The organism is Lysinibacillus sp. NPDC093216 (genome assembly GCF_050280325.1).
Classification (GTDB): domain Bacteria; phylum Bacillota; class Bacilli; order Bacillales_A; family Planococcaceae; genus Lysinibacillus.
In genome coordinates this window covers 1-57,671 of record NZ_JBNNVB010000026.1, presented here as the reverse complement: position 1 = coordinate 57,671, position 57,671 = coordinate 1, and the positions used below count along the sequence as shown (strand labels likewise).

Genomic DNA, 57,671 nt, shown 5'->3' with positions numbered 1-57,671 from the left:
TTATAAAGGGGGCTTCCAATATGGGAAAATTAAGCAAAAGGAATATACTGTGGATTGTGCCAATCGGAATTTTAGGGGTGTTCTGGTATTTTTACGGTCCACAAAAGGACATTACAGATAATGAATATATTACATATGTAAAAAACTATTCATTCGAAAATAGTAGTAAAACAATAGAATCGGGCTTTGCTAACGCTTGTCAAAATCCATACTGGGTTTATTTTGAAACTCAAAAAGGGCAGGACGTTGTAGAATTTAAAGGAGAATGTCCTGTCGATAATAAAGCCGCGAAAGTGAATGTTCAATTTTTAGTTGACCGTGATATGACAAATGTGAGAAACGGTGCAATGCTGGTCGATAATAAAATGCAGGAGGAAGCAGATCGAGATAAATACCTTCTCGCTTTAGTAGGTAAATAAATAGTTAAAAGCTCTCGTTTGAAAAGCGACGAGAGCTTCTTTTTATTGAATCGAGGGATAGAAATGCCTAACTGACGGATTGAACCACTCTACCGACGGATAACTCCCCTCAACACTTTATAAAGAATTGATTATTTCACAGCTTTCCAAATGGTCCATCTGTCCTTTTCAACTATAGAACCTTCAATTGAAATCGACTTATCAATATAATTCACTAATTCATTTAATTCTTCATCGTCTAATTCGTGCAAAATACTTCTGCCTGTTCTTTCCCGTAAATCTTTTAACAATTGCTCTTTCTGTTCATAGACATTTCTTGTTTCCCATAGCTTTACTTCTTTAATCTCGCTAAACCCAATTGCCTTAAGTGTCTCAACTACTAGCTCACTACTATGTCTGCGTTTTATTTCTTGCTCCTTTAATTTTGGAAAACGCTCAAAGAAATAGCCTCTAATATGGTGGTCATCACCTTTTAATAAACAATCTTCAGGTGTCCGGTCTTGGATAATGTAAACCCCTTTATCCTCCAAAATTCTGTATGCCTCTTGAAAACAATCCTTTAAATCTCGGATATGATGAATTAAAGCTCTTTCCAGTACTAACTGGAAGCTGTCATTGTCCAAGCCTGTAGCCAATGCATTTCCTTGCTTGAAAGTAATAGTATGATAGTCTTTACAGTTTTCTTTAGCCCCAACGAGCATAGCCTGTGAAAAATCCACACCTATTACAGAAGGTACGCCCATATTTGCTAATGCTTTCGAGTAAATGCCTCCGCCACAGCCAATATCTGCAGCCTTAGAAGTATTCATGATAGGGACAAGTTCTTTCATTGCTTCCATCCACGAATGGTCAGCTTGTCGAGTTGTATAAGTAGTTTGATTGTCTTTATTGTGAAAATCAATGCCCATCTTCATCACTCTTTTCTGTTTTTTATGCCAATCTTTATGGATATTCTTGCTAACATTATTTTACAACCATTTTGTATATAAGTGAAATCAATGTTAATTATTAATTTTCATAAGTTATTCTTATCACAGAAGTATCCGTTATGATTTTGAGAGTGTTTACTTTGCTTTTTAAAAAAATAAACTGTATCCAAATTGTTTGTAGTGCAACAATTGAGATACAGTTAAAAAGTGAATCTTGGCCATTTGTTTAGATGACACAGTTATATTAAAGTGCAAATTCAATAGTTTTAGCTGTTCGCTCCGCTACAGATTTCCCCATAATTTGCTCAACAAGATATAAAGCCATATTAATTCCTGATGAGACACCTCCAGAAGTTATGAGGTTACTATCATGAATAACTTTGCTTTCTGATACTACTTGAATCTCAGGGTATTTTTCTTGTAAATTTTTTAATGCTAAATGATGAGTAGTGGCTTTTTTGCCATTTAATAATCCAGTATGTCCTAAAATATACGCACCCGTGCAAACTGAGCATATGTATTCACTATTTTTATGTTTGATAATCCACTCTTGAATTTTATTGTTTTTAATTATAGATTGCACAGCTCTTAAAGGTCCCCCTGGAATGATTAGAATATCTAATTCAGGACTATTGTCAAAACTAAAGTCAGGTACTACTTTTATTCCTGAATGCGTTTTAATTTGCTCCCCAGTTTCCGAAATGGTAAATACTTCAAATGGTTTCGTAGGTAATAATTCTTTTTTATAAAGAGTAAGAGCTTCCTCGACTTTATTCTTAGTTGTCAGTGCTAGTACTTCTGCTGGGCCAGTAAAATCTAAAACATCTACATAATCATAAAGTAAAATGCCAACTCTTTTTGTTTTCATTTTAAGATCCCCCATCGCCATGATTATTAATAGTTCTTTAAGCGCGATTATAACACGATTATCCATTTAACTTTTCATACAACTAATTTTGTAACTCAATGGAAAATATCATTCGCTTTTAATGTTACTTAGATTCATCATACTACTAGCCTTCTATACTTCTTCAGCACTTCTTCACAAATTTATCCCCTACTCACTATCTTTTTCAATAATTGAACGTAATCCACTAGCTTCAAAAGGTCCATTTATCATTGTTTCAGCCAACATTGTAGCAATTTCCTCTGGTGATTGTTGCATATCGTGTTGCAACCAGTACGTAATAACCCCTAATAGGGCATTTGAGTTATACGCTAATGTTAATTCAATCGGAAACCTCCATTTGCTTTTATCAATACGATTTACTAGATAAGCATTGAAATATCTCACAAAAAACTGTCTCATTTTTTCATGAAAAAAAGGGTCACCATTTGGACCTAAAATTAATTTTAAGAAATCAGCTTCTTCATAAAACACATGTAAAATTCGGATCATTACAGGTAATCGTTCATCTAAAAACTGATTGACATCCATCTCTAAATTTGTAGTTTCATCTAAAATGACGTTGAATTTTTCAAAAATTTCGTTCTCGTACTGTTCTAATAAATTGTATTTATCCACGTAGTGTAGATAAAAAGTTCCTCGATTAATATTGGCACGCTCCGTAATATCTCGAACGGTGATAGCTTCAAAGTTCTTTTCAGAAAGCAAAGAGAAAAATGCTTGTTTAATTTCATTTTTCGTTCGTATAATTCGTCGATCTGTTTTTGACATGGAGTCATTCCTCCCTTTTAATGAACACATTTATTTATATGTTGAGTATTGAACACTTTGGCTGCTTTTGATTATAGGAAGTGATTTTTTTAGAGTATATAATCAAACTTAGAAATAATCAACACGATGTACATTATCTGAAAGGAGAATTTTCATGAAAGAAAATAAGTTTTTCGGTATAGCGTTTGTTGCTGTACTCTTATTATCCTTCATTTTTGTAGCAACACAAATCCCTGGTGCCCATTCATCACCTAAAGATCTTCCAATCGGTATTGTTCTTGAGGATGAAGGTAACATGGGGCAAACTTTTGTCGAGATGATACAAAAAATTTCACAAGCAACAAAGGAATCACCGTTTAAATGGGTAGTAATAAAAAATGAACAAGAAATGAAAGAAAAATTAGCGAATCAAGAATTGTATGGAGCTATTTATATCCCTAAAGATTTCTCTGAAAAGTACGCTTCATTCCAATCACCAACCCCTACATCAGCAATGCTAAAAATTTATATAAACCAAGGGAAAAATGCAAACGTTGCAACTATGGTTCCACAAGCTTTATCTACAATGGTTGAAAAAATGAATGACAATGTCAGCGCCCAATTATTAGCTATTACTGAAAAAAATAATATTCCGTTAAACGCTAATCAAGCACGCACTTATTCAACGCCTATCCAAAGTGAAATAGTCAATGTGCATGAAACCGGTAAATTAAGCAATGCACCACTTTCATTCTTCCAGCCTATTTGGATGAGTAGTTTAATCAGTGCTATTCTTTTATGGTTTACGGGTAGAAATCGCAAGTTTAATTCTGTATTGGAGCAACTTAAATTCCGAGGATTTCAGGCATTGATTGCCATGATCATTGGTTTATTTGGAGGCTATTTATTAACTTGGTACTCCACTTGGATGCTGGATTATGAGTTTGCAGATTTTCACCATGTTGCTCTATTTTTATCACTGACTTGCGCAACATTTATATTATTAATACTAGCTATCACTACATGGATTCAATTTGCGAGTTTACCAATTTTCGTGCTTTTAATGTTCTTTGTTTTACCGCTTCTACAAATTGCACCAGAAATGTTACCTAGTTTTTACGCTGATTGGATTTATCCATGGTTACCATTCCGCTTTATGTTTGAAGGATTAAAGGAGATTCTTTTCTTCAGTGGAAAACTTTGGAGCTCTGCAGCAGTTACATTATGCTGGATGGCTGTTGTAAGTATTTTAGTATTACTTCTATCTGTAGTAAAACGTAGTTCCTATATAGAAGAAGATGTTTCAGCAGAAGGATTAAGTTCTGATATGAAAAAAAGGGAAGTTTAAATTCGAGTGAAGCCATACAAAAAACTCATGCAATTATTTTTTGCATGAGTTTTTTGTTCAATTTATTTTGAATCTACGGACTGGATAATATTTAGTTCAAGAATTCGAATTTCTTTATTTAGCTTAGCAATGGCCGCTTCTATTTGTTCAAAGCGTTCTAAATGATTTTTACTGACATTGTGCGTGGGTAGCGTTTCTTTTAACGCTGCCTTCCCCGCATATAGAATTTCAAGTAAATCCAATTTTTCAAAATAAGCTGTGCTATATTGTATTCCCATTTCACAAAGCCCCTTACTATTACTTTTTCACCACTAATAAAAACCCTAGCCTTTACTAGCACTATAACCGAAAAAAGCAAGCACAAAACCATGTCTTAGTTATCATTTATTATCCAATAAAAGGTATACATTGATGCTAATAAATATATTTCTGTAGGTTAATGTCGAGTTTATCTATTTTTTAAGATGGAATAAACAAATGTATCATGCGCCTGGCCATTTTGATACATATAATCTCGAAGAATTCCTTCATTTTGAAAACCCACTTTAGTTAGTAGCTTATTCGATGCTTCATTTTCTATAAATACAACAGCACCTATACGAGTAAGCCCCATATGTTCAAAGCCATACGACACAATTTCGGTAACCGCTTCTTGAGTATATCCATTTCTCCAATAATCAGGATGAATTTCATAACCGATTTCTGCTCGTCTATGGATAGGCGACCAAGCGTTAAAACCAATTGTGCCGATTATACCCTTTGTTTCCTTTCTTTCTATTCCCCATCTTACCCCTCTTTTGCCAGCAAAGTTCTTTGAAAATAAATTCACTAAATTTTCTGCTTGCTGTATCTCTTTAAACGGCTCAACGCCATAATAGCGAGTGACTTCTTCATTAGAAAAACAATTAAAGACACTTTCCGCATCATCCTGCGTCAGTTCTCTTAAAATAAGTCTTTCTGTCTCTAAATTAGGAAACATTGATTCTCCTCCTTTACTATCACCTATTCTCCACACTTCTAGTAAAATCCTTTAAAAACAAAAAAGCACACCAAATAGAAAGTGTGCTCATTTTGTTTGAGTGATGTTATCCAAAAATTTGCGCTGCTATAGCATATAACGTATTATTTCTTATCGGCATTTTCTCGGCGTGAAGAATCATAACAGGAGGTTTATTTGCCTCTGTAAAGCCACTTTGCTCTATCCATTGTATAAATTCAGCATGACCATATGGTACATCAATTCTTAATTTTCCATTATGATCTTTCGCTAAAATATTTATTATGAGACTGGCTGTTTTAGAATCAGGTGCTATAATCGGACCTAAAATTAGATTGATTGGCCCTAAAATAGACAATCCAAAACCTATAATATTTGCATCATAATCCTTCACAACAATACATTGCTTTGATTGCTTTATCCTATTCCGTAGAAAATTACTTCTTTTATCTCCAAAGGCAGCAGCATCTAAGCTAACAATATCAGCAAAATCACGCTCGTTAAAATTTTCAATCGTATAATCATTAGAAGTTAAGTTATAGGCACCGACATAATTGTCAATCAGATATTTATGTACATAATCTACTGTGGTAAAGCCCATTTTCGCATACATCGGTTCACCATCTTTCGTTGCGACGAGCATAATTTCTGTATGCTCTGAAACACTTTCAATACATTTTTGAGTAGCTAATTTCCCTAAACCAAGCCCTCTGTAATTTTCATGTACAATGACCATACCTATCGAAGCTAAATTTGAATCATATGTGATAATGGCAGCACTTGAAACAATTTTTCCCACAGCATTTTTGTGCCCAAATATTTTACCTGACATCATCACCGTTCTAATTTCAGATTCATCGTAATCCCACCCGACAGAGTCAGAAAGTGCAATTAATCCCGAAATATCATTTGCATCGAATAATACTAACTGTAATTGATTAAATGTAGTCATTCTTCCCTCTCCCCACACAAGAACATTTGTTTCCATTATATATATATACTCTATTGTGCACAAGTGCAATTTAAAACGTAGCAATGTGAATAAGTTGATTGCAGTGGAGGCTGGGCGACTCCTCGGGGATCAGCGATTCAGAGGAACGAAGGCTAAAACCATCACGTCCTGTGATAACGCCTTCGTGACCAACATCGTGTTGGCCTGAGACCCTGCAGCGCAGCGAAGCGGCTCATCGGACGCCCCCAGGAAGCTCTGCTCTGCGCGAAAGCGAAGCGTCAGCAACAACAAAGCGCCCAGCCGGAACGGAAATCAACCCCACGTTCTGATGAAGACCTAACGTATGCAAGTGATAGAAAATATTTCTATATTTCCCTTTAAAAAATTTCAAATATCTCTATAATAGAAGCTAGACTATGCACTCCTACTTTAAGCATATTTAGGTGATTAATAATGACATCTTATGAACGAATACTTATAATGGTCCCGCCGTTTCCCTAGCTACGTCTACTCTTTTCTAAAGAAGTAGATTTTGCTTGTAGGAGGGCAATAAGTTGAAAAAACATGTAGCACCATCTTTATTATTAATGATTGTTCTTGTAGCTTTTCCACAGATTAGCGAGACAATCTATACACCATCTCTACCTGATATTTCAGATGCATTAAATGCTTCAAATCGCTCTGTACAGTTAACCTTAAGTATTTATTTTATAGGGTTTGCTATAGGTGTCTTTTGTTGGGGATGGCTTTCTGATTTTATTGGACGAAGACCGGCCATGCTAGGCGGTTTAATTTTTTATAGTATTGGCAGTTTCATGTGTTTTTACGCAGAAACTATTACTTTTCTATTAGTTAGTAGATTTATACAAGCTTTTGGGGCAGCGACAGGCTCAATAATTACGCAAACCATTTTGCGAGAAAGCGTATCTGGCAGTCAAAGACATGCTATGTTTGCGCAAATTTCTGCGGTGATTGCCTTTACCCCTGCAGTAGGGCCACTAATTGGTGGCTGGGTTGATCAAGGATTTGGCTTTAGAGCTGTTTTCTTTGTACTCGTTGCGATGAGTATTTTGTTGTTCATCTACGCTTATTTTAGACTTCCTGAAACAACAGATAAATCAACGAGAAAAAGAATTGCTATTTTCCCAGTTGTAAAACGTATTATTTCATCTCCACGGGTACTTGCCTTTGGATTGCTGATTGGTGGGATAAATGGTGTGCTATTCAGTTACTATGCCGAAGCTCCCTTTATCTTTATTGACCATTTCAATTTATCACCAGGACTTTATGGATTTCTTGGCATAATTGTGGCGCTTGCCTCTATTATTGGTGCCATGATTTCTAAAAGACTCATCAGCAACTATCAGCCGGAGAAAGTAATTCATCTCGGTTGTTCTGTGATGACTGTCGGCGCTTTATTACTACTAATCGTTAGTTCCTTACCATTGCCTAATATTGTCTTACTAATGGGCATTTTAGTGACCATTTTTATAACGTTATTAGGATCAGGGATTGCTCTACCTAATTGCTTAAGCCTTGCTCTTGTCAACTTTCAGGACGTTATCGGGACAGCTGGCGCAATTTTCAGCTTAGGCTATTACTTACTTGTAAGCTTAATAACATCAGGAATGAGTTTCCTGCACAATGGTTCATTGACGATTATGCCACTATATTTCTTCATCCTATCGATGATACTGTTATTATTCGGAAGAAAGTTTATTGTTTAAAATATTGTAGCGGGAATATATATAATCAATAGCGCTTCCAGTAACGGCCACCCTATATATCTATGAGGGTGGCTGCTTCTTTACTGAAAATAATAATTGACTACTTCTTCAGCAGAATGAAAAATAATATTGCTTTGCGTTTTATAAATAAACTTAGGTGAAGTACAAGCTTTTTCGAGACTTTTTGCGTTCTTTAAAGTATCAGTCATTTGCTCGATTATCTCAGAATAGCCATCAAGATTATTCGAGATTTTCGGCATCATTGTATCGGAAACGTCTAAAACAATGGAAACTTGATCCTCCGCAAAATTATTTAAATTAATAAAAAAGCACTCCTCTAAATCTTTCGAATGCTTGTCTACATTAATAACTGCTTCACTATATTTTGCGATTAATCCAGTAGATGTCACTGTAATTGTAAAGCCTTGTTCGGTTAGTTTTTTATTAATGGCATCTAACAAAGTATTGACTTCAGCATCCATTTTAGGCGTTACCGTTGACTGCATTAAATTGTCACAATTTTGATGAATAGTATCAATTTCTGTCTGCTTATCAACAAGTAATTTAAAGTTTGATATCGAGTACACGCTAAATCTCCCCTTTATTATAAGTTTGACATTAGGGCGTTTTTTTAGTCATCTTTTAGCTATAAATTTTTAAAAGATTGTTGCTGATAAAACATAAAAACAGAGTTAATCTACAAGATGTGTAGAATCCACTCTGTTTTTATGTTTTATATTTCGCATATCGAATATTTAACTAAAGCCCCTATAGTTGAACAGGATAAAGTATGTTATTCATTATTTGGTTTTATTATTGGTTTTCCATCCTTATCCAATAACGGGGTAATTCCTCCCGCATATCCACTCCAACTAAATAAATAATGAACTCCTGTTTCTATATCTACTATTATTCTGTTTCCATTAGCCACACCATTTTCTGTAAGGATTTCTTCAAATCTCTTCTTTGATCCTTTATTCTTCTCTGAGTCTTTATTAAACATTTTTTCGCCCCCATATTCATTTATATGTTAACGCTATTACTGAATAACCCTTTTTATACTAAGCTCTTATCAGTTGATTATTACAAAAGCAATAAAAGGTAAGCGTTTTCTCGAAAACTACCCATTGTATTAACATATGATACGAAAGCACCTATTAGTTTAAGTACATTTATTCACAAACTTATACTTCTTGTTTCATTTTGGAGGGTGTTAGAGATATACGAAGTTCTAAAAACTGACTGTATTTTTTAGTTTAAGAACCTTTTTATACTTGATATAGCAAGCTATTCTCCAAGGAATTAAATAACAAATAGCAAGTAAGAAAATTAGCACATTGAGTGTAGCTGGTTCGATAGTAGAAATATGTTGTCGAAAATAATAACGTAAAGCAATTATAAGGGCGAAAGTAATTATAAAAGCAGGACTTTTCTTAGCATAAATTAAACCATCATTTCGTATTTCATAATCTGACCATAAAATTAGAGGAATAGATAAACCCACTCCTAAAAAAATTGCTATAGATAATTGAAGGTATGTGACGTCCCCAGAAGCGTTTAGAAAAAATGAAAATCCTGGTGTTAAAAATAGAAGAGGAAGAATTAATCGCCCTCCTCTGCCTTTGGTTGGTTTGTACATAGAACGGATTCTACGAACTAAAATGAACAATCCAATAATTAGAAACATAGAAGTAGCTGGTATTGCAGTTTGCATAAAAACCTCCCTGAATTATGTTTTAATATATTTATTATTGCATAAATTTCAACAAAGACTATGTTTTTCCTTATACAACTAAACTGCCCCGTTCGCTCAATAAGAAAAGCTACCTTTGAATTCGGTAGCTTGATCTTAAAACTCTTGCACCTCGTCAGTGAAAGAAAGCATAGTATCCCCTAAAAAACTCTAGAGAGATTTAAAATTTTCATCTTTCTCGTATCCTCCAAGGCTTGGTTCTACAACGCTGTCTTTAAACCTTTCCTCACTTGCTCCGTAAATCTTGAAATTCCTTTGCGCTTGCTTCAAAGATACTTCATTGGCTCCACCTTCAAAGTCTGGGTCCTCATTCTGTACGAAATCATCTTCCCAATAGCAAACTTTACATATTTCATAACTGTCTAGTGTTCCTTCTGCAAGAGTCTTATAACCACAACAAGGACAAGTATACTTTCTCATTTGATATTCGCTCCAAACTCATAATCTTACTAATGCTATAATACATTAACAAAAATTAATTTTCTCATCTTTGTTCTACTAGCCTACTGGATTGATTCGTTGTGATTTGAGAATAAATCAGGATATAACAAAAGGCTGTCACAAAGAGCTAATCAGACAGCCTTTCTAAACTTAAAGTTGATGTTTAACCATAGTATAGTAGCTACTTCCAGGCGGATAATCTTTTATTTCACCTACAACCTCATAGCCCCTCGCTTCATAAAACGTACGTGCTTGAAAGTCATATGTAGTTAGCAATGCCTTCGTAGCGCCCATTTGCTTGGCTGTTTCTTCAGCTTTCACCAGTAGTTGTCCACCAATACCTTTTCCACGGTATTCTTCACTAAACCAAAACTTATTGATTTCTACCCATCCCCAATATACCTCAGCAGTGATGCCGCCTATCCATTGCTGTTGATCATCGGTTACGATTAGGTTTAACGGACGAACAGAACCCTTTTGTCTACTCTCTTTATGATACGGTGAATGTTCATCGTTGTACTCTTTAATCTTTGCATTTAAAAACGTAGTAAAGTCATCCTGATTTTCTAATAAAATCTCAACTTGATAATCCATATGAATCCCCCTTCCATATGTATTTCTATGCTTCATAACGCTCCATTAGCTTTTCCTTATGAGCGGAAAAAATTTCTTCCAGTGAAATATCATATTTATTAGCGATAACAATAATATTCCCTAAAACGTCTCCAAGCTCCTCTACTAATTCTTGCTTATTTTCTTCATATGTTTGAATCTTTTCATCTGGTCTATCTCTACCAATTTCTAAAGCTCGTATGGCTCTTGCTACTTCCCCAGTTTCTTCAGCTAGGAAGCCAATACGCGTAAAAATACTTAAATCAGACCAACCACGTGTATCATAGTAATCCTTTAGCCATTTTTGAAACTCATTTAATTCCATTTCTATTTCCTCCATTTCTTTCCTCTCAAAATTAAATTATACTATAAAAGTGAAACGTGAATCAGTGGGGTTTTTTCACCCCCCCGCTTACAGTTCACTGCCCGTTAATGCGGAAAGATACTTATCAGATATGGAGGAACAATGATGGATAGTATTGCAGTATTTTGCGGATCAAGCATCGGTGCTTCTGAGGCATATAAAGAAGGAGCTATTTTTCTAGGAAAAGAATTAGCAAAACGTAATATTACCTTAATTTATGGCGGAGCGAGTGTAGGTGTGATGGGAACAGTTGCAGACACGGTTCTTCGTGAAGGTGGCAAGGTGATTGGGGTTATTCCGACGTTGTTAGAGGAACGTGAAATTTCTCATAAACATTTAACTGAGCTAATTGTCGTCAATTCTATGCATGAGCGCAAAAGCAAAATGATGGAACTAGCTGATGGCTTTATTGCTTTACCTGGAGGCCCTGGTACGTTAGAAGAATTTTTTGAAGTATTCACTTGGAATCAAATCGGCCTTCTACAAAAGCCTTGTGGTATTTTAAATATCAATCATTATTACGATTTACTCATTGAGTTATTTGACCATATGCAAAACGAACAATTTTTACAAGCCCAATCTCGAAACGCCCTTCTTGTAGATGAAGATGTTGTGGGACTATTAGATAAATGTGCAGCCTATGTTCCACCTGCAGTTAAAACATATCAAACGAATAAATGAATGCAGACTTCTTTAACCATGGAACTATAGGGTATTGTACTGGATTTGTTACTATCTTACATACTCAAAAAACAGCTGAAATCTATGAATTCAGCTGTTTTACATTTATCTATGAGATTTAAATAAAATATGACTATTCTGCACAACGAGTGGTTTATTTCCGTTCCGGCTGAGTGCTTTGTTGTTGCTGACGCTTCGCTTTCGCACAGATAAAACATTTGTTGCTGACGCTTCGCTTTCGCACAGAGCAAAGCTTCCTGGGGGCGTCCGATGAGGTCAACACGATGTTGGTCACGAAGGCGTTATCACAGGACGTGATGGTTTTAGCCTTCATTCCTCTATTGTAATCCCCAAGGTGTCACTCAGTCCCCGCTCCAATCAACCAATTCACATAGCGTGTATCTATTGGTAACAGATGCTTCCGTTGCTTATGTATATTTCATCACAAACTATTTTTATACTGTCTCAATCTTTAATTCCCTAGCCTGTATCATTAATTCACAAAGTGGACAGTCAAATAATACGTGTAATTCAAACCCTGTTTCAGTTTTATAGATTTCATCATATAGCCACCAAGAACCTTCTAATTGTTCTGGAATCGAACTTTTCTCTATATCACTAAAAGTTAATCTTACATTTGTATCGTACCAACCTACACTTGTTCCAGCTATAGTAAGCGTAATTGTAGATTCAGTTGAAGAGAAAGATAATACTTCTCCATCGTGCAATGATTTTGTATGTATTTCAAGAACTTGAGATGGGAGCTGCTCTTTTATTTCCTCAAATTGTTCCATATACCGTTTACTTAAATCGTGACTACGACTTTGATAATTTTTATTCCACTCTTCAGCCATTCTTCGTAATTCTTTAGATGGATATTTAGTTTTTAGAGAGCCATCTAAAATATATGGATGAAATGGTGCTGGAAGTAATGTTAATAAGTCATCTTTTCGCCATTCCAACTCTGCTTGTAACATTTCGATATAGCTTGTCCCATCTTCGTTTATCCAATTTAAACTTTCTTCCCAATCTTCTTTAGAGTCAGGGAAAGTCAAAAAACCATTGACTTGCATTTCACGATACCAATTTCGAGTGAAATATTTCAATTAAAAATCCCCCGTTCGTTATTTCTTGTTGAGCTCCAACTAAATAATGTTCCTTGCAGTTAAAAGATATAAAAAGGCCAGTATTCAATATTTTGAATCACTGGCCTTCCCCATTATCTCATAGAATTAATAATTTTCACCATGCCATCAACGGTAATAGCATTTGCACTGACTTCATCAACAATAAAAGTGTATTGAAAATCATTTTTCACGATATTAAAAATGACAAAATCTAAGCTTTTATAATAAACCATCTCATTTCCATCAGGTAATTTCACTGTCTTAGCACCCTTTGGAAATGAACGTTCATATTCATTGTCGGTTATTTCTATTATATAATGTGTACGACCTGCACCCTCTACCAAATATCGGATGGATAGTTGAGGATGTTTATGATTAAATGATCCAAAAACATGAGTGAAAGTAATAGGTGGAAGTCGTGTTGGTAAAGGTATATCACGTTTAAAAACCGCTTCACTTTCTTGAATTGCTTTATTAACTTCTGTATACTCTCCACCTTCTAAATAGATTTTTTCTAAATCAGTAGTAATTGCTTTCGCTTGATTTATTTGAAAATTTAGAAGGAGTAAAAGACATACACTCATTTTCCTCAATTGATTTTTAACCTCCTGATTTCATTTTCCTTACTTTCTCCTAAATCAGAAGATATATGAGTTTTAGTCTTTTCAAGTCCTTTGTAAAACCTTTAAAATATCTTGAATTTCTATTAAATTATCAATGATATAATTTGCTTCAACACTTTGCCATGCATCATTTCGTTTCCAAATAGTCGTCATCCCTACTTTTTTAGCAGCTTCCACATCATTAAATGGATGATCCCCAACGTAAATACTTTCATTAGCTGTTACTTCTAGCTTAGATAACGCTCGATCAAATATTTCTGCATCCGGTTTTTTGATGCCCTCCCATTCAGAGATAAGAATCACATCAAAAACATCTTCAATTCCTAACGCTCGTATATTATTTAATTGAAATTGCCCATAACCATTTGTAATCATACCAAGTTTTAAGCCTTGCTTCTTCAAATTGTTCAACATGCTATGTAAGTATAAAAATGGAACACAACAATGCTTAAATTCCTGCAGGTAATCCTCTAACATTGCTTTTGGAGATAACTTAATAGAAAATTCTTCGATTAATTGTTGATAGACCTTATCTTTCCATACATAGCCATGATTATCTAGCTCAATAAAGCGTTGAACATAGTTCTCTTTTAAAATGTGTGATAGATTCGGCTTTAATCGCTCGTATTGTTGTTCAATAAATAAGCGAACTGAACTATCACGATCTAACAATGTTCCATCTAAATCAAAAATCACCGCTTGAATCATTAGTTTGCATCCCCTTTATTTAAAACTTCATTCTACAACTTTTTCGTTTTTTCACTGCCACTACCGCTATCATCACCATTACTAACTTCATCACCAAAATTAATCCGTAAATGCTAAAAGATATGATCGCTGGCAAAAGCACTAACCACCAAGACCATGCAATAACATCCGTGAGCTTTAATACTATAAATACAATTGTTAATACTTCCGCGATTCCCATATTCACACCACCAGATACGAGATTTTCGTCATACCAAATTTAGTTTCTTGTCGTTAATTCTTCTGAAGCCTCAAACTTTATTGTTATACAACTATTTAATCACTTTACATGAAATGTTTAAACTTTTTAAGTTTTTCAAAAAAAGATGAACCTTTTCATTTGGTAATTCGTCTAAATATTGGAAACTAGAGTTCTAGAGTAAATAAAAGGGAGAAATGATCATGAAAAAACCGATTAAAAGAACTTGGATGATTGCTTCAGCACTAACAATAGGTATGGCAGTTCTAACACCACTTCAAGCAGGAGCTACAGCAGTAGAACCAACAAATGGTGTTACTGTTCAAATCGAACAACAAATATCAGGAACGATAAAAGACATCAACGGAGACGGGATTAATCTAAAAGGTAAAGACGGTAAAAACTACTATATCAGTTTCATTAAATTTTCTGAAGAACAATTAGCAAACATGAACTTAGTTGAAGGACATGAAATTACTGTAGAAGGAAATCTAGTAGAGGATTATTCAGACTTCTATACATTTGAAGTTTATAAAAGAGTGTTGCCTAAAGAAGTAACGGAAGAAGAGCTAACAAAATTAGAAAAATTGTTTAATGAAAAAATCAAATTACACAAAGAATTGTCAAATGAAATGACAGAAGAAGAGTTTGAAAAGAAATTTGAAGAAATCAAGAAAATAAGTGAAGACATGTATAAAATTTTAAAACCATATCTATTAGCTAATTGGCAGCCTGTAACGTTTGAAGAATATATAGAAAATTACGGATTTAATGAAAAAAATATAGTTATAGAAGAAAATGATAAAAAACAGCTCAAAGTTATTTATGAAGAATGGGTCAAGCTTGAAAAAGATGGTCAAGAGGTAAAGGCTAACGAAAAATATGATGAACTTCATAAAATCCTAGAACCATATATTGATGACCTTTATCCACCTCAAACATTTGAAGAGTACATGGAAGGTAAAGAGTTTGATATCCCTACAGAAACTTTAGCAAAACTAAAAACTATTTATGAAGATGCTCAAAAAGCTGAAAAAGCTAAAAATGATGAATTAGCTGAAAAAACATGGAATGAATTCTATGAAATCATTGATCCGTTCATCAAGCCTCTAACATTTGAAAAATACATGGCTGACTTTGATTTCGAAGTCAGTGAAGCGGATAACAAGCAATTAAAACAACTTTATGATGAAATCTTAAAGCTAGATGAAAAAGAAGAACAAGTAAAAATTGAAGAGAAATGGGAAACATTTAATAAAATTTTAGACCCTTATTTTAAAGCAAATAAAGAAATTCTAATTTCAGCTTCTAAAGTAACAATTAACGGTCAAGACTATCTTCCACAATAAGTAAAAGAATCGAGGTGTCCCAACAATCATTTAAGATGATTATTGAGATTCCTCTTTTTGTTAATTCCACAATAATATTCAGAGATTTTTTATACAAGAAGAACTTCCTTTAACTTTTGCCCATCGTCCGATATAAGTCCCCTTCTCTTTTGAAACAGAGAAAACATTACTTTGTACTTTTACATCCCCTCCATAGGTAGTTTCTTAAATCTATTTTTAATTCCACTTGAGGTAAAACGAAAACAGAACAATTCTTTTATTAGCCATAATTTCTGGTGGTAGAATTTTATCAACGCATTCATTACTTATAAGATTTTCCCAACCATATGTACCTTGTACTGTTGGTGCTTTATATAATCAGACTGCTCAAACTTGGATGTTATACAACTATTTATGTACTTAACATGAAATGTTTTAAAATTTTTTGAAAAATAACGAAACTTTCTAACTGGAAATCCGTATAAATATTGGAAACTGAGAGTTCCAGAGTAAATAAAAGGGAGAAATGATCATGAAAAAACCGATTAAAAGAACTTGGATGATTGCTTCAGCACTAACAATAGGAATGGCTGTTCTGACGCCACTTCAAGCAGGGGCTACTGAAGTAGAACCAACAAATGGTGTTACTGTTCAAATCGAACAACAAGTTACAGGAACGATTAAAGGAATCAGTGATGACGGGATTTATCTAAAAGGTAGAGACAGTAAAAACTACTATATCAACTTCTATAAATTTTCTGATGAACAAATCGCAAAAATGAACCTAGTAGAAGGACAGGAAATCACAGTTGAAGGCAGCGCAGTAGAGGGTTTTTCAGACTTCTATACATTCGAAGTTTATAAAAAAGAATTGCCTAAAGAGGTAACAAATGAAGAGTTAACAAAATTAGAAGAAATGTTTAACGAAGCGAGGAAGCTGCAAAAAGAAGCTGCAAAAGCCGATGAAAATAAAGCGTTTGAAGAGGCAGAAAAGATATATGAAGAAATGCATAAAATTTATTTAGACATGGGTAAAATTATTAAGCCATATTATTTAGCTACTTGGCAACCTGAACCATTTGAAGAGTATATAGAAAATTTCGGCTTTAGTGAAAAAAATATAGTTATAGAAGAAAATGATAATAAACAGCTTAAAGTTCTTTATGAAGAATGGGTAAAGCTTGAAAAAGATAGTCAAGAGGAAAAGGCTAACGAAAAAATGAATGAGTTTCACAAAATCCTTCAATCGTATTTTGATAAACTTTATCCAACTCCAACATTTGAAGCGTTTATCGAAAGATTTGAGTTAGATATCCCTGCTGAAGATTTTGCAAAACTAAAAAATATTTATGATAATGCTCAAAAAGCAGAAAAAGATGGCAATGCTGATGAGTCTGTAAATTTGTGGGAGGAATTCTATTACATCATTGATCAATTCATAACGCCTCAAACATTTGAAGAGTACATGGCCGACTATGAATTCAAAGTTAGTGAAGCGGATAGCAACCAATTAAAACAGCTTTATGAAGAAATCTTAAAGCTAAATATAAAAGAAGACAAAGCAAAAATTGAAGAGAAATGGGAAGCATTTCACATTATTTTAGAACCATATTTCAAAGCAAATAAAGAAATTCTAATTTCACCTTCTAAACTAACAGTTAACGGTCAAGAATATCTTCCACAATAAGTAAAAGAATCGAGTAATCCCAATAATCATTTAAGATGATTGTTGGGATTACTCTTTTTGTTAATTCTACAATAATATTAGAGATTTTTTCCTAAGTCTATACCATACTGCAATCAGTTTATTGCTACAGAAAAAATATAAGAAGAACTTCCTTTTGCACATCTTCCAATATAAGTCCCCTGCTCTTTTGAAACAGAGAAAACATTACCTTGTACTTTTACATCCCCTCAATAGGTAGTTTCTTAAATTTCACTAGAAACAAAAACGGAACAAATTTTTTATTTGCCATAATTTCTGGTGGTAGAATTTTATCAACACATTCTTTGTTTATAAAATTTCTCCAATAATATGTACTTTGTACTGTTGGTGCTTTATTAAATCAGACTCCTCAAACTCTAATGCTATACAACTATGTTTTAAATTTTTTTAAAAAAGAATGAACCTTTCTAACTGGAAATCCGTCTAAATATTGGAAACTATAATTTCCAGAGTAAATAAAAGGGAGAAATGATCATGAAAAAACCGATTAAAAAAACTTGGATGATTGCTTCAGCATTAACAATAGGAATGGCTGTTCTGACACCACTTCAGGCAGGAGCTACTGCAGTAGATCCAACAAATGGTGTTACTGTTCAAATCGAACAACAAGTTACAGGAACGATTAAATACATCTACGGAGATGGGATTGATCTAAAAGGTAGGGATGGTAAAAACTACTATATCAGCTTCTATAAATTTTCTGATGAACAACTAGAAAAAATGAACTTCGTAGAAGGACAGGAAATCACAGTTGAAGGTAACATAGCAGAGGATTATTCAGATTTCTACACATTCGAAGCTTATAAAAAAGAATTACCTAAAGAGGTAACGAAAGATGAGCTAACAAAATTAGAAAAATTGTTTAATGAAAAGAAAAAGCTTCAAAAAGAATTGTCAAATGAAATGACAGAAGAAGAAGTCGAAAAGAAATTTGAAGAAATTGATAAAATTTATAAAGAAATGGATAAAATCACAAAACCATATATATTAGCTAAGTGGCAACCTCAAACATTTGAAGAGTATATAGCAGATTTCGGATTTAGTGAAAAAAATATAGTCATTGAAGAAAATGATAATAAACAGCTTAAAGGTATTTACGAAGAATGGGTAAAACTTGAAAAAGATGGTCAAGAGGAAAAGGCTAACGAAAAAATGGATGAATTTTACAAAACCCTTCAACCATATTTAGAGAAACTTTACCCAACTCCAACATTTGAAGAATTCATGGAAAGATATGAATTAGATATCCCTGCTGAAGATTTAGTAAAACTAAAAAATATTTATGATAACGCTCAAAAAGCAGAAAAAGATGACAATGCTGATTTGTCTGAAAAACTATGGGAAGATTTTTATTACATCATTGATCAATTCACAACGCCTCAAACATTTGAAGAATTCATGGCTGACTATGAATTCAAAGTTAGTGAAGAGGATAACAAGCAATTAAAACAGCTTTATGAAGAAATCTTAAAGCTAGATAAAAAAGAAGACAAAGCAAAAATTGAAGAGAAATCGGAAGCATTTTATAATGTTTTAGAACCATATTTCAAAGCAAATAAAGAAATTCTACTCTCTGCTTCTAAAGTAATAATTAACGGACAAGAATATACCCCACAATAAGAAAAAGAATTGAGGTTTCTCAACAATCATTTAGGATGATTGTTGGGATTCCTCTTTTTGTTAATTCCACAATAATTTTTCGAGATTTTTTCCAAAGTCTGAATCTTCTATAGAAAAAATATAAGAAGAACTTCCTTTTGCCTACCCTCCGATATAAGTCCCCTTCTCTTTTGGAACAGAGAAAACATTATCTTATTCTTGTTCAATTTCATCGCTGCTTAACCATTTTTCTACTTCTATCCCCTCGGTAGGTAGTTTCTTAAATCTAATTTTAATTTGAGGTGAAACAGAAAACAGAATAATTTCTGGTGATAGAATTTTATCAACGCACTCATTATTTATAAGATTTTCCCAATAATATGTGGTGTTTTATTTAAATAACATGGACTGTTTTAAAATTTTAAAAAAACAACGAACCTTTCCCACTGGAAATCCGTCTAAATATTGGAAATGTTAAGTTCCATAGTAAATAAAAGGGAGAAATGATCATGAAAGAACCGATTAAAAAAACATGGATGATTGCCTCAGCATTAACAATAGGAATGGCTGTTTTGACGCCACTTCAAGCAGGAGCTACTGCAGTAGAACCAACAAATGGTGTTACTGTTCAAATCGAACAACAAGTTACAGGAACGATTAAAAGCATCAGTGATGATGGGATGTATCTAAAAGATAGAGACGGTAAAAACTACTATATCAGTTTCTATAAATTTTCTGAAGAACAACTAGACAAAATGAACTTAGTAGAAGGACAGGAAATCACAGTCGAAGGTAGCGTAGTAGAGTATTATTCAGACTTCTACACATTCGAAGCTTATAAAAAAGACTTGCCTAAAGAGGTAACAAATGAAGAGCTAACAAAACTAGAAAAAATGTTTAATGAAGTGAAGAAGCTGGAAAAAGTAGCTTTTAAAGCAATGGAAAATAAAGCATTTGAAGAAGCAGACAAGATATATGAGGAAATAAGCGAGATTTCTAGAGACATGCGTAAAATTACTAACCCATATTATATAGCAAATTGGCAACCTATACCTTTTGAAGAGTATATAGAAAATTTAGGTTTTAGTGAAAAAAATATAGTTATAGAAGAAAATGATAAAAAACAGCTTAAAGTTATTTATGAAGAATGGGTAAAGCTTGAAAAAGATGGTCAGGAGGAAAATGCATACGGAAAATATGATGAACTTCATAAAATCCTTGAACCGTATATTGCTGAACTTTATCCACCTCAAACATTTGAAGAGTACATGGAAGGCAAAGAGTTTGATATCCCTGCTGAAACTTTAGTAAAACTAAAAACTATTTATGAAGATGCTCAAAAAGCGGAAAAAGCTAAAAATGATGAGTTAGCTGAAAAAACATGGAATGAATTCTATGAAATCATTGATCAGTTCTTTAAGCCTCAACCATTTGAAGAATACATGGCTGACTTTGACTTCAAAGTTAGCGAAGCGGATAGCAAGCAATTAAAACAGCTTTATGAAGAAGCTATTAAGCTTGATAAAAAAGAAGAAGCTGAAAAAATCAGAGAAAATTGGGAAGCATTTCACATTATTTTAGAACCATATTTCAAAGCAAATAAAGAAATTCTAATTTCACCTTCTAAACTAACAGTTAATGGCCAAGACTATCTTCCTCAATAAGTAAAGGAAACGGGGTGTCTCACCAATCATTTGAAATGATTGGTCGGATTCCCCTTTTTTTAGATCCAAAGTAAACTTTGTCGCAAAAATAAACTATTTAAACAATTCAATAAATTTGATAACCTATAAATGGTGAATACGAATGCTTATATGATAAGGGGTGATGAATTGACATTTTATCTATTTAAAACAATTGCTCGTTAGGGGACGAATGCCGAAGTCAGTGATTATAGGAGAACACCTACTAGTGGAAGATGGAGCGGTCCGTCTTACAGTGGTTGGCACAAATATACAAAATCAATCGTGGTCCGGATCAAAGGATGAAATAAGTCTTTGTGAAGCAGGAACTAGAAGTAATCGTTTTGAAGAACAAGACGGTGAATTGGTTCATTCCCTATAAAAGCCTGATACTACTATAGTAGAAAAATAAAACGGAACCCTTTCTCCAATGTTGAAATAATATATTGGAGGAAGAGCAATTGAGTAGAAAAAATGAGAATACAGCATTTCAATGTGAAAATTGCAGTACGATGGTTGAACCATTAACGAACGGAAGTTTCAGAAATCATTGTCCAATCTGTTTATTTTCAAAACATATGGATCATGTTCCTGGAGACAGAGCGAGTACTTGTAAAGGTTTGATGAGACCAATTGGAGTCGATTATACAGGAAAAAAAGGCTTTCAACTTATCCATCAATGTACAAAATGTCAAAAGATTAGTCGAAATAAAATAGCTGTTGATTCCATTCAAGAGGATCAAGTTATCCAATTTATGCAATCAATCGTATAATTAAGTAATTTATTATTCAAAGACACATTGGAAATTAACCTTCAATGTGTCTTTTATTAATTTAAAATCACCCTATTCATTTTACCTCTATAGCAAAAATATAAGAAGAACCTCCTTTGTCCCATCTTCCCGAAATACTATATATATAAGTCCCCTTCTCTTTCGGTACAGAGAAAACATTATCTTTTACCTTTACTAGCTCAATCTCATCGTTGCTCAACCATTTGTCTACTTCTATCCCATCAATCGGTGGTTTCTTAAAACTAATTTTAATTTCACTTTGTGGTGAAACAGAAAACGGAACAATTTTATTATTAGCAATAATTTCAGGCGGTGAAATTTTATCAACACATTCATTATTTATAATATTTTTCCAACAATATGTGCCTTGTACTGTTGGTACTTCTTTTCCCTCTGTCAAAACAACAGGCTTGGGTGGTCCAGCATTATGTAGCATAATCATCCAGATAAATGCGATAATAAATAACATACTAATTATTTTTATCTTTAGACTTCTCATTTAAAATCTCTCCTATTCAGCATATATAATTGCTAATATCATTTCGTTGCAATGGAAAATGAATTTCTCTATTTTCCCGCCATTTTAAATGTGTATAACAAAAAAATGAATTACGTGAATAATTAGCAAGCCTATATGACACATTACATATAGGAGGTGGAAGAGTAATGTCTAAAATAATTGGTGTGGAACAATCATTAACGAACGTTGAAGACGCTTTAAAGGCAAAAGGTTATGAAGTTATTCAACTTCGTACTGAAGAAGATGCAAAAAAATGTGATGCCTGTGTAATCACTGGGCAAGACAGAGATATTATGGGAATTAGCGATCCTATCATGGCAGGACCTGTTATTGACGCTGACGGTCTTTCTGCTGACGAAGTACTTCAACGTGTCGATAAATATTTCCACTAATAAATGACTTGGTGCTGTCGCTGTAGTTTTTTGACTATGGAGCAGCACCTTTTACTATTTATGTGATTATAGAGTGCTCATTATTAAATTCGCCAATTCAGGTCTTTTATAATTTCTATGCTTGGATTCTTACAAATTTTATCTATTCTTTTTCATAAGCTCTTACCTATAAACAAAATCTTGTTGTGCTTTTTTAGAATACTTTATTTGCATCATTTTAATTCTCTTTTAGCCCCATTCATGGCTGTTCGTTGTGCAATACGAGATTGCAGGAAAACTAAAACAGACGATAAAATCATTCCTCGAAACAAGAAATTGCGTGAGTTTTATGATAAAAAACGTGACGAAGGAAAACCTTTTAAAGTAGCGATAGTAGCTTGTATTAATAAACTATTACATTGGATTTTTGCCTTATTAAAAAATAGAACTACGTACCAAGATTTAGCTTGATAAGTAAGTACAACTAAATCAAACAAAACCTTCCAAAAACAAACTTTAGGAAGGTTTTTAGTATAGCACATGCCTATTAAACTTTTAACAGAAAATTATTGACAAACTATTAGCTGGTTTAGTTGAATAAGAAAAAAGATGAAATCTCTGTGGAATCCCATCTTGAAGTAAAGCACCCGTTAATTGAATAACGATTGTATTTTTATAGCTAATTCTTTTGGTTTAACGTCAATAGAAGATAGCTGGTTTATATCTACCCACATCGGTAGATATGTTCCACGTTGTCTTTTCTTATCTGTGTACTCTTCACCTTTCCCTGTGCCGAAATTGCCATGCATTATCTCAGCAAGAAAAAAATATTGAGTTCCATTAAATTCGATTGTTGCAATGCACTTACCAACTTTAACCGTAACACCTAATTCCTCTAACGCTTCTCTTTTAGCTCCTTCTTCAGGTGTCTCTCCATCTTCTATTCCTCCACCAGGAAACACATAATAAACTGAACCTTCTCGAACCCTCTTAATCAGTCCTACCTTTTTATCTTTAATCAAAACTATTGAACCTCGATCTCGCAAATGTATTCCCCCATTCTATATAAACCTTTATTCCATAATCCTGCACTTTTGCTGAATAAGCTACTGTAAATATAATACCTTAAAAAGTAAATTAACTAGTTACACTTACACTGTGGCATAATCAGCATTTGCATGACAAAACTGATTAGTAACAGGGATGTATCCGCACAAAAGGGAGCTATTACTGGATACAGATATATCAGTAAAACGTATTGCATTTAATGATATACAAGATGCAAAGCTGGTGGACACTGATGATTAATCACGAAGATCGACCAATCTTATACGACTATATAAAATTAGACATGGCCATTCGGTCATTACAACAAGACTATTCATCGCTTGAAAATTTAAAAATGTCGAAGGTCTATTTAAATGTTGTAGATGGTTTATTTAAAGACTTAAGAAACGATTTTTATAACAAAAAACGTGTGCTTACTAAGAAAAATATTGAGGTAGTCAAATGGGTAAATGTAGACAAACCCTGGGCAAATTGGTAAGGATATATTACAGCTTTTACAGGTTCAATAAATACTTTATATGAATACAAAACGGGGGTATCTCTAATTTTAAGATACCCTCATTTTAAATTTTTTTTACTTAATACAAATCTTAGAAGAACTCTGTATACAGTTCTGCTCCAAACTCTTATAATAATCCTGTTTATTTTCATATGGGAAAAAGTGACTTCCCGAAAACTCTTTCAAATTAAAAGAATTTGTCGTGACATTTCCCCAATTTTTCATACTACTTGCAGGCGCATCTGGATCATTAGTTCCGCAATGAGCAACAATCGGACCATGAAATAATTCATTACGATAATCAAAAGACTCATTCAAACGATAATCATTTTTCACTATTGGTAAAATATGTTGTAAAACTTCTTTATTTTCCAATAACTCTTTCGGAGTACCTCCTACTCGTATTAATTCTTTAACTAATTCACTATCATCCATATATGTTTGATAGTCATCAGGGAAATGATCTTGAGGTGCATGGCGACCTGCTACTATTAATAAATTCACTTTTTTCTTATATTTTTCTTCTAGTAAACAGGCTGTTTTAAAAGCAAGAATAGCTCCCATGCTATGACCATAAAAATATATTCGCGTTTGGTTTGTTACTCTGTTAATTGCTTCTGCAATTTGTGGCATCACATGAAGATAATCTGTAATATACTGTTCTTTTATTCTTGTTGATTTACCAGGTAGCTCTATCGGAAATACAGCTAAGTTCTGCTCCCATGTTTTCCAATTTCTAAAAGCGGCGGCACTGCCTCCAGCATGATGGAAACAGAACAGCTTATTACTATTTTCGTAATCTAACTCGTCCACAAAAGGAAACCACTTTTTAACGTCTACCACAACCATTCTTCATCCTCCTTGATATCCTTCATTCTTAATGGTTCTCGTTCCCGTATGTAAACTTTTTGAGAGGGTCCTATTTTTCTGCCAATATCATTCCATAATTTACAAGCTGTTAAATAATATTGTGTTGTTTGATTAAAGTAAGAACGATTCCAAATATCTTCATAAAATGTTAGAAGAGAACGTTCAACGCTTTTAGGCCATATTTTTTTATAGTGATCTTCGAAGCTATTGTTTTGTGCAGTAAAGACAATCTCCTCTACTGGATAGCTTAGAAATTTATTGTCTATTCTCTTATTTAATATAGGCGATTCGTTTAATGACGAACTCATACATGGCATCCAATGCACTGAACCGTGCGTGTCCGGTAAATACAATGTTCCTCTATTCGTTCCTAAAGTCACTCTGTGCAATAAATAAATGTTACTTTCTGGATTAGCTAAATCCATTTGATTGAAAACACGTAATGTCACAGGGGTGTCCCGTATTTGTCCAGATAGCATATAAAAAGGGTTATGCTCTGTAGGGTCATTAACTGGTTCAAATATACAGGATTGTAAACTACCAAGGGCTTGCCCTATAATATCTAGCATTGGAAATAATACTTGGATACTACAAGCCGCCTCTAAATAAATAATATCACTAACTTCTCTTAATGTTTTCGCCGTTTGTATAAAGGAATGTACAGCATCGACATTTGGATAAAAACTATTTAAGTGATATTTACAATTACCTACTTTCGCACTTTTAATTAGCTTTACATAGTCATCCTCATGAACAGGATGCTCCTGTATAACATGTATACCTTTCTCTAAAAATGCTTGTGCTATATTTGTCCCTTCTCCACCCACGATCGTTGATTTAACAACAACACACGCAACATCCACCTGCTCATTTGTTATATCTTCTACAGTTGTGTAAAGTGGAACATTCAATGTATTGGCGAGTTCTTGCGACTGGTTACTACCCTTAGATAAAATACCTACAAGCTTATAAAGAGATGGTAAATTTAAGATTGCCTGCAAATAATAAGCACCGAACTTCGTACCACAAACGACTACTCTTAATGGCCTCATAATATCCCTTCCTCCAAGTCTAGGTGATTTTCTGTCTGTGAAGTAATGATAAAATCTTCTATCACACACTGTTCATGCAATTCTCGCATAACATTACTTGGATTCAATATGTCGCAAGCCCAATAAACTCCATTTTCCTGAATTATCCCTTCTATAATGGCTTCTACAGATAACGCACAAATAATTCCACTAATCGTAAAGCTATTTTGACAAAGTAATTGAGCTTGTCGTCGTATCGATTGTCCCTTAAATTTTCCAATCATCTCTATGACGAGTGTGTACCATGTTTGTCGAACAGGGAAAATGATAAGTTTTTCCATCAGGTCATCTACAATTTGATGTAAATGTTCAGGCGTATTTTTCATTGCTAATTGTATACACGCTTGTTGTAATAATGAAAAAACAGCTTTATTTGAATAAATATTATGCCAATGTGCTTCAGTTATATGTAGCTTTTTTGCAAGGCGAATTGTTTCATTTGTTATATACCTTTGAGCATAGACAGTATTTTCCTCACCATTAATTTCCACTTTTATTTTTTCTGTATGTGCTATATCACGTACTATTTTTCCATCCTTATAAAAGGCATTCGCTGTACCAAAACCATAGATGGAGCTAAGCATTATATCAGCTGCTGCGCCTTTACTATATGCTTCTTCTCCTCCTGCATAGCCGCTTATTTTATCTATTTGATCAAATCCTTCTTGAGCTAATAGGCGAGGAAGAATCCCCGATAAACCGGGAAAACTTCCTGCTGAAAGAATCATTATATTTGTTAGCTCCTGTTGTATAAATTTCTTCTCCAACAAATCTGCCCCAAATGCATCGACATAATGGGCCCCAGCTTTTATGGCAGCTTGAGCCACTCTATCAATAATGCTATACGAGGGGCCTGCACAATTTAACACGATTGTACAACCTGCACAAAATGTCTCTAGCGCTATTTGGTCATATATATCTACCTGCATATATTCCATAAATTTGTCTAATTGAGAATGTTCTTTATGCTCACTTCTACTCCCACAGCGTAATGGGTATTTATCTTTTAAATATCTTACAGCCGCTTGTCCAACAACCCCATTGTAGCCAATAATTCCTATTTTAAATTGATGGTTCATGGCTTACTCCTTTAAGCAGTAATTGAGCAGTCTCTTTCACATTAGGCTCCTGCAAACACGTAATATGATTACCATTTATAGGAATGATATTTAAATGACCAAATGTAATATCTCTCCAAAATTCTTCGTTTCTTGTACCAATTACCGGTAAAAAGGATGATATTTTATCAATACAACTAAATGCAACTACGTCTCCCATGAAAGGCTCGGTTCCATACGATACAACACCTTTAAAGCTTTGACAGAAGATTTGATATAGCGTTACCATTCGTTGCTTTTGAAAAGCTGAAATATCACCTTGCAAAGCTGGAACGGTAGTATATAAATCTACTAATCTCTGTTTAGGAGACTTGCTAGAAAGCTTTTGATAACATTGTGCAATTGGTGCAAACTCTCCGGTTAGATTACATAAATCTTCAATTGTAATGGTATTCGCTTCTTTTTTGATTAAATCATGTAGTGCTTTTTTAAGTAATTCATCCTCGACATCGTGACCACTTTTTACAAGATCAGCGCCTATTAATAAACCAAATGTTCTTTCCATTAATAGATCATTTCGAAGCTTTGCATCACAAGGCGTAGTATCTATTGTAATGACTGGTTCAACTTGAACACCTTCTGCAAGTAACACCTTTGCCGTTTCAACAGCAATAAGCCCTCCCATACAGTACCCTATTAATTCAAAGTTTGAAGCGTTTAGCTTTAACAATTGTTGCGCATATTTTTGCCCTAAATTTTGAATAAGTGTTTCAGGTGTATAGGCTAAATAATCTGCTTCATCACCAAAAATAAATCCTGCTATCGTGTCTTTGCGGTTAGGTTCATCTATCAAATAAGGGAGCAATTGATTGTAAGGTGTAAGTGTTCCCGTTCCATCGTGGAATAGTACTTTAATTTTTCCGCCAACCTCTCCTTCAGCTAATATAACGAAAGATGTTTTCGTATCTGAGGCAGTTTCATCCTGCATTGTTTGATGATTTTCAAGCGAGTGACTTATCTTTTCTGCAATTTCTGCAATCGTCGGTGTTTGTAAAATCTCTACCATTAATTGATCCCACTCCCAATGCTCCACTTCTGAAAGTGTATCTCTCATTGCTGCCACAACTTGTGCAACTAGTAATGAATCGCCACCTGCTTGATAGAAGTTTTCATTGCGCCAAATACTTTCTCTATTTAGTGCTTTCGCCCAAATTTCTGCAATTCTTTTCTCTAAGTCACCTTGCGGAGATTCACCGGATTGTGCAATAAATGGATTGGATGCTTCTAGTCGACTTTGTAATGTACTTCGATCCACTTTGCCGTTTTCAGATAACGGTAGTTCACGAAGCACTTCAATATGCACTGGTATCATATATTTTGGTAGTTGTCTTTCTAAATGTTGCTGAACCTCACTCGCATAAAGTCTCTTACGTTCACCTATAAATTGACCGACAAATACTGCCTGATTTGCAGCGGATAATGGATCATTTTTTGTAGGATATACACCGGCTATCTCCACCTCTGTTGCTGCAAATAACTCATGCCACTGTTCACAATTGAAAAATACTTGATCATTGTTTTTTCTAAAGTCTTCAAAATCATTTAGACCAGCATGAAATTCCATTGATGTAAGAAGTGAATAGTTTTCCCCAGTCGTATCTGCTACTATTAACGCTCCTCCTTCAACTGTCATTTCCTTAAAGGTTTGTAACACTTGTGGAGCTTTCTTAGCGTTGTGTAAAACATTATTACATAAAATCAAATCAAAGGAAGATGCTTGAATTCCTTGAGACCAATAGGATTGATTGATATCATACAAACCATATGTAACCCACTTATAAGGTTCAAACGATTTTCGCGCTTCATTTAAAAAGAATTGTGATAAATCTGTAAAAACATATTCTACATTTTTATGATTTAATGTTGGTATTAACTCTAAACTTACACCGCCTACGCCAGCTCCTACCTCTAAAATTCGGAACGTTTTCTCTGGATAAGCCTTTCTAAATTCATCTACAATTGTATGGACAGCTTGAATTGTAACTTGATTTAATGAACGACTAATTAGGTTGTCTTTATATGCCGCTAAAGCAATATCAAAGCTTCCTTTAGGGAAAAATAAATCTAATGAATCAATATCCCCGCGAAGTAAACCTAAAAGATGCTTACTTGAATCTTCAAAGTAATCCACAAGTTTTTTTCCATACTGCATTTTTTCTTCAATGTCTCTCCATTTTAGCCAAGAGATTTCTGATGCATTGTGTGGTAAATCTTTATTGACTAGATAATAGTTTGACGTTGCTGGATTTTGCTTTATAAGATTTTCTTTACATAAAACATTCAGCCATCTTCTTAGTAGCTGATGGTAGTATGGATGTACTTTGACTATTTGCTGAATTTCACTTATAGAAAATTCTCGATCATCTATAAAAATATCTAAGTCTTGGAATGTTTTCATAATATCTAGTACGGCTGTCCAATTTGAAATTGTAGACCATTGTGCAAATAACTCTCGATCTACATTATGGGTCGCTTGATCTCCAGCGTTTTTAACTACAGTTGTTAATCTTTCTGAAGAAACCAATGTTTTTATTTGATTTGTATTTTTCCTTGCTTGCACGAATGCTGAAATGTTAAATTCTTTACTTGCCAAATCTTTACTTGCAATAACCGCTGCATGCTCTACCTGCTGCATACGTTGCATAGAACTTTCAATTTCACTTAACTCAATGCGATGCCCATTAATTTTTACTTGAGTATCCTCTCTCCCTAAAAACTCAATCACACCATCTGGTAGGAATCTCCCTATATCTCCAGTTGCATATAAACGCTCTCCAGTGTAAGGATGGACAATAAATTTCGCTGTAGTATTTTTTTCATCCTGTAGGTAGCCGGTGGCAAGCCCCTCTCCCCCAATATATAAATCACCAATTGTCCAATCAGGGCATGACTCTAGCTCCTTATTCAACAAATAAAAATATTGATTTTCTAATGGCTTACCATAAGGAATACTGTTCTTATAGGTAGTATTTACATCTATTGGATAATAAATAGACCAGATTGCTGCTTCTGTTGCTCCACCAAGGCTGATAAATTTCGCTTGTTCAAAATAATGTGCCATTTGTTTTGGTAATGTAACAGGTATCCAATCTCCAGATAAAAATACTAAACGTAATTTTTTATGAAGAGTTGTTGTCGTATCCTGCATGTATGCATGAAGAAGTTGCAATTGGGCTGGTACTGAATTCCAAATAGTGGCTTGATGAGATGTTAAAAGCTCCAACCAATGTTTTGGATCTTTAAGACGTTTATGCTCTGGTAATATAACGCTACCACCAACACTTAATAATCCAAAGATATCGTATACCGATAAATCAAAAGCTAAATTGGCAATTGCTAAAACTCGATCATGCTCTGTTACTTGGAAACGATGATTCATATCCATTATTGTATTCAGTACTGCCCTATGACTAACAATAACGCCTTTCGCTTTTCCTGTACTGCCAGACGTATGAATAATATAAGCTGGCTGTTCTACATCTACACGTACAGGAATTAACTGTGCTTCTAAAGCAGTGTTTAATTGCTCGACTTCAATAAAGGAAAGAGATTCTTGTTCGTATAAATCACTATGGCTAGCATGACCTAAAATAAAAGTGGTTTGTGATTCACTTATAATATTTTTTTTACGAGCAATCGGTTGCTCAATATCTAAAGGTAAATACACGCCACCTGCTGTTAATGTTCCTATTACAGCAGCAATTTGCCAAATACCCTTCTGTAAGTCAATTGCTACAAAATCTCCTTGCCGCACACCTTTATTAATCAATACCTGTTGAATGGCATAAACATAACGACCGAGCTCCTCATATGTAAAATATTTACCATCTGCAAAAATAGCTATATTTTTAGCATATTGTGCAATAGCATCTAGCACATTGTCATAGAGTAACCCCTTAGGTAAATCAATCGTTGTTTTATTTACTTCATTTCTAATCTTTTGCATTGCTTCAGGTAAACCTAATAATTGACGTTCTGTCCATGCTGTTTCGTTAGTTGCAAGTTTTGTTAAGTGATCTACAAAAAATTGAAAGGCTGAATCGATTAGCCCACTTGGAAAAATACCTTCACGTACATCCCAATTTATTAATATTCCATCCGGTTGTTCAGATACTTGACAATCAATCCATACTTGAGGTGTTTGACTAATTTTATATGCTAATTTCAACTTAGGCTCATTTTCAGACATATGACTATTCGCGTCTGCACCTAATGTACTTGTATATACTACCGGTATAATAACATCACGATTACGATGTCGCTTTAATTCACGCAATACTTCAATTCCTGAAAAGTCGCGATACTCTAAGTCTGTCCATAGTTGCTGTTGTATTTCAGCCGCATGCTCATAAAATGCTCTATCTCTTTTTGCATGTATTTCTAACAGATTGATGGTCGTAAAATCTCCAATTACATCATGAATTTGAGCATGAATATTAGGTCGATTAAGCATCGTTATATTCATACAAAAGTGAGATTGTTTTGACCATAAGCCAATAATTTCAGCAAACGCTGTTAAAATAATACTGGAAGGAGTTAGCCGATGATCTTTTGCCTTCTGACTTAAAAATTGCCATTTATGATTAGGTAACAGGAAATTAAATTGTTCAAAACGAATTTTATTGCTATCAATTTTATCACTTTGAACGGGTAACTCTGGCGCCTCTGGGAAAGTCTCTAAACGACTAGTCCAATAATTTTTAGCTTTTTCATTGGCAATCGAGCGATCATGTTGTTCATATTGTTGTATCATGACATCTCTAAATTGAATATCTAAAGCTGGTAATGGAGTATTTCCTGTATAGTAATAGTGTTCTAATTCTGCTATTAATACATTGATACTGACAAAGTCAGCAATTAACATATCAATAGATAGATGAATAACACTTTGATTTTTTTGCTGTGTAAGGACTAGGTCATACAACGGCCATTTATCAGGAGCATATTGCTTAACAGATAACTCATTTCTTACATGTAATAATCGTTGATTGGCTACTTCAGGTACTTCATCTGATAAATCAATAACTTGTATAGTTGGGAGCTCTACGTTTTTTAATACTTGCTGATAACCCTCCTGATGCACTATCGCATGGAGCATATCATGTCGCTTTATGACTTGGTGCCATGCCTTTTCAAGCCGTGTAGGATCAAAAGTAGTGCCAACTAGTTCTGCATATACTTTACAACCTACTCCTCCATAACGATAATTGTTGCTTCTACCTACTAAATAGGCTGATTGAATATCAGTAAGCGGAAAGGAATCATAGCGTTTTTCAGTATCATGAATAATTGATTGTTGTTCCTTCTGTAAATAATCAAGGAGTTGCTCTTTATATTCTTTCAATCGCTCTTTACGTTCATTTGTAAGTACACCAGTTGGAGCCTTAAAATGTAATTTTCCATCTTCTACCCAAAGGTTCACTCCCAGCTCACGATACTCCTCTAATAATTTTTTCATGTTATAATATTCCCTCCTGATATTCGAAGTCCTTTTTCACAACTTCTATTAGATAGTCATCTTCTTTTAATGAATAAAGTGCTTTGATCGTTAATCCACTTTGATGAAATAGCGCCTCAAATTGGGATTGTGTTCTTTCCTTACCTCCACACATCGTCCAAATATTTAAATCCGTCATATATAAATGCGAGGCATTTCCTTCAATAACCTCTGGTAATAATTTTTCAATTATAGTTAGTGTAGAATTTTCGCCCATACTTTGAGCGATATTACGTAAAATTGTGATTGCTGCTTCATCCTCCCAATCATGGAGGATTCGCGATAAAATATAGAGATCACCCAATTTAGGTACCTCTTGAAAAAAGTCTCCTGCCTGAAATGTACATCGACTGTTGATGCCGTAAAGCTCCAATTTTCCTTCTGCCTTTTGTTGTACATGTTGCAGATCTATTACAATCCCTTGAGCATTGCGGTAAAATTCCAAAAATTTCGCGATTATCTCTCCAGATCCTCCACCAACATCGATAATTTTTTTGATGCAGTACCAATCTTTTTTTTCTGCAAAATATGCTTCTAGTTGAAGCCGTTCACTTGTTTTACTCATCATCTTATTAAACACTTCAAATTTTTCATTTTGCTGTACTTGCGCTTGAAAATAAGACTGTTGTTCTACTAATTGATAAGGGATTTTCTTCGTTTTCATCGCTTCATAAAGCTTCGACCAATAAGGCATTGCCTGTCTGCCTGTGAATAATAAAAAATCCTTTAATGAATCACTTGCTTGTCCTGATAATTTCTCCCCTAAAGGAAGTAATTTAAAATAATTATTTTCTTCCTCCATATATTTCAAAGCTACTAATGGTCGCATAAAACGAAAGAACATTTCTTCGTCAAGCGCTAATTCCTGTGCCAATAACGTTACATGCTTTCGTTCATCGAATAAGGCATCAAATATCCCTAATTCACAAGCTGTATATAGCAAATAAGAAGTAGAAAAGCCTTGAATCGTTGAGCGTATCATACTTTCTTGTATATCCATAGTTAATCTCCTTATTAATTACTGCTGCTATCTGCCATCAATTTATACCATCTACAAATAGTATTTTCTACGATATTAATAAGGGCATATAGCCCTCCTCCTAATAAAGCTAGCCCTATTACACCTGCATACATAGCTAAGTAATCTCTACTATCCATTCGATTTAAAATGTAATAACCTAATCCACTAAATGATGCAAAGGTTTCAGCTATAAATAGGATTGCTAATGCTGTTCCTAATGAAGCTCGCAAGGAAGTCATTACGCTCGGTAAGCAATAGGGTAGTGTCAAATGGCACAGTGTTTGTAGTTTTGTAGCGTTCAATGATTGAATAACTTGTTTCTGAGCATAAGGAATTCCTTTTGCGGCATCACGAATAACTACTACCAATTGAAAATAAAGAACAAAGGCAATTAACATGATTTTTGGGACATCCCCTAATCCAAATAGCACGAGAATAATTGGTAAAAAAACAACCTTTGGGATAGGATAAAGCACATATAATAAAGGACTTAATAAAAGATCTATCTTTTTATTCCACCCCATAAGTAAACCTGTAGGAATCGCGAAAAAGAGAGCACAGATTATACCGATACCTACTCGATAACTACTTATAAAAAAATGCTGTGTTAATTCACCACTAGTTACTACTGTTAAAAATGATTGTCCCGCTTCAAAAGGTGTAGGTAAAAAAGCTTTATTCAATGAGATGCTAGATAGATGCCATAATAAAATAATAATAATGGTAGCGATGACTATACTATATGTCTTCTTCACACGGCTCTCCCTTTAGTAATTGTTTAATTCGTTGTTGTTGACGATACATGAAAGCAGGATTACGTCGCTCCTCTATCTGATAATCATTCTCAATGGTGCCTGCAATTGTTTTTCCATTAGCGTGAAAGACGACGATGCGATCGCTCATCATCAACGCTTCATCAATGTTATGTGTCACAAATAGTAGCGTTAAATTTCTTTCATGACGTATTCTCTGCAATGTTAGTATTAATTGCTCCTTCGTTAAAATATCTAACGCTGAAAATGGCTCGTCCATTAACAAAACTTTTGGCTTTTGGATTAAAGCTCTCCCTATTGCAACCCTTTGCTGCTGTCCCCCGGATAGTTGAAAAGGATAACTGTACTGCTGATTGTGAATATTCAATTGTGATAAAATAAATTGTGTCTCTTTTTCCCGTTCTTGCTTAGGTCGTTTGGCAAGCTTTAAAGGGAGAGCTATATTATCTTTCACACTTTTCCATGGGAACAGGCCGTAATTTTGAAAAATAATCGCTATCTCCTGCTGTGGTCCTTTCAATTCTTTTCCATCAAAATAAACGGTTCCATTACTCGGTTTTTCCAAACCAGCTACAATTTTTAATAAAGAGGATTTCCCACTACCAGAAACACCAACAATAGCTACACATTCACCAGAAGATATTTGAAGGTTAATGTTTTGCAGGACATTAACCGTACCTGAGGCTGTCTTGTACGCTAAGTCAACATGCTGAATTCTATACACGACATATCCCCCTTTTTATTGTTCTTCCAATGACGTTTCTACTAGATCTTCATATGGAAAAGCTTTGTCCAATAGTCCTCTAGAAACTAACCAATCAGATATACGCTCGACATTTTCTTGTGCTGGCACACAATTAGGAGTAAAAACTGGAACTGCATAATGCCCTTTTAATATTTCCGGTACGTTTGCCACTTTTAGAGCAAGTTCAAAGTATTTTTCTGGGTGCTGATTTAACTGTTTAATCGCTTCGTTGTAAGCTCTTAGGAAGTTTTCAATCACAGCTCTATTTTCTGTTATGTTTTTTTGTGTCATAACGATGACTGATTGGGAAAAGTTCTCTCCAAGTGTTGTATCATCAATGACAATATTTGCACCTTGTGCAACAGCATAGCTTGCCAATGGCTCAGGTAATATAGCTGCTTGCGCTTCTTTTCCAGCTAATACTGTATCTACACGTAATGAAAGATTCGGAAGATGAATTTTCGTTATTTCAGAAGAATCTAGTTTCAAATGCCGTTCATATTGCTCCATTAAATAATCCATCATTGTATTCTCAGAGATCATGACAGATTGCCCTACTAGCTGCTTCGGTTCAACAATAGAGCTATGTGGAGAAGAAACGACTAAAAATCTTCCTTCCTTCTCCATCGCACCTAATGCTAATGCAATCGTTTTAACATCAATGCCCCCCTTTTTTATTAAATTTTGAACGATCATATCAGTCATCATGCCATCTAGCTCACCAGCCTCCATCGCCTTCGATTGATCAGAGGCACTGCCAAACTCTATAAGCTCAACATCGGCACCATATTTTTGGAAAAGCTGATCCTTCTCTGCAACATAAAGAGGCAGACTATCATCGATACGCAACACACCTATTTTTAGTGAAGAATGCTTGGTCATTTTTGTATCTTCACTACACCCACTTATGAAGGCCAAAATGACAATCATAAAAATTATTCGAGAAAGGTGATATTGTCTCATAGAGCACCTTCCTCCATAGTGACACTGTTTTCCTCAACGAATGCTGCTAGTTGTTCAAGACGTGAATGAGTGAATAATGTTTGAATAGAAAGCGCTATATTAAATTTCTCCTTTATTTTTCCGATGATTTGAATGGCCATTAAAGAATTACCTCCACATGCGAAGAAATCATCATCAATTCCAGGATATGAATAAGACAATATTTCTTCCCAAATTTTCGCTATTTCTTTTTGCATCTCTGTAAAAGGCTCTCTATATTCAGATGACTCCTCTTGCTCTAGAGGTAACTGTTGTAAAAATTTACGGTTAACTTTTCCGTTCTCTGACAGTGGCATTTTATCAATATATTTGTACACAGTAGGTAACAAATAATTAGGTAATTTTTGTGCCAATAAATTTTTGGTTTGTTCAATAGTTAGACCATTTTGTTCATCTTCTAATACTACATATGCCACTAATATTGTTGCTCCATTACGTTTATGAACAATTGTTGCCGCTTCCTTCACAGTAGGCAATTTAGCTAGGTGATAATCTATTTCACCTATTTCAACCCTATAGCCATTTAGTTTAATTTGTGAATCTGCTCTCCCTAAAAATTCAATATTGCCATCAGGTAAATATCGCCCTAGATCTCCTGTATCATATAGACGTTCTTTTGTAATTGGGTGAAGTAAAAATTGGTCATTTGTCCGCTCTTCATTTTTCCAATACCCCATGGCAAGTCCTAATCCTCCGATATACAATTTCCCTGGTACATTCACAGGACAAGCTGCCATTTGATCATTTAGTATATAGTAATATTGATTGGCTAAAGGTTTGCCATAAGGTATGCTCTTCCAATCCCTATTTACTGTTTGTATATCGAAACTATTTGACCATATAGACGCCTCCGTCGCACCACCTAATCCCAATATTCGAGTCTTTGGCGCAATTTCCCAAACATCTGTAGGCAAGCTTAATGAAATCCAGTCACCACTCAATAACACAGCCCTTAGTGTTGGATACTGAGCAGACTCTATATTCCTACTATATTCTGTTAACATTTGCATAAAGGCCGGCACTGTATTCCAAATGGAGATGTGATGATTTTGTATTAATTTTTTCCAATATGCAGGTTCTTTTACATGCTCAGCTTTTGGTATAACAATTCCACCACCAGCAGCAAGTATGCCAAAAATATCGTATACGGATAAATCAAACGTTAGGTTAGATAACGCAAGAATACGATCCTCCGTACAAACAGCAAGTCGATGATTAATATCTAATACTGTATTTACTGCACCTCTATGATCAATCATGACACCCTTCGGCTTACCAGTAGAACCCGAAGTATAAATGACATACGCTAAATCTGAAGGCAACAAGTCAGGACTATCGACTAGACATTCTTGATGTGCCCATTTAGCATCAACGACCGTCACATGATAATCATTTAGGAAGGGTAGCTGTGTGAGTATATGTGCTTGTGTTACTATGGATTGAACTTCTCCTTCTTTTAAAAGAAATTCCATCCGTTCAATAGGCGTTGTACAATCAATCGGTAAATATGCCTTCCCTGCTTTAATAATCCCCAATGCAGCAACTATTTGTTCCCATCCTTTTTCCATAACAATAGCAACTAATTTCCCTTTAGTACTATCCCGTTCAAGTAATGATTGAGCAGTATGATTTTTTAAATGGCATAGCTGTTGATACGTAATAGTTTTTTCTTCTGAGAACACTGCGATATTAGTAGGATTTTCAGCTATTTGTTTTTCAACAAGACTTAACAACGTCTCATTTGATATTTCTGTGTCCTGCCCTTTAATTTTTCCTACTTGCTCTTGAGATGGTAAACGCACAAGACTTCCAATTCTTTTTTTCCATAAATCTTCCTTCGTAGAAAGCTCTTTTAAAATACTGATGTATGCCTCAAACATGCCAATGACTAAATGCCGTGGGAAAATCTCCTCTATTGCATCCCAGCTTAGCCATAGTTCACCTTTTTGCTCTGAAACTTGATGATCAAGCCAAACTTGAGGAGTTTGAGATAATCCATATACAATATCTCCTAAATAGCCACCCATTGTTGATGCCCCATTATTTTTTTCAAGCCCTAATCCACTCGTAAAGACAAATGGCATCATTATGCCCATTTGACGATTCCACTTTTTAGCTATTGCACGCTCTACATATACACCACCCACATAAGGATGCTCTAAATCCTGCAATAGTTGCTTTTGAACATTTCTAGCACGTTCTAAAAAAGATTCTCCTTTTGACATATCAATAGATAAAAGATTAAGCGATGTAAAGTCACCTATAAGCTGTTCTACATCCGGTTCAAATAGCACACGATGGAAACGAGTAAGATTTATTGTAAATTTTGGTTGACTACTCCATCTTGCTAAAGTTTCAGCATAAGCAGCGATTAACAAGGATGCTGGAGACAAGTTCATTTTGGTAGCTAATTGCTTTAAGGCTAGCCATTGCTGTGAAGATAGTTTCTCTTCATATCTCGTAAACTTACAGTTAGATAAATCTCCTTTATAATCAAGTAGAGGTAAATCTGGTGCAGGGTACATATTATCAATGCGTTGATTCCAATATTGCATATCCTGCTCATACATTTCTGTTTCCCGAATTTTTTCATAAGCCAATATATAATCTCTGAATGTAGTTTGAAGCACTTGTAGTTTTGCAGAAGAATCATCATATAGGCGCTTCCACTCTTTAAATAAATAGAACATACTAAAACCATCAAAAATAATATTGTCAAAACTAATATGTAGTCTTGTTTTATGTTCATTTATAGTCGACATTCGAATATCAAACAAGGGCCACTCACTTGGATTAAATGTTTGATGCTCCATCTCACTTCGCACTATTGTAAGCTGTTCTTTTTGCTGTTCTGTTGAAAGATTTGTAAGATTGTACGATGCAATAGAATAGTACTCTACAAACTCTTGAACCTGTTGGTGTTGTCCATCATTTAAAATGACGGCCCTCATCATATCATGATGTTGTATGAGACGATTCCATATTTGTTCCACTCTTACATGATTTAGAGCTGGGCAATCCATTTCAAAATAGCAGTGAGTGGATACATCACCGTATGCATAAATACCACTACGACCTAGCCAATATGCTTGTTGAACTTCTGTTAATGGAAATGGCTCGAAACGATCCCGCTCATTAGGCACTATAGTTGGTAGCTTTTTCTCCGTTTCTTCGTTTGTCTTTTGTAGCACTAATTCCTCTAATAACAGTGCCATCTGTTGAAAAACAGGCTGATTGAAGATTGCTTCTAAGCTAATTTTGACAGCAAATTGCTCTTTTATTTTTGCACTAAGCTGAGTAGCTAATAATGAATCCCCGCCTAGCTCAAAGTAATGATCACGTATGCCAATTGCATCTACCCCTAATACTTCGGTCCATATTTCTGCTAACCTTATTTCGATTGGGGTTGCTGGTGCAATAAATTCTTTTGTAGCTAAATTGACTTGCTCAATTTCAGGGATTGGTAATGCTGCTCGATTCACTTTGCCATTGGCCGTAATAGGTAACTCCTCTAATGGAATAATTACATGAGGAATCATATAACTTGGTAATCGTTTTTCTAAATAATGTTTAAGTGGCTCTAGCTGGAATTCTGAAAATGATTGTCTTTCAACTTGAGCTACAAATAAATACTGAGTAAAGGCTGTATCAATAGACTGAAGCGTAATATTTGTGAAGCCCTCTTCTTTAAAAATAGAGAGCCAACGATCTTCCGATAGTAATGGAAGACATGTCTTTTCCCGTTCATCCTTATAATGTGTAAAACCATCTTCTAAAAATGCTGTACTGACTAATTGCAGAGGATTATTCTCCGTCATTTCTAAATTAACAAATAGCCCACCATGCTTTAATAACTTCTTTAAATCTTTAAGTGAATTTCTAATATGGACTGCTCTATGCAAAGAGTGCGACGCCACAATCAAATCATATTCACCATCTATAAAACCTTGAGAAATTGGACATTTATTTATATCAAGTACTTTTAAATGGATATTGGGCTGTAAACCTACTATTTTTTGAACACGATTTATAAAGTAGTTGGACTCATCTGTAGCAGTATAATGAATCTCATCTTTTGAAAAAGTCTCTGCTAGAATACGAAGTGTGTTCGTATGACGCACCCCAACCTCTAATATTTTGAGTGGTGCTTGGCGTTCTGTTCGATTACTTAAAACTGTTTGAATCAGAGTCGCTATTAAATCCTGCTGTTTTTTTCCATCAGACATGTTTTCAGTCAATTGTTCTAAAGGATGTATGTTATGATGAAGCAATAATTCTAAAGGCTCTAGTTCACCCGTTAAAAGTGCATAGCTTTTTTCAAAAAAGTCAGAAACAAACGCCCTTATATATGTTGTTTGCATTTTCTCTAAACTACTAAACTGTTCTTCACTATTAACGATTAAGCATTGTTTATTATGAATAGTAGATCCTTCACAAGAAACTAAATTGTTTTTTTCCAAAAAACTAAACCATTGATATATTAAACTTTGATATCTGCTGTTAATTTTTTCTCGCTCTATTATTTTTAAAATATTGTAACGAACATCTTTTTCTAGCGGAAATCCTAATTTGGAAATTATTTTACTAATCATCTCCATAGTAAGATATTCACAATAATCCTTTAACGACCGATAACGATTTTCATTCTCATTGTAAGTTTTAGTAAAATCCCCATTCTCTTTTAATTGAACAATATAAGACCAATCAATCATTGGTTTATTATATTTAATAGTTTGTACTTGCTCTTTTTCAGAACTACTTACAATATAAGCGGCTAAATATTGGTTTTCCTCTCCTCTGACCGTGACAGCAGCATCCTCAACTATTTCATAACTTCTAATGGCACTTTCGATTTCACCTAATTCAATACGGTGACCCCGTACCTTTACCTGTGAATCATTTCTTCCTAAAAACTCGATAAGGCCGTTGTTCCAAAATCGACCGATATCCCCTGTCTTATACCAACGAATACCTTTCTCTTCAATAAAGCGTTCAGTAGTTAATTGTGGCTCTCCTACGTATCCTTTGGCTACACCGGCACCTCCTATCCACAACTCTCCTGCTTTCCAACTCGGACAGTCTTCCCCATTTGTATCAATAATTCTATAAAACTGATTTTTCAGGGATCTTCCATAAGGGATTGAACGCCAACTTGCTGGTATTGGATGATTGACATGATAATAATTGGACCAAATTGCCGCTTCTGTCGCACCGCCCATTGCTACTAATAGCCCTTTCGGTGCTACTTTTAACAGTCTCTCAGGAATATCTAAACTAATCCAATCTCCTGACAACATCACAATACGTAAATTTTGACAAATCATTTTTACGCTTTCGGCTTCTATTAATAACATCTTCAATAAAGCAGGTACTGAATTCCATAATGTAATACGGTAATTACATATTAACTTTAACCAAATATCTGCGTTTCGAGCCGTATCGTCTGATATAAGGACAAGGCTACCACCAACACTTAAAAGACCAAATATATCATATATAGATAAATCAAAATCTAATGATGATAATGCTAGAATACGATCTTCTTTGCTAATATCATATTTTTTATTAATATCTGCAATTGTATTCCAAGCAGCCTTATGACTAATTTCTACACCTTTTGGTTCTCCCGTTGAACCTGATGTGAAAATAATATAAGCAGAACGGTTTACATCTACTTTAGGAAACTTCACATGACCAAATTGATGTATCTGTTCCATCATAATAACTTGTACTTGTTCAATATCTTGGTACTTTTCTTCGTAGGAGGCCGTTGTTAGAATAAAAGAAACATTTGCCTTCTCAATAATTTTTTTATAACGTTCAATAGGCTGTGTCACATGTACAGGAACATAACAGCCTCCAATAGCTAGTACTCCTAAAATCGCTTGTATTTGCTCTAATCCTCTTGGCAATGAAATAGCTACTCGATCACCTTGTTTAAAACCATTATGTAACAGGGCCGCAGCAACCTTTTCCGCTTGTAATGACAGCGTCTCATAACTAACTTCTTTATGACTTATACCATCTATAAGCGCTATAACTTGTGGTTGTTGCTTTGCTTTTTCGAAGAAAGACGTGTGCAAGCCTTGAGCATGATCTTCTATTGTGGCATTATCAATTAATTGACGTCTTACTTCTTGTGCTTTTGTTTCGATAGCTGGCTGTTGAAGCCAATGCTGTTCATCTTCAATTAACCAATCAATAGTTTTGATAAACAGTTCAAACATGTCATCCAACAAACCCGAAGGGAATAATTCATCTAAACCATCCCAAATACATAACAAACCATCATCCATATCAAACATTTGGAAATCCAACCAAACTTGTGGCGTTTGTGAAATCATATAATGAATAGTACCAAATGCATCTTTAAACTCCTCATTTATTAGTGGTACGCCTAAATTACATGAAAAAACTATCGGAGCAAACACTTTTTCATCTGGGAAATACTTAGCCATATCCCGTTGAATTTTCACACCTGAATAAGCGGTATAGTTTAAATCTTGATGAAGTTGCTGTTGTAAACTTTTCGTAAATGCTAAAAAATGTTGTCGATTTTCACTATCGACTTCCAATAATAGTAGCGTAGTAAAATCAGCTACAACTTGCTCTATCTCTTCAGACAAAGTATCTCGGTTAAACAATGGAATATTAATAATAAAACGAGATTCTCTGCTCCATTTACTTAATGTATAGGCATAAGCTGCTAACAATACCATTGCAGGTGTGACGTTATGGTGTGAGGCAGTCAATTTAAGCTTACTCCAAGATTGTTCTTCTAAAAAATGCTCCCTTCTTGTAAATTTAGGGGTGTGTTGTATCAACTCAGCATTGTTTGATAACGGTAGTTTTGGACCTAATGGCAAAGTAGTTAACCTGTTTTTCCAATAAGCCTCTGCGTAGCTTTCTTCATTGGCAATTGCTAGTGCTTTATCATGTAGATATTTTGCAAAGTTCCAATTTTCAGGTGCCTTCGGTTTTTGCTGTCTAGAATAAGCTGCCGCTAAATCTCTTAAAATAATTTGGAAACTTTGAACATCAGCTACAAGTAAGTCTATATCGAAATGGAGACGAGTTTTACCATTTGGTAATAGAGATAGCTGTAAGCAAGTTACTTCCCCTTGATCAATTGCCAATAGCCGGTGTGAGGTATTAGCGCGAATAGTTTCTAGCTTTTTGCTAATCTCGACTTGCGAGCAAGTTGTAAAATCGTGGACATCAATAGTTGTAAAAGGTGATTCTTTTAAAATTTGCTGTTGACCATCTTCTGTATATTTGACACGGAGCATAGGATGATGCTGAATTATTAATGCCCATGCTGCTTTAAGCCGCTCTATATCAATATTCCGCCCATCAATTTCCATATAACCATGACAGCCATTTCCACCTAAATATTGACCGCTTTGTCGTCCAACCCAATAAGCATACTGTACATCTGTTAATGGAAAAGGTTCATACATATTAGCTACTGTCTTATCTTGATTTTCTAATAGTTCGTTATCATTATTAATTGTATATACATAATCTCTATTTATTATTTTATTCCAAGCACTTAAATACGGCTCGGATATTAATTCTTTAAAGGTAATTGTTACCCCAACTTTTTTTAGTTTGCCAACTAATTTCATCACTTGTAAGGAGTTTAAGCCTAATTCTAATAAATTTTGATCCTCATGTATTTCTTTCTGTATACCGAGTAGATGATTGACTTCCAACGCTAGACTTTGGATATTATCTAGATCATTCTTTAATCTCAATACTTTGACGCCTCTCTTTCTATAGTAATCTGTTTTAATTTGTTCTTATCAACCTTCCCTACATTTATAAATGGTAACCGCTCTACATATATGATTTGATCTGGAAGTTTATATTGAGCAACGCCTAGTTGGATTAGAAAACTACATATCTCATCTCGTTCAATTCTTTGTCCATCCGTAACTAAAAATGCACAAATGTTCTCTCCTAACACTTTATCTGGCAAACCGATAACAGCTACATCTTTAATAATTGGATGTGCTCGTAGAAAGCTTTCGATTTCAGAGGGTATAATATTTTCACCTGCACGATTAATTTGTTCCCTTACTCTACCAACGATTTGTATATTCCCCTCTGGTGTTATACGTGCTTTATCACCAGTACGTAAAAAATAATTTATTGTGAAAATATCAGCATTTAAAGCAGGTGCTTGATAGTAACCCCCAAATGTATACGGTCCTTTTGCCACCAATTCCCCAAGCTCACCTTGAGGAACTTCTCTTCCTAGCTCATCTATAATCTTTATTTCATCACCTAAAGAAATTGCTCGCCCTTGACAGCTCGTAACAGTTTCTATAGGATCATTTAATGCTGTGAAGCAAGTTATTCCTTCCCCTAATCCATATCCTTGTTGTATTTTACATTGAAATTTATCCATAAAATGAACAGCTGTTTTTTGCTCTATGTGAGCAGCACCAATTAAAACAACCTCTAAACTCGACATATCCAATTCTTCATACCATTCAAAAGCTTCTAACCATAAGCTAGCTATTGTTGGTACAATTGAGGTATGTGTCACACGTTCCTTTTCTATTTCTTGAAATGCTTCATCAAAGCTAGAAGTTTGACATAATACCACTTTGCCTCCTGTAAAAAGAGTGCCTAATATGCCTGGAGAGCATAACGGATAATCATGTGAAATAGATAGTACTGCCATGTATACAGTTTCAGGAGTAATCCCACATTTTTCAGCAGAGGCTAGTGCATTGTAAGCATACGCCTCATGGATTTTCGGAATAATTTTCGGAATACCTGTAGTGCCACCAGACAATAAATATAACGCAGTATCTCTATAATGTGGTAAATCACTAACCACTAATGAATAGCTACTTTCTTTAAGCTGATCTAATGTTACATGTGTAAAAGTTGCTGGCCACTGTACGGTAGATTTACCAACCGTCACAATATATCGAATACTTTTATGCAGAGGGATGATTTGTGCAGCCATGCACTCATACTGAATACCAAGATGAGCGTTGCAACATATATAAGCTATTGGCTGTACCATCTTTGCGATTGTATCAATTTCTATTTCTCTATGAGAAGGTAACATCAGAACAGGCTGCACACCTATTTTTAGTAGACTAAATAATACAGTAATAAACTCAATTGTATTTGGTAATTGTAATAAAACCCGATCACCCTGCCGCCAACCTAATGACAAAAAGCCTGTCGATAATTGCTCAATTTCTTGAAGCAATTCTTGATAAGTTAGGCGTCGATTTCCTTCCACAACTGCTATGTTATGAGGAAATTGTTCAGCGATAATTTCTAGCTCCTCCATTAATGTTTTCTTTCTTAAGAAACCCAATTGCTCATATCGTTCAACCTCATGTAAATACCAATCCATTTGTGAAGACATGCTTTTCGCTCCCATCCTCTCATCTACAAAATACATTTTGTTATACGCTACTTAATTGATGTTCCTTTCTCCACATTGCTGCATATTTGCCTTCTTTAGCAATGAGCTTTTCATGTGAACCTTCTTCTACGATTTGTCCTTCATTAACAACTAGGATTTTGTCTGCATTTTTTATAATGGAAAGCGTATGGGCAATCATAACAACCGTTTTTTTCTTTTTCAAAAGATTTTTAATCGCTTCTTTTACAGCCAGCTCATTCTCGATATCTAACGACGCTGTTGCTTCATCTAATAAAAGTATTGGGCTGTCCTTTAAAATAGCACGTGCAATGGATATACGTTGTCTTTCACCGCCCGATAGCTTATTACCATTTTCTCCAACAATTGTGTCATAGCCACACTCTAATTTCTCAATAAAATCATGGCAGTTTGCTTCTTTCGCAACATTAATAATTTCTTGTTCTGTCGCTTCTGGCTTTGCATAGCGAATATTATTTAAAATCGTATCATTAAACAAAAATATATCTTGGTCGACTAGTGAAATTTTCTGCAATACTTTTTCAGAAGCAATCGATTGAATAACTTGCTGACCGATTAATATATCACCGCGTTCAGGCTCATAGTATTTTGTTATTAAATTTAAAATAGTTGATTTTCCCGAACCCGATGGTCCAACAATCGCCACAAACTGTGAAGAATCAATTTCAAAATTGACATTTCGTAGTATAGGTTCCCCTCGGTTATAAGCGAAATTCACATTTTGAAAAGCTATACTATACTGTTCAGGTTCAAAAGAAGTCTCATTTGATAACTCCTCCACCTCTTCTATGACGCACTCAATTTGTCTTTTTGCAATCATTAAGTTTTTATAAGAGGTTAAATCAATAAAAAGTGTGCCAAATAATTTGCATGTAAATAAAGGGGAAATGCTAATTAGAAAGAAAGAAGACGCATCTAAATTCCCCTCCAGCCATTGATGTCCTGCTAAATAAAGAACAATCGGTAAACTTAGCCAACACAAAATACTAAACGTTGTACCAATTGGAATTACTTTAATCTCATATAAATAACTAACATCACTATAGTCCTTCATTGATGAGGTTGTTGCTTTATTTTTAACACCACCCAAACCAAATGATCGCAACGTTTGAATACCATTTATATACTCAACTACAGCACTTGTGTTACTTGTCATAATATTTTTCTTTTGATTTCCGTATTTTTTTACCATTAAAAAGGATAAATAAAGAGTTGGTATTAACAATAAACCTGAACATAACAGAACTACTCCAGCAGGTATATAAATAGTCGAAATAAAGCCAATTAGCAGTAAAGTAAATGAAGAATTTTTTATAATATCTCCTATTTTATGAGTCAAAATATTTTCATAATTATTGACACTTGTTGTCGTTGCATTAATGTACTCTCCTGTTTGTGCCTTCGTAAAGGAGGAAAGCGGTATTTTTTTCATTTTATCGCCCAGTGTCAAGCGAAGAATTCTACTAATCTGGGCACCTCCGATTTGCCCTCTCGTATAACCAAACGCGTAGATGATTAAACGAATAACAAAAACAGCGCCTAACAATGACAGAATTCGAGTTAACAAGTTCATCGTTAATTGCTCTGTTATTAAAGCATTAATCGTGTAATATAGTACGATAAAATTAAAACCAGCTAGCATACCCTCGATGACATTGAAAACAATCGAAAGATAAAAAGAAGCATTTTTTGTAAATGCATTTTTTTTGTCCATACTTAAGTCTCCTTCATAAATAGGCTTTCCCTTGGAAGACCCTTCTTTTTCTACAAGTACAACATCGTTAAAATTCATACGTAATTTCTCTAGCTTTACTATAATCCTGCCAAGTCTTTTTATATGAAGGGTTTTCTTCTAGCATTTCTTGATGCGTTCCACATGCTTGTAGTGTTTGATTTTCTACAATTGCCACTCGATCACAATGCTTAATAATACCAAGACGGTGTGCAATGATAATTACTGTTTTACCAACACAAAGTTCAGCAATGGCTTGATCAATCTCGGCCTGATTTTCTGGGTCTGCTGCGGATGTTGCTTCATCTAATATTAAAATCGGTGCATCTTTTAAAATGGCACGTGCAATAGCAATTCGCTGCTTTTCTCCACCAGAAAATCTAGTTCCAAAACTCCCTACCCTCGTATCGTAACCATCAGGTAATGAAATAATAAAATCATCTATTTGTGCTTTTTTCGCCGCAGTTCTTACCTCATCGAGTGTAGCATTAGAACCCATGACAATGTTTTCAAACACTGTACCACTTGTTAAAAAGGTCTTTTGGAAAACTGTTGTTATATTTTTTAATAATTCCTCATAATCAATATCCTTCACATTTTGATTACCAATCAAAACTTCTCCTTGCTGAACATCATTAAAGCGTGAAATTAACTGTACAATGGTGCTTTTCCCAGAACCTGAGTCACCTACAATAGCTATTTTTTCATTTTCAACAATAGACAGATTCACATTCTTTAAATGTTCTTTTTGCCCATCATAAGAGTAATTGACATTTCTTAGTTCGATATTGTAATTCTTCGGAAATGCTTGCCCTTGCCCAAAAACAGGTGTTTCTAAAAAGGCTACGCATTTCTTTACAGAATTTAAAACCTGTGCAAAGTTTGAACCTAATTCCTGTAAAGGTCGTAATTCTGTTAAATACAATGAGCCTACAAATGCAAAAAGAATAAAGACACTTCCTGTTAAACTACCATTTAAAAACCACATTCCACCAATAGGTACCATAAGGAGTAAGCCACATTCTATAATAATGACAAAGCTCGCATATGGTGGACCCATTTTTAAAGACATTTCTTTCCAGACATTAAATTCATCATCTACTGCGTTTGTAAACTTTTTAAATGATGAACTACTCATGTTATATGCCTTAATTAAACGCATTCCTTGAATATATTCGATAATGATTGCATTTAGATTGGCTATGGAACGTGCTCCTCGATCCATTAATTGATTCGTCCCCCGAAACATTATTGCCATTACTGCCACTGCAACAATTAATGGAATAAACGAAATAAGCGCTAACGGTACGTTAACTGTACATAAATAGATGAAGACAGCAATTGGACCACTCAAGTAAAACACTAACTCTGGTAAATGATGTGCTAAAAATAACTCTAGCTTTTCAATTTCTTCATTTAATAGTGTTTTAATTTCTCCTGTATTTCGTTCATTTAAAGAACCTAGTGAAACTTGCGCCATATGCTCTGTTACTTGACAACGCACTTTAAATAACGTTCGATAGGCACCCTTATGCGATAGGGTACCAGAAATAGCAAAGAGCCCAAATCGAACAATTATCGAAATAGCCAAAATCAATAAATTTTGAATTAACAAAGCTTCTGTTAAATTATTGTGATAGACTTGCTCAATTATTTGATAAATAATGAAATAAGGTACAATTGTCGAAAGACCACTAATTAAAGAACATAAAACAGACAAATATAAATATTTTTTATCCTCTCCAGCCCAAGAAAGAAGCATAAAGATCGGATTTTCATTTTGTTTTACAACTTTCCCCATTATCGTTCAGCCCTTCCCTTACATCGTAATTTTGTATCGTACATTTCTCTGCACATTGCAGGTCAGTTACGTTAGATCCATTCCCTGCTATCTAGTGAAAGTTTCAATTGTATACTGATGATTTTCTTTATTTAACTTATAATCATCTTGCTTCTTTCCATCTCCGAAGCGAAGTATACGATGACAGCAAGATGCTATAAATTCTAAGTCATGTGTAATGACAAAAATAATTTTATTAGCCTCCGCTAAATTCTGTAAAATACTAGAAACCTTTTGCATACTGTCAAAATCTAATCCACTTGTCGGTTCATCAAACACTATAATTTCCTTTTCACTTATTAAACTTGCAGCTACAGCAAGTCTCTGTTTTTGTCCTCCTGATAATGTATTCGGGTGTCGATTGACCAGTTCTAATAAATCCATTTCCTCCAATGCTTTTCGTACTAAATTCGGATTGGGATTTTTCACCCCAAATACACATTCTTTTTCAACCGTTTCTGCGAATAACTGATAATTGACATCTTGCATTACCATATAGGAAAGCTGAGCCTGTTTTTTCAATGTTAGTTTTTGTTTATTAAAATAAATATTTCCTGATGATAGTTTATGTAGACCACATATCGCTCTAGCAAAGGTCGTTTTTCCTGCACCATTATGTCCTGTGATTGCAATTATTTCTCCGCTTTTTGCTGTGAATTGAATATTTTCTAATACCTTTCTTTTTTTGTGCGATATAGTGACATCCTTCACAACAAGCTCATGAACTTTTTGTTCAGCAGGTAGCGATTTATGTTGAAACTGTACATTGTCTAAATAAAGTGTGCGGAGTCCTAATTGCCTCAGTTGAAGATCTGAAAGCTGTAAAAAATCCTTTTGTGAGTAAACTGATACAATTTGTCCCTTATTTAATACAATGGCTCTATCAATTAATTCTTTTAAATAGTAAAGTCTATGCTCCGATACAATAATTGTTTTACCTTGCATTTTTAGTAATGCAATCATGTCTTTTAAATCCTCAATAGCAGTCGCATCTAAATTAGAGGAAGGCTCATCTAATACAAAAATATCGGGTGCTACAGCATACACACTTGCAAAAGCAATCTTTTGCTTTTCTCCCCCCGATAAATGAAAAATATTGCGTCGACGAAGCCTTTCTAAACGAAGCTCAGACGTAATTTGCCGCATTCGTTCTTCCATCATTTCTTTTGGATATGCCATATTTTCCATTCCAAATACAATCTCACTATCAGTATCCACATTAAAGAATTGTGACCTCGGATTTTGGAACACCGTCCCAACCTGTTCGCTTAATTCATACATTTTCCTATTTTCTACAGGTTGATTATTTAACAACACTTGCCCTTTTAGCTTTCCAGAATAGAAATAAGGAATTAAACCGTTAATTGCTCGGATAATAGTTGTTTTACCACAGCCGCTTTTACCACACAGTAAAATGCACTGTCCCTTTTTTACATGAATATTTATATTTTCTATACCTTCACTTTTCTCATCTGTATAATGAAATGAATATTGCTCGACTTTCAACATATGAACACTCCTCCGAACACAAAAAATGTAAATATAAATATTACAATACTATCACTGAATTGGAATGATACATGTTGAAAGCAAGAACGCTCTTTCGGATTTTCAATCCCTCTCGCTATGCTAGCAGCAGATAATTCATCAGCAATTTTTGAGGCTGCCATCATTAAAGGGACGTAAATACATTCAACCGTTTGCACAGGATTTTTTAGAAAACCTATTATGGAGGGTGAGATGCCTCTCAACTTCATAGCATCCTTTATATATCGCCAATCCTCACCAATCATTGGAAAATAGCGTAACATTACAGCTAATGGAATAATTACCTTTTTGGAAATTCTTATTTTTCCTAAAGCCGTCATAAATTCATTTATCTTTGTGGTTCCAACTAATAAACCACCCATTACAACACACGGGAATATTTTTCTGATAAACATTGCAAATGATACAAACATTAGCTCCCACGCACCTGTCAAAAATATTTCACTTACTAAGTGAACTACTAGAATAAACCCGTATCCAAGCATCATTTTCAATGAAAAAGAAAACATCCCCATCAGAAAGCAAAGACAAAATATTATGGCCATTAATATTAGTTCAAATTGAAAAGAAGGTGACAAAAAAACCGTTGCATTTACTAACATTAGTAGAAATACTATCGTTCTTGGATCAAGTTTGACGGTGAAAACATGCATATGCATATTGCCCTGCAATTCTTCTTCCTTATTCATAAGTTCACCGCCCTGCCTATGCCAGCACTCCAGATTTTTCAAACTGTTTTCTCAATAATTTTTTTCCCAATAAACCGCTAATCAAAGCGCATAGCATTGTGCCAACAATCATTGTTGGTAACATCCAATTTTGGGCAGTTGTTAACATCGTATCCATATAAGCTTGTTCTGTTCCTTGACCTACCAAATACTCTTTATACGCTTGTTGGTTAAACCACAGCATTACGTAAGAACCCATTGGATGAAGTGAAAAAACAATATAGCTTATAATATTAATTGATATATTTTTATGCTTACCAATCGATGCTATTAATTCACCAATTATAGCTAATCCTATACAGGCTAATGACCATAACCAGTACATCCCTGTAACGAATGTAATAATCGCTAACAATATTCCTAAAATAAGAATAGGACCAAATTTCGGTACTTTAGCAATCATTAATAAATAAATAGGTCCCGTTAATAGAGCAGCGCCAGCTGGCATTAAAAACGTTAATACAGGATTGGGAGCAAAAAAGGCTGATCCAATCATCATGAATATAAAGAACAGTGCTGAGAAAATACCGATTGTAATTAAATCTTTAGTAGTTAGAGATTTTTGCTGCATTGTTTGAGAATACATATCTACATCCACCTTCCTTTTTGTAGTAATTATTACTATATTTTCTTATATTTTATTGATAATGATTATCATTATCTATTATAATAAATAGTAGTACATAAAAAAATAACTACACTATGTTTACGTCCAATCAAGGAAGAGGAAAGTCTAATTGAGGAAAGGAGAAATCAGATGACATCTCATCATTTTAAACCTCTGTTATTAGAAAATGGTTTTTCAAAATTTGACCAAATGAGCAAATATAACTCAGTAGGTACTACATATACAATCGATCCAACTTTAGGTAAAGGTTATTATTGGATATACCATTTTGAGGACATGTTTTCTATTCTCATTCATGATTTTTATTTTTTTGAGGATTATCAGTTAGAATTAACAATGCCTGAACTTTTAACCGTCACATACTATGAATCTATTTCAGGTGAGGAGCTTAACCCTTACCATCCATTAAAGCCAGGTTATATTAAAAGTTATTGGGGAAAAGGAGAAAAATATAGCGCTATTATTCATAAAAATATTCCAGTACAATCAATCGGTATTGAGTTTACCCCTATTTTTTGTGATCAATTCCTAGCACATAAATATGGTGAAAAATATGTGAATCCACGTCAAGCATTAACAACACTAAAAGCCACAGCTACTTTTCCAGAAATGGTAATCCTACTTCGACAAATAGCGGCTTATCGTGGTGCTGATCTGACCTCTGCACTTTTTTATGAAGGGAAAGTATATGAAGCATTAGCCCTTATAATGGAACGTGTACTTTTCAATGAAACTTGTCATTGCTCACAAATTTCTAAAGAAGATATTCACCAAATTGAACATGTAGCCACTCATATAGAAAAGTACTACGCCCTACAACTAACTTTAGATCATTTAACTAAAATTTCTTGCATGGGTGCTACAAAATTAAAAAAATTATTTAAAGAAGTGTATCATTGCACAATTACCGAGTATATTCAAAAACAACGTGTTCATCAGGCTGAGAAATTACTAGCTCATACAGAGCTCCCTATTAACGAAATTGCTCGAACAGTAGGCTATCAAAGTGCAGGTAGATTTTCAGAGTTATTTAAACGCTATTCCGATTTAACACCAAAGGAATATAGGCAGCAAATATTTAGAGGTTAAACATAAAAGGGGGTTACTGATCATCATAAAACTTGCTCTACTTTCCATTACAGATTCGTATTTCGATAAATACCATTCAAAACTTACAGCTTTCAGGGGGTGAGAAACAACGAATCTCAATTGCACGTGCTATTTTGAAAAATGCACCTATTATTATATTAGATGAAGCGACTGCAAGTCTTGATCCTGAAAACGAAACGCTCCTTCAAGCTGCACTAGATGAATTAATTCAAGGAAAAACAACAATCATCATCGCTCACCGTCTATCCACGATACAAAATGCAAATCAAATTATTGTCATTGAAGACGGTAAAGTTATCCAAAAAGGGACGCATCATTCACTTATTAAAGAAGAAGGTGTGTATCGTCATTTTATTAATATTCGACAAGCTGCTGAGAATTGGAGGCTTTCAACATAGTTTATAGAAGGGGCTGTCTACCGACAGCCCCTTTAATGGGTGAATGCTCTATTTATATTGTCACTAGACTTTACTTATGTAGACCTTAGTGAAAAAACGTTTTTTATCGCACCTATTATTCCAGGCACGAGAAATACGACACCAAAAAAGATAGTAAGTAAATTAAAATGTTGTGTTTCATAAAAAGTAAACCACTCTCTGAAAATTGAGGCTTCAGTAATTCTTCCAAATAACGTTCCACCAAAATCTCGATAATTAGGTATCCACCCTGTTACTTCAAATGTAATAAAGATGATTTGTGACAATACGAATACACCAATAGAAGATACCCAAGGTCTTTTCAAAAATGGAATATGATGTTGTTTTTTAGTCATGTAATCCCCTCCCTCCATTTCTTCAACGTCAAAATGAAATATATCTAGTATTTCTCTGAAAACCCATCTCTAAGGTATTCTATTATTTCTTGACCAAAAAACGAAACAGTCAACAGAATCAATATAAGGAAAATAGCTAAACCACCGAAAATAAACGAGAACACTATCCCCCATTTTTTATCATTCAATAAAACCTCTCCTATTCCAGCATTTTGTTCCTAGATAATAATGACATCTTTCATTTAATAATACCTCAAATCAGATGTATTCGCATAAATATTTCCATTTATACACAACATTTGAAGAGACTTCTGTTAATTGTTGACCCAAGATGAATTACATTTTCTGCATCGGCTATTGAAAAACCATGACGTTGTAGAGTTCATAAAAAAGGCAGTTTTCTAAAAAAAGGTTGTTATTCAGCTAACGGTACAATTCATTTGGACAAAGATATCAATTTTATATTAAAATTGACATTGATTGAATTATTTAAGAGATAATTGAGGAGAGACATCATTGCAGATTTATTCATATAGCATCCCAGAATTAGATTAATATCACACAAGCATTCCCATTTATAACAAGGACAACAAAGTGATAAGTATCCTCAAAAAAAATCGCCACCGTATCCTAACACAACTGTTTCATACGCTTCTCCGATACGGAATGCCATATTGCTATAATGCTATTTCAATTGATAATAATTCAATATACAAAATCGATTGCATATTTACAGGTATTCGTTATACACTATATAGCCGTAATGCAATGGATAAGGTTTCAATTACACAAAAGCGTGTGCAATTAATTGAAAAGGTGCAAACTTTTCTGATCAACAGGGACGTGTACCAATTTGAGAAAGATTACACTAATTCAGGAACTTTAACGTTAAATGGTGAAAAGATTGCTGTAATTAAAAATTTAGAAAATACAAATACAAATTTAACGAATCGTATCCACATTGAAGCAATCAATGATGAAATCGCATCTCTAACTGCTATAATGTATCAAACATTTGTACGTAAATTTTGATAGCAAAAGTTTAATATTTCAATGAGCCGTGTGCTTCAATTTATGAAAAATCAAAAAAAGACAGAATTGATTCTACATCAATTTGTAGATTTATCCTGTCTTTATTTTTTAACAGCTACATACTTTTAGAAAACAGCCTTATTAAAGCCAAAAAGCCACACCAAGTTAGATGTGACTTCAACATTTGATTAATCAAATTCTAAAATATTTTTTTCTACTACTACTTGATAAACCTCTTTAGTACTGATTAAAATCGTTTTATAATGTTCTGTTTCAGTAAATGAATACCAAGACTTCTCATTGAGCCCATTTGAAAGTTCTTCTGTAAAAGTTTCTTGTTCAATATTATTCTTGATTTTATATTCTTCTTCACGACCTTCGTCAAAGTAAAACTTCACTTTATATTCATACTCCATAAATCAACACCTCCCATCTACTTATATAATGGGTTGTAAGTACAAAAATTATGAAACATAATAAAAAGCCACACCTAGTTAGGTATGACATTCATTCTTCTTCATTTTCTGCTCATTCTACATACATTGCTCAAAAACCTCAAAGTTCCAGCTAAGTCCAAGACATCATCAAACATCCTGTTCGCATATCAACCAACCATAAAAAATAGCCCTCTTAACAAATACTTATTAAGAGAGCTTTATATAATTCCTAATCTATCACTTATCTCCAACTGGCTTTAATAAATTCATCGGAAGCCAAACAGCACTATCGTGTCTTCCCTCTAACTTATCGACTACATATATATAACCATTAATTTCATTATACCATGAATAAACAATACTTCCCTTTTTCATAAATCTTTCAGTTTTAGATTCTTTTAATGGAACGCCTTTCCCTTCTGCATCTCCTGTTAGTTCATAACGTACACCTCTATCTCTCGATATTGTCTCAGCGATTTTAAGATCTGTACCAGGATATTCATAGCAAAATTCGTAAGTACCATCACCACTGTCGCAATACTTCAGAAGTTGTCCATTATTTGTATCCTTGAAATAAATACCCCATAATTCTTCTTTTCTGAAGTAACTTCCATAACTACTAGCAATACCATCACGATTAATATAAATATAAGTTGGATTGTTATAGAAAGATGAACGAATTTTTATTGGTACTTCTTTGAAAACTACCAAATCTGTTGCTTGTACCCGATATTGCCCCATCTGGTAAAATGTTTTGCCATCATATTTTTCAATATCATACGTTTTAAAGAAGTTATTTCGCTTTACCACTAACGAATCAAACGTACCATTTGGATTTTTCTTGTACACCTTGATATCTTTTTTAAAGGTCATTTTTCCTGTTTGGCCTTTTACAACTTCTGCTCCATCATACATCACTTTTGCTTCTGATTTTGTTGGATTTACTACAGCTAATACAAATGCTGCTAGTAGCACCATAAAAAATTTTTTCATTATTCTCCTCCTACTTAATTAAGTTTAGAAAACATATAATTTCTTAGTATTACACACTAACATTCCAATATTTTACTAAAAACATTATAACGAAGGATAAATTTAACAAAAACAATGTGTTGTGTTTTACCTCAACATAATTTTACCCTTCTACCATTCCACCAATTTTCTATATTTGGTGTACTACTTATAAATTGTGTACAATTATCCGCAAGTCAACCTACCATATAAAAAAACCCCCTTAACAAATATTAATAAGAGGGCTTTATATAATTCCTAATCTATCACTTATCTCCAACTGGCTTTAATAAATCTACCGGAAGCCAAGTGTAACCTTTTGAGTCCGATACTTCTAGATAACCATTAACTTCAGTACCATACGATGAAAAAGTGGTTCCCTTTGCATACATTGTTTCAGTTTTAACTTCGTTTAATGGCGTGCTTTTCCCACCTGCATCTTTTGTTAACTCATAACGTACATTGCTATCTCTCGATTTTGTCTCAGCGATCTTAAGATCTGTACCGAGATAATAAAGACACGGATCGTAAGAACCATCACTATCGCCAGAGCAAAAATTAAGTTTTTGTCCATTATTTGTATCCGAGAAAGAAATATACGAGTAGCCTTCTTGTTCTCTGAAGTAACTTCCGTAACTATTAGTAATACCATCACGATTAATATAAATATAAGTTGGATTGTTATAGAAAGATGAACGAATTTTTATTGGCACTTCTTTGAAAACTACCAAATCTGTTGCTTGTACTCGATATTGCCCCATTTGGTAGAACGTTTTGTCATCATATTTTTCAATATCATACGTTTTAAAGAAGTTATTTCGCTTTACCACTAACGAATCAAACGTACCATTTGGATTTTTCTTGTACACCTTGATGTCTTTTTTAAAGGTCATTTTTCCTGTTTGGCCTTTTACAACTTCTGCTCCATCATACATCACTTTTGCTTCTGATTTAGTTGGATTTACTACTGCAAATACAAATGCTGCTAGTAATACAATAAATAATTTTTTCATTATTCTCCCCCTCGTATATTAGTAGTAAGAGCTCTTTCCGATAGAATTTCCAGTTGATCCGGACAACTGGGGAATCTGTTGGATTTCCTATAGGAGATAGTCGC

Annotated in this window: 51 protein-coding genes and 2 pseudogenes; 16 read left to right on the top strand and 37 right to left on the bottom strand. The window is 34.3% G+C overall.

Going from position 1 to position 57,671, the window contains the following annotated elements; translation table 11 throughout:
* The first annotated feature begins 20 nt into the window (after positions 1-20).
* A complete protein-coding gene (locus ACQKOG_RS21765) occupies positions 21-419 on the top strand; it encodes a glucosamine 6-phosphate synthetase (protein WP_370083334.1) in 399 nt (132 codons plus the stop codon).
* A gap of 131 nt (positions 420-550) precedes the next feature.
* Here ACQKOG_RS21765 and ACQKOG_RS21760 read toward each other — a convergent pair whose 3' ends face one another.
* From ACQKOG_RS21760 to ACQKOG_RS21750, 3 genes are all read right to left on the bottom strand, one after another.
* Positions 551-1,327 carry a class I SAM-dependent methyltransferase gene (locus ACQKOG_RS21760; RefSeq protein WP_370083336.1) on the bottom strand — a complete coding sequence of 259 codons (777 nt, stop codon included), beginning with the start codon at positions 1,325-1,327 and terminating at the stop codon, positions 551-553.
* A 265-nt stretch (positions 1,328-1,592) separates the two neighbouring features.
* Positions 1,593-2,216, bottom strand: coding sequence for a DJ-1/PfpI family protein (locus ACQKOG_RS21755; protein ID WP_370083338.1), 624 nt, complete (start codon positions 2,214-2,216; stop codon positions 1,593-1,595).
* Between the two features lie 189 nt (positions 2,217-2,405).
* Positions 2,406-3,026: a TetR/AcrR family transcriptional regulator gene (locus tag ACQKOG_RS21750; RefSeq protein ID WP_402873431.1), complete on the bottom strand. Its 621-nt coding sequence runs from the start codon at positions 3,024-3,026 to the stop codon at positions 2,406-2,408.
* Between the two features lie 154 nt (positions 3,027-3,180).
* Here ACQKOG_RS21750 and ACQKOG_RS21745 point away from each other — a divergent pair, with 154 nt between their 5' ends.
* On the top strand, positions 3,181-4,353 hold the full coding sequence (locus ACQKOG_RS21745) for a DUF3533 domain-containing protein (protein WP_402873428.1): 1,173 nt from the start codon (positions 3,181-3,183) through the stop codon (positions 4,351-4,353).
* Between the two features lie 62 nt (positions 4,354-4,415).
* On the opposite strand, the gene ACQKOG_RS21740 is transcribed toward ACQKOG_RS21745, so the two are convergent.
* From ACQKOG_RS21740 to ACQKOG_RS21730, 3 genes are all read right to left on the bottom strand, one after another.
* Positions 4,416-4,631, bottom strand: coding sequence for a hypothetical protein (locus ACQKOG_RS21740; RefSeq protein ID WP_402873425.1), 216 nt, complete (start codon positions 4,629-4,631; stop codon positions 4,416-4,418).
* A 170-nt stretch (positions 4,632-4,801) separates the two neighbouring features.
* On the bottom strand, positions 4,802-5,332 hold the full coding sequence (locus ACQKOG_RS21735) for a GNAT family N-acetyltransferase (RefSeq protein ID WP_370083346.1): 531 nt from the start codon (positions 5,330-5,332) through the stop codon (positions 4,802-4,804).
* 106 nt (positions 5,333-5,438) lie between these two features.
* Positions 5,439-6,302 carry a GNAT family N-acetyltransferase gene (locus ACQKOG_RS21730; RefSeq protein ID WP_370083348.1) on the bottom strand — a complete coding sequence of 288 codons (864 nt, stop codon included), beginning with the start codon at positions 6,300-6,302 and terminating at the stop codon, positions 5,439-5,441.
* 554 nt (positions 6,303-6,856) lie between these two features.
* Here ACQKOG_RS21730 and ACQKOG_RS21725 point away from each other — a divergent pair.
* Positions 6,857-8,029 (top strand): multidrug effflux MFS transporter, encoded by a 1,173-nt coding sequence (locus ACQKOG_RS21725; RefSeq protein WP_415733285.1) that lies wholly within the window; start codon positions 6,857-6,859, stop codon positions 8,027-8,029.
* Between the two features lie 80 nt (positions 8,030-8,109).
* Here ACQKOG_RS21725 and ACQKOG_RS21720 read toward each other — a convergent pair whose 3' ends face one another.
* From ACQKOG_RS21720 to ACQKOG_RS21695, 6 genes are all read right to left on the bottom strand, one after another.
* Positions 8,110-8,616, bottom strand: a complete 507-nt coding sequence (locus ACQKOG_RS21720) for a hypothetical protein (protein WP_370083351.1) — start codon at positions 8,614-8,616, stop codon at positions 8,110-8,112.
* Positions 8,617-8,822: 206 nt separating this feature from the next.
* Positions 8,823-9,032: a DUF6440 family protein gene (locus tag ACQKOG_RS21715; RefSeq protein WP_402873417.1), complete on the bottom strand. Its 210-nt coding sequence runs from the start codon at positions 9,030-9,032 to the stop codon at positions 8,823-8,825.
* Positions 9,033-9,260: 228 nt separating this feature from the next.
* A complete protein-coding gene (locus tag ACQKOG_RS21710; protein WP_402873414.1) occupies positions 9,261-9,743 on the bottom strand; it encodes a CcdC family protein in 483 nt (160 codons plus the stop codon).
* A gap of 189 nt (positions 9,744-9,932) precedes the next feature.
* Complete coding sequence (locus ACQKOG_RS21705) at positions 9,933-10,202, bottom strand: CPCC family cysteine-rich protein (RefSeq protein ID WP_370083356.1); 270 nt, start codon at positions 10,200-10,202, stop codon at positions 9,933-9,935.
* 171 nt (positions 10,203-10,373) lie between these two features.
* Complete coding sequence (locus ACQKOG_RS21700) at positions 10,374-10,817, bottom strand: GNAT family N-acetyltransferase (RefSeq protein ID WP_370083357.1); 444 nt, start codon at positions 10,815-10,817, stop codon at positions 10,374-10,376.
* A gap of 25 nt (positions 10,818-10,842) precedes the next feature.
* Positions 10,843-11,160, bottom strand: a complete 318-nt coding sequence (locus ACQKOG_RS21695; RefSeq protein ID WP_370082693.1) for a MazG nucleotide pyrophosphohydrolase domain-containing protein — start codon at positions 11,158-11,160, stop codon at positions 10,843-10,845.
* 144 nt (positions 11,161-11,304) lie between these two features.
* On the opposite strand from ACQKOG_RS21695, the gene ACQKOG_RS21690 reads away from it, so the two are divergent.
* Positions 11,305-11,880: a TIGR00730 family Rossman fold protein gene (locus tag ACQKOG_RS21690; RefSeq protein WP_402873408.1), complete on the top strand. Its 576-nt coding sequence runs from the start codon at positions 11,305-11,307 to the stop codon at positions 11,878-11,880.
* Between the two features lie 455 nt (positions 11,881-12,335).
* Here ACQKOG_RS21690 and ACQKOG_RS21685 read toward each other — a convergent pair whose 3' ends face one another.
* The 4 genes from ACQKOG_RS21685 to ACQKOG_RS21670 form a co-directional block, all read right to left on the bottom strand.
* Positions 12,336-12,986, bottom strand: a complete 651-nt coding sequence (locus tag ACQKOG_RS21685; RefSeq protein WP_402873405.1) for a DUF4085 family protein — start codon at positions 12,984-12,986, stop codon at positions 12,336-12,338.
* A gap of 113 nt (positions 12,987-13,099) precedes the next feature.
* Positions 13,100-13,600 carry a hypothetical protein gene (locus ACQKOG_RS21680; protein WP_427448241.1) on the bottom strand — a complete coding sequence of 167 codons (501 nt, stop codon included), beginning with the start codon at positions 13,598-13,600 and terminating at the stop codon, positions 13,100-13,102.
* A gap of 72 nt (positions 13,601-13,672) precedes the next feature.
* Positions 13,673-14,338 (bottom strand): HAD family hydrolase, encoded by a 666-nt coding sequence (locus ACQKOG_RS21675; RefSeq protein ID WP_370082631.1) that lies wholly within the window; start codon positions 14,336-14,338, stop codon positions 13,673-13,675.
* 19 nt (positions 14,339-14,357) lie between these two features.
* The gene (locus tag ACQKOG_RS21670; RefSeq protein ID WP_370082633.1) at positions 14,358-14,558 is read right to left on the bottom strand and encodes a transmembrane Fragile-X-F protein; all 201 of its coding nucleotides are present in this window, start codon (positions 14,556-14,558) and stop codon (positions 14,358-14,360) included.
* Between the two features lie 221 nt (positions 14,559-14,779).
* On the opposite strand from ACQKOG_RS21670, the gene ACQKOG_RS21665 reads away from it, so the two are divergent.
* The 6 genes from ACQKOG_RS21665 to ACQKOG_RS21640 all read left to right on the top strand — a co-directional run bounded on the left by ACQKOG_RS21665 (position 14,780) and on the right by ACQKOG_RS21640 (position 21,684).
* Positions 14,780-15,925, top strand: a complete 1,146-nt coding sequence (locus tag ACQKOG_RS21665) for a hypothetical protein (RefSeq protein ID WP_370082635.1) — start codon at positions 14,780-14,782, stop codon at positions 15,923-15,925.
* Positions 15,926-16,436: 511 nt separating this feature from the next.
* Positions 16,437-17,591, top strand: coding sequence for a hypothetical protein (locus ACQKOG_RS21660; RefSeq protein ID WP_427448240.1), 1,155 nt, complete (start codon positions 16,437-16,439; stop codon positions 17,589-17,591).
* 513 nt (positions 17,592-18,104) lie between these two features.
* Complete coding sequence (locus ACQKOG_RS21655) at positions 18,105-19,250, top strand: hypothetical protein (RefSeq protein WP_402873397.1); 1,146 nt, start codon at positions 18,105-18,107, stop codon at positions 19,248-19,250.
* 488 nt (positions 19,251-19,738) lie between these two features.
* On the top strand, positions 19,739-20,893 hold the full coding sequence (locus ACQKOG_RS21650; protein ID WP_402873394.1) for a hypothetical protein: 1,155 nt from the start codon (positions 19,739-19,741) through the stop codon (positions 20,891-20,893).
* Positions 20,894-21,104: 211 nt separating this feature from the next.
* Positions 21,105-21,293 (top strand): hypothetical protein, encoded by a 189-nt coding sequence (locus ACQKOG_RS21645; RefSeq protein WP_402873391.1) that lies wholly within the window; start codon positions 21,105-21,107, stop codon positions 21,291-21,293.
* Positions 21,294-21,372: 79 nt separating this feature from the next.
* Positions 21,373-21,684, top strand: coding sequence for an RNHCP domain-containing protein (locus tag ACQKOG_RS21640; RefSeq protein ID WP_370082645.1), 312 nt, complete (start codon positions 21,373-21,375; stop codon positions 21,682-21,684).
* Between the two features lie 76 nt (positions 21,685-21,760).
* On the opposite strand, the gene ACQKOG_RS21635 is transcribed toward ACQKOG_RS21640, so the two are convergent.
* Positions 21,761-22,204 (bottom strand): hypothetical protein, encoded by a 444-nt coding sequence (locus ACQKOG_RS21635; RefSeq protein ID WP_427448239.1) that lies wholly within the window; start codon positions 22,202-22,204, stop codon positions 21,761-21,763.
* Positions 22,205-22,371: 167 nt separating this feature from the next.
* Here ACQKOG_RS21635 and ACQKOG_RS21630 point away from each other — a divergent pair, with 167 nt between their 5' ends.
* Positions 22,372-22,617, top strand: coding sequence for a YkuS family protein (locus tag ACQKOG_RS21630; protein WP_132358618.1), 246 nt, complete (start codon positions 22,372-22,374; stop codon positions 22,615-22,617).
* Between the two features lie 231 nt (positions 22,618-22,848).
* Positions 22,849-23,067 (top strand): annotated as a pseudogene (locus ACQKOG_RS21625) (IS110 family transposase); the annotation flags it as partial.
* Positions 23,068-23,246: 179 nt separating this feature from the next.
* Here ACQKOG_RS21625 and ACQKOG_RS21620 read toward each other — a convergent pair.
* The gene (locus ACQKOG_RS21620) at positions 23,247-23,642 is read right to left on the bottom strand and encodes an NUDIX hydrolase (RefSeq protein ID WP_402873385.1); all 396 of its coding nucleotides are present in this window, start codon (positions 23,640-23,642) and stop codon (positions 23,247-23,249) included.
* A 254-nt stretch (positions 23,643-23,896) separates the two neighbouring features.
* Here ACQKOG_RS21620 and ACQKOG_RS21615 point away from each other — a divergent pair, with 254 nt between their 5' ends.
* Complete coding sequence (locus ACQKOG_RS21615) at positions 23,897-24,142, top strand: hypothetical protein (RefSeq protein ID WP_370082653.1); 246 nt, start codon at positions 23,897-23,899, stop codon at positions 24,140-24,142.
* A gap of 96 nt (positions 24,143-24,238) precedes the next feature.
* Here the strand turns inward: ACQKOG_RS21615 and ACQKOG_RS21610 are convergent, their stop codons facing one another.
* The 15 genes from ACQKOG_RS21610 to ACQKOG_RS21540 form a co-directional block, all read right to left on the bottom strand.
* The gene (locus ACQKOG_RS21610; RefSeq protein ID WP_370082655.1) at positions 24,239-25,006 is read right to left on the bottom strand and encodes a thioesterase II family protein; all 768 of its coding nucleotides are present in this window, start codon (positions 25,004-25,006) and stop codon (positions 24,239-24,241) included.
* Positions 25,000-26,085, bottom strand: a complete 1,086-nt coding sequence (locus ACQKOG_RS21605; RefSeq protein ID WP_370082657.1) for a Gfo/Idh/MocA family oxidoreductase — start codon at positions 26,083-26,085, stop codon at positions 25,000-25,002. The genes ACQKOG_RS21610 and ACQKOG_RS21605 overlap by 7 nt, the downstream gene beginning before the upstream one ends.
* A complete protein-coding gene (locus tag ACQKOG_RS21600) occupies positions 26,082-27,203 on the bottom strand; it encodes a saccharopine dehydrogenase NADP-binding domain-containing protein (protein WP_402873378.1) in 1,122 nt (373 codons plus the stop codon). Before ACQKOG_RS21600 ends, ACQKOG_RS21605 begins: the two co-directional genes overlap by 4 nt.
* Positions 27,187-32,700, bottom strand: a complete 5,514-nt coding sequence (locus ACQKOG_RS21595) for an amino acid adenylation domain-containing protein (protein WP_427448238.1) — start codon at positions 32,698-32,700, stop codon at positions 27,187-27,189. The genes ACQKOG_RS21600 and ACQKOG_RS21595 overlap by 17 nt, the downstream gene beginning before the upstream one ends.
* Position 32,701: 1 nt before the next feature.
* The gene (locus ACQKOG_RS21590; RefSeq protein WP_402873372.1) at positions 32,702-33,739 is read right to left on the bottom strand and encodes a methyltransferase; all 1,038 of its coding nucleotides are present in this window, start codon (positions 33,737-33,739) and stop codon (positions 32,702-32,704) included.
* Positions 33,740-33,753: 14 nt separating this feature from the next.
* Positions 33,754-34,515 (bottom strand): ABC transporter permease, encoded by a 762-nt coding sequence (locus ACQKOG_RS21585; protein WP_400941074.1) that lies wholly within the window; start codon positions 34,513-34,515, stop codon positions 33,754-33,756.
* Positions 34,499-35,257 carry an ABC transporter ATP-binding protein gene (locus ACQKOG_RS21580; protein WP_427448237.1) on the bottom strand — a complete coding sequence of 253 codons (759 nt, stop codon included), beginning with the start codon at positions 35,255-35,257 and terminating at the stop codon, positions 34,499-34,501. Before ACQKOG_RS21580 ends, ACQKOG_RS21585 begins: the two co-directional genes overlap by 17 nt.
* A 15-nt stretch (positions 35,258-35,272) precedes the next feature.
* A complete protein-coding gene (locus ACQKOG_RS21575) occupies positions 35,273-36,241 on the bottom strand; it encodes an ABC transporter substrate-binding protein (protein ID WP_427448236.1) in 969 nt (322 codons plus the stop codon).
* On the bottom strand, positions 36,238-44,037 hold the full coding sequence (locus tag ACQKOG_RS21570; protein WP_427448235.1) for an amino acid adenylation domain-containing protein: 7,800 nt from the start codon (positions 44,035-44,037) through the stop codon (positions 36,238-36,240). Before ACQKOG_RS21570 ends, ACQKOG_RS21575 begins: the two co-directional genes overlap by 4 nt.
* Positions 44,034-45,677 (bottom strand): (2,3-dihydroxybenzoyl)adenylate synthase, encoded by a 1,644-nt coding sequence (locus tag ACQKOG_RS21565; protein ID WP_370082673.1) that lies wholly within the window; start codon positions 45,675-45,677, stop codon positions 44,034-44,036. The genes ACQKOG_RS21570 and ACQKOG_RS21565 overlap by 4 nt, the downstream gene beginning before the upstream one ends.
* Before the next feature lie 40 nt (positions 45,678-45,717).
* Positions 45,718-47,430, bottom strand: a complete 1,713-nt coding sequence (locus tag ACQKOG_RS21560) for an ABC transporter ATP-binding protein (RefSeq protein ID WP_370082675.1) — start codon at positions 47,428-47,430, stop codon at positions 45,718-45,720.
* A 67-nt stretch (positions 47,431-47,497) separates the two neighbouring features.
* A complete protein-coding gene (locus tag ACQKOG_RS21555) occupies positions 47,498-49,249 on the bottom strand; it encodes an ABC transporter ATP-binding protein (protein ID WP_427448234.1) in 1,752 nt (583 codons plus the stop codon).
* A gap of 87 nt (positions 49,250-49,336) precedes the next feature.
* Positions 49,337-50,797, bottom strand: a complete 1,461-nt coding sequence (locus tag ACQKOG_RS21550) for an ABC transporter ATP-binding protein (protein WP_427448233.1) — start codon at positions 50,795-50,797, stop codon at positions 49,337-49,339.
* Positions 50,791-51,525 carry an energy-coupling factor transporter transmembrane component T gene (locus ACQKOG_RS21545; RefSeq protein WP_427448232.1) on the bottom strand — a complete coding sequence of 245 codons (735 nt, stop codon included), beginning with the start codon at positions 51,523-51,525 and terminating at the stop codon, positions 50,791-50,793. Before ACQKOG_RS21545 ends, ACQKOG_RS21550 begins: the two co-directional genes overlap by 7 nt.
* Before the next feature lie 16 nt (positions 51,526-51,541).
* The gene (locus tag ACQKOG_RS21540; protein ID WP_370082683.1) at positions 51,542-52,150 is read right to left on the bottom strand and encodes an MptD family putative ECF transporter S component; all 609 of its coding nucleotides are present in this window, start codon (positions 52,148-52,150) and stop codon (positions 51,542-51,544) included.
* A gap of 171 nt (positions 52,151-52,321) precedes the next feature.
* Between ACQKOG_RS21540 and ACQKOG_RS21535 the strand changes: the two genes are divergently transcribed.
* Both ACQKOG_RS21535 and ACQKOG_RS21530 read left to right on the top strand, forming a co-directional pair.
* Entirely contained in the window at positions 52,322-53,281 is a 960-nt protein-coding gene (locus tag ACQKOG_RS21535) for a helix-turn-helix transcriptional regulator (RefSeq protein ID WP_370082685.1), read from the top strand.
* Between the two features lie 89 nt (positions 53,282-53,370).
* Positions 53,371-53,700 (top strand): annotated as a pseudogene (locus tag ACQKOG_RS21530) (ATP-binding cassette domain-containing protein); the annotation flags it as partial.
* 74 nt (positions 53,701-53,774) lie between these two features.
* On the opposite strand, the gene ACQKOG_RS21525 reads toward ACQKOG_RS21530, so the two are convergent.
* Entirely contained in the window at positions 53,775-54,074 is a 300-nt protein-coding gene (locus ACQKOG_RS21525; RefSeq protein WP_132358673.1) for a YfzA family protein, read from the bottom strand.
* A 567-nt stretch (positions 54,075-54,641) separates the two neighbouring features.
* On the opposite strand from ACQKOG_RS21525, the gene ACQKOG_RS21520 reads away from it, so the two are divergent.
* Positions 54,642-55,106, top strand: a complete 465-nt coding sequence (locus tag ACQKOG_RS21520) for a tubby C-terminal domain-like protein (protein WP_427448255.1) — start codon at positions 54,642-54,644, stop codon at positions 55,104-55,106.
* Positions 55,107-55,294: 188 nt separating this feature from the next.
* Here ACQKOG_RS21520 and ACQKOG_RS21515 read toward each other — a convergent pair whose 3' ends face one another.
* The 3 genes from ACQKOG_RS21515 to ACQKOG_RS21505 form a co-directional block, all read right to left on the bottom strand.
* Complete coding sequence (locus ACQKOG_RS21515; protein ID WP_142507768.1) at positions 55,295-55,522, bottom strand: hypothetical protein; 228 nt, start codon at positions 55,520-55,522, stop codon at positions 55,295-55,297.
* Between the two features lie 258 nt (positions 55,523-55,780).
* Complete coding sequence (locus tag ACQKOG_RS21510) at positions 55,781-56,536, bottom strand: hypothetical protein (protein ID WP_370082689.1); 756 nt, start codon at positions 56,534-56,536, stop codon at positions 55,781-55,783.
* Between the two features lie 284 nt (positions 56,537-56,820).
* Positions 56,821-57,567, bottom strand: coding sequence for a hypothetical protein (locus ACQKOG_RS21505; protein WP_427448231.1), 747 nt, complete (start codon positions 57,565-57,567; stop codon positions 56,821-56,823).
* Positions 57,568-57,671 lie beyond the last annotated feature (104 nt).

Excerpts from the sequence above, each read along its gene's own strand:
- ACQKOG_RS21765 (WP_370083334.1), top strand. The coding sequence starts at position 21 with ATGGGAAAATTAAGCAAAAGGAATATACTGTGGATTGTGCCAATCGGA.
- ACQKOG_RS21760 (WP_370083336.1), bottom strand. The coding sequence starts at position 1,327 with ATGGGCATTGATTTTCACAATAAAGACAATCAAACTACTTATACAACT.
- ACQKOG_RS21755 (WP_370083338.1), bottom strand. The coding sequence starts at position 2,216 with ATGAAAACAAAAAGAGTTGGCATTTTACTTTATGATTATGTAGATGTT.
- ACQKOG_RS21750 (WP_402873431.1), bottom strand. The coding sequence starts at position 3,026 with ATGTCAAAAACAGATCGACGAATTATACGAACGAAAAATGAAATTAAA.
- ACQKOG_RS21745 (WP_402873428.1), top strand. The coding sequence starts at position 3,181 with ATGAAAGAAAATAAGTTTTTCGGTATAGCGTTTGTTGCTGTACTCTTA.
- ACQKOG_RS21740 (WP_402873425.1), bottom strand. The coding sequence starts at position 4,631 with ATGGGAATACAATATAGCACAGCTTATTTTGAAAAATTGGATTTACTT.
- ACQKOG_RS21735 (WP_370083346.1), bottom strand. The coding sequence starts at position 5,332 with ATGTTTCCTAATTTAGAGACAGAAAGACTTATTTTAAGAGAACTGACG.
- ACQKOG_RS21730 (WP_370083348.1), bottom strand. The coding sequence starts at position 6,302 with ATGACTACATTTAATCAATTACAGTTAGTATTATTCGATGCAAATGAT.
- ACQKOG_RS21715 (WP_402873417.1), bottom strand. The coding sequence starts at position 9,032 with ATGTTTAATAAAGACTCAGAGAAGAATAAAGGATCAAAGAAGAGATTT.
- ACQKOG_RS21710 (WP_402873414.1), bottom strand. The coding sequence starts at position 9,743 with ATGCAAACTGCAATACCAGCTACTTCTATGTTTCTAATTATTGGATTG.
- ACQKOG_RS21705 (WP_370083356.1), bottom strand. The coding sequence starts at position 10,202 with ATGAGAAAGTATACTTGTCCTTGTTGTGGTTATAAGACTCTTGCAGAA.
- ACQKOG_RS21700 (WP_370083357.1), bottom strand. The coding sequence starts at position 10,817 with ATGGATTATCAAGTTGAGATTTTATTAGAAAATCAGGATGACTTTACT.
- ACQKOG_RS21695 (WP_370082693.1), bottom strand. The coding sequence starts at position 11,160 with ATGGAATTAAATGAGTTTCAAAAATGGCTAAAGGATTACTATGATACA.
- ACQKOG_RS21690 (WP_402873408.1), top strand. The coding sequence starts at position 11,305 with ATGGATAGTATTGCAGTATTTTGCGGATCAAGCATCGGTGCTTCTGAG.
- ACQKOG_RS21675 (WP_370082631.1), bottom strand. The coding sequence starts at position 14,338 with ATGATTCAAGCGGTGATTTTTGATTTAGATGGAACATTGTTAGATCGT.
- ACQKOG_RS21670 (WP_370082633.1), bottom strand. The coding sequence starts at position 14,558 with ATGGGAATCGCGGAAGTATTAACAATTGTATTTATAGTATTAAAGCTC.
- ACQKOG_RS21665 (WP_370082635.1), top strand. The coding sequence starts at position 14,780 with ATGAAAAAACCGATTAAAAGAACTTGGATGATTGCTTCAGCACTAACA.
- ACQKOG_RS21660 (WP_427448240.1), top strand. The coding sequence starts at position 16,437 with ATGAAAAAACCGATTAAAAGAACTTGGATGATTGCTTCAGCACTAACA.
- ACQKOG_RS21655 (WP_402873397.1), top strand. The coding sequence starts at position 18,105 with ATGAAAAAACCGATTAAAAAAACTTGGATGATTGCTTCAGCATTAACA.
- ACQKOG_RS21650 (WP_402873394.1), top strand. The coding sequence starts at position 19,739 with ATGAAAGAACCGATTAAAAAAACATGGATGATTGCCTCAGCATTAACA.
- ACQKOG_RS21645 (WP_402873391.1), top strand. The coding sequence starts at position 21,105 with ATGCCGAAGTCAGTGATTATAGGAGAACACCTACTAGTGGAAGATGGA.
- ACQKOG_RS21635 (WP_427448239.1), bottom strand. The coding sequence starts at position 22,204 with ATGAGAAGTCTAAAGATAAAAATAATTAGTATGTTATTTATTATCGCA.
- ACQKOG_RS21630 (WP_132358618.1), top strand. The coding sequence starts at position 22,372 with ATGTCTAAAATAATTGGTGTGGAACAATCATTAACGAACGTTGAAGAC.
- ACQKOG_RS21615 (WP_370082653.1), top strand. The coding sequence starts at position 23,897 with ATGATTAATCACGAAGATCGACCAATCTTATACGACTATATAAAATTA.
- ACQKOG_RS21605 (WP_370082657.1), bottom strand. The coding sequence starts at position 26,085 with ATGAGGCCATTAAGAGTAGTCGTTTGTGGTACGAAGTTCGGTGCTTAT.
- ACQKOG_RS21600 (WP_402873378.1), bottom strand. The coding sequence starts at position 27,203 with ATGAACCATCAATTTAAAATAGGAATTATTGGCTACAATGGGGTTGTT.
- ACQKOG_RS21595 (WP_427448238.1), bottom strand. The coding sequence starts at position 32,700 with ATGAAAAAATTATTAGAGGAGTATCGTGAGCTGGGAGTGAACCTTTGG.
- ACQKOG_RS21590 (WP_402873372.1), bottom strand. The coding sequence starts at position 33,739 with ATGGATATACAAGAAAGTATGATACGCTCAACGATTCAAGGCTTTTCT.
- ACQKOG_RS21575 (WP_427448236.1), bottom strand. The coding sequence starts at position 36,241 with ATGAGACAATATCACCTTTCTCGAATAATTTTTATGATTGTCATTTTG.
- ACQKOG_RS21565 (WP_370082673.1), bottom strand. The coding sequence starts at position 45,677 with ATGTCTTCACAAATGGATTGGTATTTACATGAGGTTGAACGATATGAG.
- ACQKOG_RS21560 (WP_370082675.1), bottom strand. The coding sequence starts at position 47,430 with ATGGACAAAAAAAATGCATTTACAAAAAATGCTTCTTTTTATCTTTCG.
- ACQKOG_RS21555 (WP_427448234.1), bottom strand. The coding sequence starts at position 49,249 with ATGGGGAAAGTTGTAAAACAAAATGAAAATCCGATCTTTATGCTTCTT.
- ACQKOG_RS21550 (WP_427448233.1), bottom strand. The coding sequence starts at position 50,797 with ATGTTGAAAGTCGAGCAATATTCATTTCATTATACAGATGAGAAAAGT.
- ACQKOG_RS21545 (WP_427448232.1), bottom strand. The coding sequence starts at position 51,525 with ATGAATAAGGAAGAAGAATTGCAGGGCAATATGCATATGCATGTTTTC.
- ACQKOG_RS21540 (WP_370082683.1), bottom strand. The coding sequence starts at position 52,150 with ATGTATTCTCAAACAATGCAGCAAAAATCTCTAACTACTAAAGATTTA.
- ACQKOG_RS21535 (WP_370082685.1), top strand. The coding sequence starts at position 52,322 with ATGACATCTCATCATTTTAAACCTCTGTTATTAGAAAATGGTTTTTCA.
- ACQKOG_RS21525 (WP_132358673.1), bottom strand. The coding sequence starts at position 54,074 with ATGACTAAAAAACAACATCATATTCCATTTTTGAAAAGACCTTGGGTA.
- ACQKOG_RS21515 (WP_142507768.1), bottom strand. The coding sequence starts at position 55,522 with ATGGAGTATGAATATAAAGTGAAGTTTTACTTTGACGAAGGTCGTGAA.
- ACQKOG_RS21510 (WP_370082689.1), bottom strand. The coding sequence starts at position 56,536 with ATGAAAAAATTTTTTATGGTGCTACTAGCAGCATTTGTATTAGCTGTA.
- ACQKOG_RS21505 (WP_427448231.1), bottom strand. The coding sequence starts at position 57,567 with ATGAAAAAATTATTTATTGTATTACTAGCAGCATTTGTATTTGCAGTA.